At 56.4% G+C, this 57,671-nt stretch carries 51 protein-coding genes, 1 tRNA gene and 1 pseudogene (2 of these 53 only partly in view); 19 read left to right on the top strand and 34 right to left on the bottom strand.

Annotated features, from left to right (window positions below; translation table 11 throughout):
• The 6 genes in view from gspM to OEL83_15590 are tightly spaced (at most 54 nt apart) and all read left to right on the top strand, a layout consistent with a single transcriptional unit that may run on beyond the window.
• Nucleotides 1-357 carry the 3' portion of a type II secretion system protein GspM gene (gspM, locus tag OEL83_15565; protein ID MDK9708461.1) on the top strand. The gene continues 231 nt to the left of window position 1, outside the view, so the window shows 357 of its 588 coding nt (coding positions 232-588); its start codon lies off the left edge, out of view; it ends in the stop codon at nt 355-357.
• Nucleotides 354-1,247, top strand: coding sequence for a type II secretion system protein GspN (gspN, locus tag OEL83_15570; GenBank protein MDK9708462.1), 894 nt, complete (start codon nt 354-356; stop codon nt 1,245-1,247). The genes gspM and gspN overlap by 4 nt, the downstream gene beginning before the upstream one ends.
• Before the next feature lie 19 nt (nt 1,248-1,266).
• Nucleotides 1,267-1,971: a hypothetical protein gene (locus OEL83_15575; GenBank protein MDK9708463.1), complete on the top strand. Its 705-nt coding sequence runs from the start codon at nt 1,267-1,269 to the stop codon at nt 1,969-1,971.
• A gap of 54 nt (nt 1,972-2,025) precedes the next feature.
• Nucleotides 2,026-4,284 carry a type II secretion system secretin GspD gene (gene gspD, locus OEL83_15580; protein MDK9708464.1) on the top strand — a complete coding sequence of 753 codons (2,259 nt, stop codon included), beginning with the start codon at nt 2,026-2,028 and terminating at the stop codon, nt 4,282-4,284.
• Entirely contained in the window at nt 4,268-6,025 is a 1,758-nt protein-coding gene (gspE, locus tag OEL83_15585) for a type II secretion system ATPase GspE (GenBank protein MDK9708465.1), read from the top strand. Before gspD ends, gspE begins: the two co-directional genes overlap by 17 nt.
• Before the next feature lie 20 nt (nt 6,026-6,045).
• A complete protein-coding gene (locus OEL83_15590) occupies nt 6,046-8,616 on the top strand; it encodes a hypothetical protein (protein ID MDK9708466.1) in 2,571 nt (856 codons plus the stop codon).
• Nucleotides 8,617-8,664: 48 nt separating this feature from the next.
• On the opposite strand, the gene OEL83_15595 is transcribed toward OEL83_15590, so the two are convergent.
• From OEL83_15595 to OEL83_15625, 7 genes are all read right to left on the bottom strand, one after another.
• Nucleotides 8,665-9,543 (bottom strand): selenium metabolism-associated LysR family transcriptional regulator, encoded by an 879-nt coding sequence (locus tag OEL83_15595; GenBank protein MDK9708467.1) that lies wholly within the window; start codon nt 9,541-9,543, stop codon nt 8,665-8,667.
• Between the two features lie 167 nt (nt 9,544-9,710).
• A complete protein-coding gene (cysK, locus tag OEL83_15600; GenBank protein MDK9708468.1) occupies nt 9,711-10,634 on the bottom strand; it encodes a cysteine synthase A in 924 nt (307 codons plus the stop codon).
• Between the two features lie 35 nt (nt 10,635-10,669).
• Nucleotides 10,670-11,647, bottom strand: a complete 978-nt coding sequence (locus tag OEL83_15605) for a serine acetyltransferase (GenBank protein ID MDK9708469.1) — start codon at nt 11,645-11,647, stop codon at nt 10,670-10,672.
• A gap of 51 nt (nt 11,648-11,698) precedes the next feature.
• Complete coding sequence (gene metW / locus OEL83_15610) at nt 11,699-12,331, bottom strand: methionine biosynthesis protein MetW (GenBank protein ID MDK9708470.1); 633 nt, start codon at nt 12,329-12,331, stop codon at nt 11,699-11,701.
• Nucleotides 12,318-13,472 (bottom strand): homoserine O-acetyltransferase, encoded by a 1,155-nt coding sequence (locus tag OEL83_15615; GenBank protein ID MDK9708471.1) that lies wholly within the window; start codon nt 13,470-13,472, stop codon nt 12,318-12,320. The genes metW and OEL83_15615 overlap by 14 nt, the downstream gene beginning before the upstream one ends.
• A gap of 52 nt (nt 13,473-13,524) precedes the next feature.
• Nucleotides 13,525-14,802 (bottom strand): O-acetylhomoserine aminocarboxypropyltransferase/cysteine synthase, encoded by a 1,278-nt coding sequence (locus OEL83_15620; protein ID MDK9708472.1) that lies wholly within the window; start codon nt 14,800-14,802, stop codon nt 13,525-13,527.
• A gap of 37 nt (nt 14,803-14,839) precedes the next feature.
• Nucleotides 14,840-15,454, bottom strand: a complete 615-nt coding sequence (locus OEL83_15625) for a tetratricopeptide repeat protein (GenBank protein MDK9708473.1) — start codon at nt 15,452-15,454, stop codon at nt 14,840-14,842.
• Nucleotides 15,455-15,824: 370 nt separating this feature from the next.
• Here OEL83_15625 and OEL83_15630 point away from each other — a divergent pair, with 370 nt between their 5' ends.
• A complete protein-coding gene (locus OEL83_15630) occupies nt 15,825-18,323 on the top strand; it encodes a glycogen/starch/alpha-glucan phosphorylase (GenBank protein ID MDK9708474.1) in 2,499 nt (832 codons plus the stop codon).
• 172 nt (nt 18,324-18,495) lie between these two features.
• Here the strand turns inward: OEL83_15630 and OEL83_15635 are convergent.
• A tRNA-Cys gene (locus OEL83_15635) sits at nt 18,496-18,571 on the bottom strand.
• A gap of 58 nt (nt 18,572-18,629) precedes the next feature.
• Between OEL83_15635 and rnc the strand changes: the two genes are divergently transcribed.
• The 4 genes and pseudogenes from rnc (at nt 18,630) to OEL83_15655 (ending at nt 22,328) form a co-directional block, all read left to right on the top strand.
• Nucleotides 18,630-19,361, top strand: a complete 732-nt coding sequence (gene rnc, locus OEL83_15640; protein ID MDK9708475.1) for a ribonuclease III — start codon at nt 18,630-18,632, stop codon at nt 19,359-19,361.
• Nucleotides 19,362-19,366: 5 nt separating this feature from the next.
• The gene (locus tag OEL83_15645) at nt 19,367-20,371 is read left to right on the top strand and encodes a radical SAM protein (protein MDK9708476.1); all 1,005 of its coding nucleotides are present in this window, start codon (nt 19,367-19,369) and stop codon (nt 20,369-20,371) included.
• Nucleotides 20,358-20,921 (top strand): annotated as a pseudogene (locus OEL83_15650) (ATP-binding cassette domain-containing protein). The gene OEL83_15645 and the pseudogene OEL83_15650 overlap by 14 nt, the downstream one beginning before the upstream one ends.
• 120 nt (nt 20,922-21,041) lie before the next feature.
• Entirely contained in the window at nt 21,042-22,328 is a 1,287-nt protein-coding gene (locus OEL83_15655) for an ABC-F family ATP-binding cassette domain-containing protein (protein MDK9708477.1), read from the top strand.
• A gap of 12 nt (nt 22,329-22,340) precedes the next feature.
• Here the strand turns inward: OEL83_15655 and OEL83_15660 are convergent, their stop codons facing one another.
• Entirely contained in the window at nt 22,341-23,498 is a 1,158-nt protein-coding gene (locus tag OEL83_15660; GenBank protein ID MDK9708478.1) for a hypothetical protein, read from the bottom strand.
• 34 nt (nt 23,499-23,532) lie between these two features.
• Nucleotides 23,533-24,924: a TIGR01777 family oxidoreductase gene (locus tag OEL83_15665; GenBank protein ID MDK9708479.1), complete on the bottom strand. Its 1,392-nt coding sequence runs from the start codon at nt 24,922-24,924 to the stop codon at nt 23,533-23,535.
• 371 nt (nt 24,925-25,295) lie between these two features.
• On the opposite strand from OEL83_15665, the gene OEL83_15670 reads away from it, so the two are divergent.
• On the top strand, nt 25,296-26,306 hold the full coding sequence (locus tag OEL83_15670) for an omptin family outer membrane protease (GenBank protein MDK9708480.1): 1,011 nt from the start codon (nt 25,296-25,298) through the stop codon (nt 26,304-26,306).
• 59 nt (nt 26,307-26,365) lie between these two features.
• On the opposite strand, the gene ppk1 is transcribed toward OEL83_15670, so the two are convergent.
• The gene (ppk1, locus tag OEL83_15675) at nt 26,366-28,579 is read right to left on the bottom strand and encodes a polyphosphate kinase 1 (GenBank protein MDK9708481.1); all 2,214 of its coding nucleotides are present in this window, start codon (nt 28,577-28,579) and stop codon (nt 26,366-26,368) included.
• Nucleotides 28,580-28,983: 404 nt separating this feature from the next.
• Between ppk1 and OEL83_15680 the strand changes: the two genes are divergently transcribed.
• Together OEL83_15680 and OEL83_15685 are read left to right on the top strand one after the other, a co-directional pair.
• On the top strand, nt 28,984-30,534 hold the full coding sequence (locus OEL83_15680) for a CHAD domain-containing protein (protein MDK9708482.1): 1,551 nt from the start codon (nt 28,984-28,986) through the stop codon (nt 30,532-30,534).
• Nucleotides 30,506-31,258, top strand: a complete 753-nt coding sequence (locus tag OEL83_15685) for an AAA family ATPase (protein MDK9708483.1) — start codon at nt 30,506-30,508, stop codon at nt 31,256-31,258. The genes OEL83_15680 and OEL83_15685 overlap by 29 nt, the downstream gene beginning before the upstream one ends.
• A 181-nt stretch (nt 31,259-31,439) precedes the next feature.
• On the opposite strand, the gene OEL83_15690 is transcribed toward OEL83_15685, so the two are convergent.
• The 12 genes from OEL83_15690 to OEL83_15745 all read right to left on the bottom strand — a co-directional run bounded on the left by OEL83_15690 (nt 31,440) and on the right by OEL83_15745 (nt 42,763).
• Complete coding sequence (locus OEL83_15690) at nt 31,440-32,624, bottom strand: DUF2062 domain-containing protein (protein ID MDK9708484.1); 1,185 nt, start codon at nt 32,622-32,624, stop codon at nt 31,440-31,442.
• Nucleotides 32,625-32,626: 2 nt separating this feature from the next.
• Nucleotides 32,627-34,021, bottom strand: a complete 1,395-nt coding sequence (locus tag OEL83_15695; protein ID MDK9708485.1) for a cobalamin-dependent protein — start codon at nt 34,019-34,021, stop codon at nt 32,627-32,629.
• The gene (locus tag OEL83_15700) at nt 34,018-35,628 is read right to left on the bottom strand and encodes an aromatic amino acid ammonia-lyase (GenBank protein MDK9708486.1); all 1,611 of its coding nucleotides are present in this window, start codon (nt 35,626-35,628) and stop codon (nt 34,018-34,020) included. The genes OEL83_15695 and OEL83_15700 overlap by 4 nt, the downstream gene beginning before the upstream one ends.
• Nucleotides 35,629-35,826: 198 nt before the next feature.
• Nucleotides 35,827-36,072 carry a phosphopantetheine-binding protein gene (locus OEL83_15705; protein ID MDK9708487.1) on the bottom strand — a complete coding sequence of 82 codons (246 nt, stop codon included), beginning with the start codon at nt 36,070-36,072 and terminating at the stop codon, nt 35,827-35,829.
• A 184-nt stretch (nt 36,073-36,256) separates the two neighbouring features.
• The gene (locus tag OEL83_15710) at nt 36,257-37,087 is read right to left on the bottom strand and encodes a polyketide synthase dehydratase domain-containing protein (GenBank protein ID MDK9708488.1); all 831 of its coding nucleotides are present in this window, start codon (nt 37,085-37,087) and stop codon (nt 36,257-36,259) included.
• Nucleotides 37,087-37,563, bottom strand: a complete 477-nt coding sequence (locus OEL83_15715; GenBank protein MDK9708489.1) for an acyl-CoA thioesterase — start codon at nt 37,561-37,563, stop codon at nt 37,087-37,089. The genes OEL83_15710 and OEL83_15715 overlap by 1 nt, the downstream gene beginning before the upstream one ends.
• The gene (locus OEL83_15720; GenBank protein ID MDK9708490.1) at nt 37,563-38,828 is read right to left on the bottom strand and encodes a beta-ketoacyl-[acyl-carrier-protein] synthase family protein; all 1,266 of its coding nucleotides are present in this window, start codon (nt 38,826-38,828) and stop codon (nt 37,563-37,565) included. The genes OEL83_15715 and OEL83_15720 overlap by 1 nt, the downstream gene beginning before the upstream one ends.
• Nucleotides 38,829-38,833: 5 nt before the next feature.
• Nucleotides 38,834-40,087, bottom strand: coding sequence for a beta-ketoacyl-[acyl-carrier-protein] synthase family protein (locus OEL83_15725; GenBank protein ID MDK9708491.1), 1,254 nt, complete (start codon nt 40,085-40,087; stop codon nt 38,834-38,836).
• 6 nt (nt 40,088-40,093) lie between these two features.
• On the bottom strand, nt 40,094-41,092 hold the full coding sequence (locus OEL83_15730; GenBank protein ID MDK9708492.1) for a radical SAM protein: 999 nt from the start codon (nt 41,090-41,092) through the stop codon (nt 40,094-40,096).
• Between the two features lie 7 nt (nt 41,093-41,099).
• Nucleotides 41,100-42,155, bottom strand: coding sequence for a radical SAM protein (locus tag OEL83_15735; GenBank protein ID MDK9708493.1), 1,056 nt, complete (start codon nt 42,153-42,155; stop codon nt 41,100-41,102).
• Nucleotides 42,156-42,422, bottom strand: coding sequence for a phosphopantetheine-binding protein (locus OEL83_15740; GenBank protein ID MDK9708494.1), 267 nt, complete (start codon nt 42,420-42,422; stop codon nt 42,156-42,158).
• A complete protein-coding gene (locus OEL83_15745; protein ID MDK9708495.1) occupies nt 42,419-42,763 on the bottom strand; it encodes a MaoC/PaaZ C-terminal domain-containing protein in 345 nt (114 codons plus the stop codon). The genes OEL83_15740 and OEL83_15745 overlap by 4 nt, the downstream gene beginning before the upstream one ends.
• Nucleotides 42,764-42,858: 95 nt before the next feature.
• On the opposite strand from OEL83_15745, the gene OEL83_15750 reads away from it, so the two are divergent.
• Complete coding sequence (locus OEL83_15750) at nt 42,859-43,023, top strand: hypothetical protein (protein ID MDK9708496.1); 165 nt, start codon at nt 42,859-42,861, stop codon at nt 43,021-43,023.
• A 99-nt stretch (nt 43,024-43,122) separates the two neighbouring features.
• On the opposite strand, the gene OEL83_15755 is transcribed toward OEL83_15750, so the two are convergent.
• From OEL83_15755 to OEL83_15805, 11 genes are all read right to left on the bottom strand, one after another.
• Nucleotides 43,123-44,178: a radical SAM protein gene (locus OEL83_15755; GenBank protein MDK9708497.1), complete on the bottom strand. Its 1,056-nt coding sequence runs from the start codon at nt 44,176-44,178 to the stop codon at nt 43,123-43,125.
• A 31-nt stretch (nt 44,179-44,209) separates the two neighbouring features.
• Nucleotides 44,210-45,019 (bottom strand): 1-acyl-sn-glycerol-3-phosphate acyltransferase, encoded by an 810-nt coding sequence (locus OEL83_15760; GenBank protein ID MDK9708498.1) that lies wholly within the window; start codon nt 45,017-45,019, stop codon nt 44,210-44,212.
• A 23-nt stretch (nt 45,020-45,042) separates the two neighbouring features.
• A complete protein-coding gene (locus tag OEL83_15765) occupies nt 45,043-46,287 on the bottom strand; it encodes a 3-oxoacyl-ACP synthase (protein MDK9708499.1) in 1,245 nt (414 codons plus the stop codon).
• Nucleotides 46,288-46,305: 18 nt separating this feature from the next.
• The gene (locus OEL83_15770) at nt 46,306-46,566 is read right to left on the bottom strand and encodes a phosphopantetheine-binding protein (protein ID MDK9708500.1); all 261 of its coding nucleotides are present in this window, start codon (nt 46,564-46,566) and stop codon (nt 46,306-46,308) included.
• A gap of 250 nt (nt 46,567-46,816) precedes the next feature.
• On the bottom strand, nt 46,817-47,761 hold the full coding sequence (locus tag OEL83_15775) for a lysophospholipid acyltransferase family protein (GenBank protein ID MDK9708501.1): 945 nt from the start codon (nt 47,759-47,761) through the stop codon (nt 46,817-46,819).
• Entirely contained in the window at nt 47,683-48,435 is a 753-nt protein-coding gene (locus OEL83_15780; GenBank protein MDK9708502.1) for a glycosyltransferase family 2 protein, read from the bottom strand. The genes OEL83_15775 and OEL83_15780 overlap by 79 nt, the downstream gene beginning before the upstream one ends.
• A complete protein-coding gene (locus OEL83_15785; GenBank protein MDK9708503.1) occupies nt 48,425-50,200 on the bottom strand; it encodes a DegV family EDD domain-containing protein in 1,776 nt (591 codons plus the stop codon). The genes OEL83_15780 and OEL83_15785 overlap by 11 nt, the downstream gene beginning before the upstream one ends.
• Nucleotides 50,197-51,561 carry an AMP-binding protein gene (locus OEL83_15790; protein MDK9708504.1) on the bottom strand — a complete coding sequence of 455 codons (1,365 nt, stop codon included), beginning with the start codon at nt 51,559-51,561 and terminating at the stop codon, nt 50,197-50,199. The genes OEL83_15785 and OEL83_15790 overlap by 4 nt, the downstream gene beginning before the upstream one ends.
• A gap of 1 nt (nt 51,562) precedes the next feature.
• A complete protein-coding gene (locus OEL83_15795) occupies nt 51,563-52,828 on the bottom strand; it encodes a radical SAM protein (GenBank protein ID MDK9708505.1) in 1,266 nt (421 codons plus the stop codon).
• 165 nt (nt 52,829-52,993) lie between these two features.
• Nucleotides 52,994-53,731 carry a 3-oxoacyl-ACP reductase FabG gene (gene fabG, locus OEL83_15800; GenBank protein MDK9708506.1) on the bottom strand — a complete coding sequence of 246 codons (738 nt, stop codon included), beginning with the start codon at nt 53,729-53,731 and terminating at the stop codon, nt 52,994-52,996.
• Nucleotides 53,732-53,737: 6 nt separating this feature from the next.
• Nucleotides 53,738-54,172, bottom strand: coding sequence for a hypothetical protein (locus OEL83_15805; GenBank protein MDK9708507.1), 435 nt, complete (start codon nt 54,170-54,172; stop codon nt 53,738-53,740).
• Nucleotides 54,173-54,381: 209 nt separating this feature from the next.
• On the opposite strand from OEL83_15805, the gene OEL83_15810 reads away from it, so the two are divergent.
• The 4 genes in view from OEL83_15810 to OEL83_15825 are tightly spaced (at most 40 nt apart) and all read left to right on the top strand, a layout consistent with a single transcriptional unit that may run on beyond the window.
• Nucleotides 54,382-54,648: a phosphopantetheine-binding protein gene (locus tag OEL83_15810; protein ID MDK9708508.1), complete on the top strand. Its 267-nt coding sequence runs from the start codon at nt 54,382-54,384 to the stop codon at nt 54,646-54,648.
• A complete protein-coding gene (locus OEL83_15815) occupies nt 54,645-56,816 on the top strand; it encodes a beta-ketoacyl-[acyl-carrier-protein] synthase family protein (GenBank protein MDK9708509.1) in 2,172 nt (723 codons plus the stop codon). Before OEL83_15810 ends, OEL83_15815 begins: the two co-directional genes overlap by 4 nt.
• Before the next feature lie 40 nt (nt 56,817-56,856).
• A complete protein-coding gene (locus tag OEL83_15820) occupies nt 56,857-57,318 on the top strand; it encodes an ACP dehydratase (GenBank protein ID MDK9708510.1) in 462 nt (153 codons plus the stop codon).
• On the top strand, nt 57,305-57,671 hold the 5' portion of the coding sequence (locus OEL83_15825) for an outer membrane lipoprotein carrier protein LolA (protein MDK9708511.1). Its footprint extends 308 nt past the window's final position; the window shows 367 of its 675 coding nt (coding positions 1-367); it begins with the start codon at nt 57,305-57,307; its stop codon lies off the right edge, out of view. Before OEL83_15820 ends, OEL83_15825 begins: the two co-directional genes overlap by 14 nt.

Genomic DNA, 57,671 nt, shown 5'->3' on the forward strand with positions numbered 1-57,671 from the left:
TACCGAACTCTCAGAAAGGCAGAGGGCGATGTGAAGGCCAGGATTGCTGCACGTGAACCGGGCTTTGCTCTCTTTACCTTTATTGACAGGCAGGCGGAAAAGGCCAGGGTCAAAAAGCAGATCAGCTATATTAAGCCGTCAACTTCATCGGGAGAAGCCGGCCAGGCACTTCCGGAAACCGGCGCCGAACTGAAATTGCAGCAAATCACCTTGGAGGCCCTGGTCAATTTCCTTCTCCTTGTTGAATCGGAAAAGGATGTGGTCTTTATCAGGCGGATTTCCATCCAGGAAAACGGCAACGGCCAGGGCTATCTGGATGCGGTTCTGCAAATCGTCACCTTTCTGAAAGCGTCATGAACAAGGTGTCCACCCATTCTGTATGGCGTATTGCCGGATACCTGGCTTATGGCCTGGTGCTGTTCGTTCTGTTGCTGTTTGCGCGGTTTCCGGCCGACAAATTTAAACAGTACTGTGAAAATCGCCTTGGCGGCTTGGTGTCCGACACTGCCTGTACCATTGATCGAATTGAGTACCGCATGCCCTTCACCATGATTTTCACGGGGATACATGTACGGAGTGTCACCGAATCCCGAGCCTCGGGCCTGACTGTTGACCGCCTGGCGATTTCTCTGGATTCGTTAAGGTCCCCTGAGGCAATAACCCTTGCTGGAGACTTGTATGGCGGGCAGATGTCCGCCCGTCTGGCCGCGGGTGATTTGTTTTCGGGGAAAATCGTCATGAACGATATCCGCCTTAGAGATCTCAATGCGGCGGCCCTGCAAAAGGATCTCGGTCCTGTTGATCGGAAAATCAACGGGACACTCAGTGTTAGCGGCAGATATCAGGCCGCTGTTGCCGATTTCACCGGGGGCATCGGTGAGGGGCGGGTGGAGATGGCGGCGGGGACCGTGGCACTACTGCAACCGGTGCTGTCGCTGAGTCAGATCGATTTTTCCCATCTGAGCGGAAATATCAGCTATGAAAAAAACAGGCTGACAGTCAAGGATGGTGTACTAAAAGGTTCCGATCTGGCAGGAGATTTTTTCGGAGAGATAATTTTGGCAAAAAGGTCTTCCCAGAGCGAATTGCAGATGGGCGGCCGGCTTGTTGCGCAAGCGGCATTTTTGCAGGCCCATCCCCAGGAAGAGAAGATGCTGCAGGCAGTCATGAAACGTTATAACATGACGGCTCTGCCTTTCAGGGTTGGCGGTACCCTGGATACCCCCATATTCAGGCTCGGTAACTGACTTGGCCATGGCGACTCGAATGCACGCGATAGTTACACTCCTTGTCATAACCCTGTGCTGCATCGGCATTGTCGAAGGCGGCTATAGGGGGCTCGAATATCTCATGGCAAGGGCGACAGCGCAGCCGGCAAATGTCCCGGCCAGAGCCGGTGCGGCAAACATGGCGGGCCAGGCAGGGACTGGCAAAAAACACGATCACCGGATTATCCTTGCCCGCAACCTCTTTGGGGCCATACCCGGAAATGGCGCTGGCGGGCTTGCTACTGAGGCCCCTGATACCCTTGCGGCAAGCGGTCTTGGAATTGTTCTCATGGGCACAATAGGTGACCACGAGGGTGGCGACCGGGCGATCATCCTCGACCAAAAGACCGGCAAGCAGCAGATCTACCGGCAGGGTGATACGCTCCAGGGAAAGTCCGTTAGAGAGATCCGGCGCGGTAAGGTCATTTTGACCGCCAATGGCCGCGACGAGGTACTTGATATTAGCGAGGCGGCAAAACTGCGATCGATAGCAAATGCGGCCAAGGCTGCCGTGCTGCCTTCCAAGTCGCAAGGTCTCAATGAGGGTGAGGTGGCGGTAGAAAATCCTGCCGGGGATGAGGGGCAAGTCGTCGATTTACAAAAACAACCCCACTCCGAGGGGACTGTGGTGACCGGTCAATCCGGCAAAAGAATCATTCGTCCGGTAATTATCAGGCCGCAACGGCCTTCGGAAAAAGATTGATAACACATTTTCAGATATTTCTGACGTTTAATAGAGCGGAAGGGCAGTGAAGATATGAGCAGGTTGCAAGGAATTTTCATCGGCATGATCACCATTGGCCTTGGCCTTGGGGGAACCAACACTCCCTTTGCCGAGGATCTTCCCCGGCCGCTTTCGGCAAGTGTCCTGGAAAAGGACAGAAACCAGGACACAGCCAAGGGCAGGTCGATAGTTATTGACTTCGATAACGTCGATATCCACATCTTTATTAAATATATAAGTGAGATAAGCGGCAAAAACTTCGTTGTCGACAAGGCTGTGCAGGGCAACGTGACGATCATTTCGCCCACCAGGATCTCGGTCCAGGAGGCCTATAAGGTATTCGAATCGGTTCTTGAGGTGCACGGTTTTACCGCGGTGGAGACCGGGTCAATTACCAAGATTCTGCCCTCGGCAAGGGCACGATCGCAGAATGTTGAGATGCTGCAAGCCGGTTTGTCGTCCAGCCCCGGCGACAAGGTAGTGACCCAGCTGGTACCGCTGAAACACAGTTCTCCCGAGGACTTGAAGAAAATCCTCACCCCCCTCGTTTCGCAAAGCTCCGTTATCATCTCCCACGGACCATCGGGGATGTTGATTATCACCGAGACCCTGTCAAATATCCAAAAGCTGCTGGGCATAATCGAGGCCCTGGACATCCAGTCGCGGGAGGATGAGGTCGCGGTAATCCCTTTGAAAAACGGTTCGGCCGAGGCGCTTGGCAAGATCTTTACCACCATCTACCAGCGGGATGGGATGCAGAAAAAGGCCGGAGAAGAGGGCCTTGCCACCGGCACCATCAAGGTGGTCCCCTATGACCGGGTGAACGGCCTGATCGTTATGGCGAGTGCCAGGGATATGGCGCGGATTCGCAGCCTTATCGCCACCCTTGATAAAGAGGTCGCCCGGCCGGAAGGCAATATCCATGTGTATTATTTACAGAATGCCACCGCGGTTGAACTGGCGAAGGTGCTCGGCACCCTGCCGGAAAAGCAGGGGGGTGACGATCCGGGCAAGACCAAGGCCGCGGCCATCTCCAAAGATGTGCGGATCCTCGCCGACGAGGAAACCAACTCCCTGGTTATCACCGCCGCTAAAGATGAATACGCGGTACTCGAAGATGTCATCAAAAAACTCGATATCCCGAGGCGCATGGTGTATCTGGAGGCCCTTATCCTTGAAGTCGACGCCGACAAATCCTTCGATGTCGGGGTGCAGTGGGCGGCGGGTGGGACCTTCTCCGCCGATACCGGGGCTCTGGTCGGCGGATTTGCCGGAGAGGCAGGCTATGATATGCTCGGCGGGATCAACAGCGAGGAGCCGAAGTTGCCGGCAGGCTTTTCCTTAGGGGTGTTGAAGCAGGGAATCAGGATCGGCAATGTCACCTTCCCAAATATCGCTGCCATCCTTCGCGCCTATAAGACGGATACTGACATCAATATCATTTCCACCCCGCAGATCCTTACCACCGACAACAAAAAGGCCGAGATCTCGGTTGGTGAAAATGTGCCATATATCACCAGCCGCAACACCACCGCCAGTGAGCAGGATTACACCCAGTACGAATATAAGGATGTGGCGACGAAACTGTCGATCATCCCCCATATCAACCAGGCGGGCAGTCTGCGTCTGGAGATTGCCACAGAGGTGGTGCGGATCAAGGAAAACAACGCCGACACCCCGACGACCTATAAGCGAACGGCAAACACCACGGTGGTCTTGAACGATAAGGATACGGTGGTCATCGGCGGCATTATCGGCCATGATTCCACAGAAAACGAATGGAAGATCCCGGTTCTTGGCGATATCCCGGTCCTTGGCTGGCTGTTTAAAACCCACAGCACGACCAACGCCAAGACCAATATGTTTATCTTTATCACGCCACGGATAGTCCGCAATCCCAGCGAGTTGGCGGCAGTGACTGCCGCAAAGCAGGAGGTAATGGGTGGGGCGATGACCGATGCCTCCCAAAAAGACAAGGCGCAACAGATCAACCAGCTGCTGGCCGAGGCCTATGAAAACTTGCAGGCTGGCAAGCTGGAGGAGGCAAAAGGATTGTTGCAGAAGGTGCTGGATATCGACCCGCAAAACCCCTTTGCCCTGATGAACATGGCGGTCATTTCTGAAAAAGAGGGCAAGACGCAACAGGCTCTCGCCCTGTACCGGGCGGTCATTGCCCAGGGTTCGGCGGCGGTTGCCGGTACGTCGAGCGACTCCGGCAAGAGGGGTGCAAGCCTTTTGGAGATAGCCCGGGAAGGTATCGAACGTCTTGAAAAGAATGGGGTTTCCCAGTGAAAATCCGAGCTATTCCACCGAAAACAAGCTTCCGGCAGGGGCTGCGCCGTACAGACCGATGAAAAAACTTGGTGAAATATTGATTGAAGGGGGGCTGTCGCCGGCAGCCGTTGAGCAGGCCTTGACAAGCCAACAGGAAAGCTCCCATCTGCTGGGCGAGATCCTCATTAAAAATGGCGATATCGACGAACTCGCGGTGTTGACTGGCCTTGGAAAACAGTTTGAGATGCCGGTGCGGGCGGCCTTGCCGGTTGAGATAGATACCGGGTTTACCGCCCGAATCCCCATCGGCTTTTTGAAAATGCATCATCTGGTACCGGTCTTTAGCGGTGCGGAGCGTTATCTGGCGGTGAATAATCCCTCGTTATTTCATGCGGTTGACGATGTGCGCCGGCTTCTTGGCAATCCCTCCTTGCCGCTGGTTTTGGCCCCGGTTGCAAGCATTCTCAAGGCGATCAACTACGCCTACGATATGACCCAGACCTCGGCGGATGCCGTCATGCAGGATATCGACGATGAAGACCCGCAACGGCTGTTCACTGAGATCGAGGAAGTTGGCGATCTGCTTGACGATACCAGCGATTCGCCGGTCATTCGTCTCGTTAACCTGATGTTTTCCCAGGCGATACGGGATAACGCCTCGGATATCCACATCGAGCCCTACCAGGGCCATCTGAAGATCCGCCAACGCCTGGACGGCATTCTCTATGATATGCTCAGTCCCCCGAAGCATGTTCAGCCGGCCCTGGTGTCCAGGATAAAAATCATGGCTAAGCTGAATATTGCCGAAAAGCGCCTGCCCCAGGACGGCCGCATCGAGCTGAAGGTTGCTGACCGGGAGATCGATGTGCGGGTTTCCACTCTGCCGACCGCCTTCGGTGAGCGGGTGGTACTGCGCCTCCTGAAAAAATCATCGGTTCTCCTGTCCCTTGCCGACCTCGGTATGCCGGAGGACCGGCTCCTGCCATTTTCCAGGGCAATCCGTGCGCCAAACGGCATCGTTCTGGTCACCGGACCGACCGGTTCGGGCAAGACGACGACCCTCTATGCCGCTCTTTCGGAGATCAATACCACCGACATCAATATCATCACCGTCGAAGATCCGATCGAATACCGGATAAACGGCATCGGCCAGGTGCAGATCAATCCCAAGATCGATCTCACCTTTGCCTCCGGTCTCCGGTCGATCGTCCGCCAGGATCCGGATGTTATCCTCGTCGGTGAGATCCGCGACATGGAGACCGCTGAAATCGCCATCCAGTCGGCCTTGACCGGCCATCTGGTTTTTTCCACCCTTCATACCAACGACTCGGCCGGGGCCATCACCCGTCTTCGGGATATGGGGATCGAGCCCTTCCTTATCGCCTCTTCGGTTAGCGCCATTCTTGCCCAGCGGCTGGTGCGGATCATCTGCCCGCACTGCAAGGAGGAATATCTGCCGACGGCGGCGATGCTCAGCAGCATTGGTCTCGATCCAGTCGCCTGCCAGGGGCGGCCCGTGTATCGCGGCAGGGGCTGCGATAAATGCCTGTATACCGGCTACAAGGGCCGCTGCGGCATATTTGAGCTTCTGCTCATGACCCAGGAGATGAAGGCCCTGGTTTTACGGACCTCGGATGCCAATCAGATCAAAAAGATGGCGGTAGAAAGCGGCATGGTGACCCTGTCGGGCGATGGGGCAATGAAGGTCCTGCAGGGGATCACGACGATTGAGGAGGTATACCGGGTGTCCCAGGCATAGGGGCCCGGAGGAGTGATTTGATGAGCAGGTATTCTTGGTGGCATTCTTTATTGGCAAAGGCCTCGCTGGCCCGTGTATTGGCGAGCGGAGTTTTTCTGTTGCTTGTCAATGTCCTGTTTTGTTCGGTCGGCATTTCTCCCAGCCGGGCGGAGGGTATTCGTGGTATTTACGGCCTCGCCGCTGAAAATCTCGATGCAACTCTGCCGCGCATCAAGGATGCTCATGTCACCAGCGTGTTTGTCGCTCCCCACCAGCCATCAATTGCACATCTGAAGCAGGAAGGCGTCAAGGTTTTCTTGACTCTCAACGCCTTTGGCGGCAGGGAGGGGTGGGACAAATATCCCGATTCGGTGCCGGTCACAGCTTCCGGGGAAGCCATATCGCCCAGGCTCGGCGGGATATGCCCAAGCCATCCCGCCTGGCGTGCCGACCGTTTGCGCCTTCTTGCCGCCTGGCTGGAGCAATTCGGCGATACCGAGGAAGGAATCGACGGGGTATGGCTGGATTTCATCCGCTATCCCGGCCACTGGGAGTCGTCCAATCCGGACATCCCCGATACCTGCTATTGTCCTCGGTGCCTGCAGCTGTTTCAGACTGAAAAAGGGGTGGCTGTTCCGCAAGGCTTATCGGTCAGGAGGGCCGCCGAATGGATTCATATCCAAGCCGAAGAACAATGGCGACAGTGGAAAAAGGAGCAGATCGTATCCTTTGTCCGGGATGTGCGCGCCCTCATTGATTCATCCCAGGGCGGTGGAAGGATCAAACTTGGCGCCTTCCTCGTGCCCTGGCGGCAGGGGGAACGCGGTGGGGCGGTGCTTGCCGGTCTGGCCCAGGATGCTCGGCAGCTGGCGCCATACGTCGATGTCTTTTCGCCCATGGTCTATCATCAAATGCTTGGGCAAAACCCTGGCTGGGTCCGGGATATCAGTGAATACTTTCACGATGTAACCGGCAAGGCGGTATGGCCGATCGTTCAGGCCGGGCAGGTTGAGAGGGAGGAATTTGCCGAGGCGGGGCAGGCGGTGAGGGCGAGCGGCGCCGAAGGGATGCTGGTCTATACCCTTCCTGCCATGCAACAGCATCATTGGCTGACTCTTGGGCAGTTTCAGCCGCTTCACAACCTCCTGCCCAATCCGCAGTTCCGTGTAGCCTCCGAAGACAGTAGTGGTCTGCCGGAGTTCTGGAGGTATCGGAGAACCTCGCCGGCCATCGGCGATAAATACTTGCTGCAGCCGGCAACTGCCCAAAAAAACGGGGCCTTGGGGCTTACCGCGGGGATTGGCCATCTGGCCCAGTGGAGTACCGGCATTGCCCCCTGCGAGCCGCACAAAAGCTATCATTTTTCCGGGGAATTCTTCCGCGACGACCACAGCAATACCGCCTATCCGGAGGTAGTCATCTGGGGGCAATCCTACCGGCTGAACACCCATCGTCTGCAGGGGCAATATCAAAAACTCGACCAGGCGGTGCAATGCCCGGATACAACCGAGCCGAGGGACAACGCCTTTCTCTTTAAGAACACCTCTCCCGGCATAACCTTCTGGCTGCAGAACCCGCAATTACGAGAAGATACACCCCGCTGGATAGACAAGAACAAGGATGTGGACAGCGGGTTTTTCCCCATCGGGGTCTATGGTGGCAGTCTCGACAACATCGGCCTCCAGAAAGAGATGGGGCTGAACAGCACAGTCCTGCCGATGGAGGAGAAGACCGTCGATGCCTGTATCGCCCAGGACATGCATTGCCTCCTCGCCGTTCCGCGCGATCCGGAGAAGCTGCTCCTCGCCCTTCCTCCCCTGGAAAAAAAGCTGGCGGCCGGCCGCTTCAGTTTTTATGTCAACGACGAACCGGAAATCCACTCCTTTCCGCCGTCAAAGGCCCAGGATATTGCCTTGGTCCTCCGCGACCGATTCCCCGGCAAATCAACGTCCATGGCAGTGGTGCGGCCGCAGGGCATTCCCGCATATGCAGGCGGCGCCGATTATTTCATGCTCGATCAATATCCGGTACCGTCCATGCCCATGACCTGGCTGGCCGACTCCATGGATGAAGCGGCGGTCTACGTCGGGAAAAATCGTCTGCAGTCGGTAATTCAGGCCTTCGGCGGTGTAAAGCACGCTTCTTCCGGATGGCCGAGATTACCGACATTTGCCGAGATGAATTGCCTTGCCTTTTTGTCGGTCATCCACGGCAGTCGCGGCATATATTTCTTTAGCTGGGACGAGATTACCGGCGACAAGGGCGGCAAGAGCGAATTTCAGGAGGTCGTTGCCCGGCTGCAAAAGATGCTTGCCTGGCTGCAGCTGGCAAACCTGGAGCAAGCGGTGGCCCTTACCATGACCTCGCTGAATAGACTGGATCCGCTGGGAAAACCGGCAGTTCATTGTGCCATGAAGGAGACCGATGCCGAGCAGATGGTGCTCTGCGCCAATACCCTGTCAACCTATACCAGCGCTGCCGTTACCGCCAAAAGGAGCGGCAGGGCGATCTGGCGGGAATATTTCGATGACAGTAGGGTGGCCTCAACCGACTCGGTGCTGCACCTGGATTTTGCCCCGCTGGAGGTAAAAGTCTTGGTCAGGGAAAAATAAGGAAAGGTGGCAGCCATGTGTTTTTCCGCATGGCTACCGCCCTTACCTTCAATCCGATCGGCTTCCCTGCTGACCGAGCAGTCTTTTTAAAAATTCCTGATATTGGTTGGGGAGGGTGCGTTTAGGTGAGGTAACGATATAAAAGTGTCTTTTCATGGTCAGGTCGGTAACTGCGATCTCTTTAATCGTGCCGCAGAGGAGTTCGTCGCGGACCGCCAGCCGGGAAAGTATCGAGACCCCCAGATTGGCCTTGACCGCCTCCTTTACCGCTGCGCTTGAACCAAGGGTGGCGCAGATATTCAACCGGTCCAGTGAGGAGTGGTTTTTGGCGAGGAGGGATTCGATCGATTTTCTTGTCCCCGAGCCCCTTTCCCGCACAATGAACGGCAGGGTGCACAGTTCGGCCATGGTTATTTCCGCGGCAACCACCTTGCTGCCGGCACTGACAAGAATCAGTTCATCCTCAGTAAATTGCTGGTATTGCAGCCTGGCGGTGGGAATCTTGGCGCCTACCACCCCGATAAAGAGTTCGTTGCCGGCGATCGCCTCGACTATTTTGGTCGAATCGTTGATCCTGATTTCAAAGGAAATGCCGGGGAACTCGCTTTTAAAGGCTGCTGCGGCGGCCGGGATGATATAGGTGCCGGGAATGGTGCTGGCGCCAATGACCAGTTCGCCTGACATGGCATTGCCGGTGGTGGTGATGTCGTCTTCCAGGCGGCGGAGGTCGTCAAGGATAGCCAGGGCCCGCGGATAGAGAAGTTCAGCCGCGGCGGTGGGCAGGATCGAACGGCCAAGCCGGTCGAAGAGGCGACAGTTGAGTCTGGCCTCAAGGTTCTGCATATGCTCGCTGATCGTCGGCTGAGTGGTGTACAGCTGCTCGGCGGCCTTGGTAAAACTCTTGGTTTTGTATACGGCAACGAAGATTTGCAGGTGACGTGTTTCGATGGCGGCGATCCTCTTGTGGGCGGTTGGTGGTAAGGTACTTCGAGACTGCCGATTATAGTGGCGATCCCGGCAATTTACCAGAGAAAAGTCTCCGGTAAATCGCCAGGGCTCGGGATGTGGCGAGGGCGAATAGATAGATGCTCAGCCTATTCGAGGAGGAGCGGTGTACTGAGGTAACGCTCGCCGCTGTCGGGGGCGACGACGACAATGGTTTTTTCCCTATTTTCCGGACGCTCGGCGACCTGCAAGGCGGCATGGACCGCCGCGCCGCTGGAGATTCCGCAAAGAATCCCTTCAACCAAAGCGAGTTTTCTCGCCATGGCAAAGGCCTCATCGTTGCCGACCGTAAAGACCTCGTCAATGATGCCGCGGTTGAGGATGGCCGGCACGAAACCGGCGCCGATCCCCTGGATTTTATGGGGGCCGGGTTTCCCTCCGGAGAGCACCGGCGAGTCCTGCGGCTCCACCGCCACCACCTGCAAGTTTGGGTTGCGTTCCTTGATATACTCCGACACCCCGGTGATGGTACCGCCGGTGCCGACTCCGGCGACGAAGATATCGATCTTGCCATTGGTATCCCGCCAGATTTCCGGACCGGTGGTCTTGCGGTGGACAGCCGGATTGGCGGGGTTGGCAAACTGGTTGGGCATATGGCTATTGGCAGTGTCGGCAAGCAGCTGCTCGGCCCGGGCGATGGCCCCCTTCATTCCCTCCGCCGCCGGGGTCAGCACAAGCTCGGCCCCCAGATGTTTAAGGAGCTTTCGCCGCTCGATGCTCATGCTTTCCGGCATGGTGAGGACGAGGCGAAGTTTTTTATGGGCGCAGACAAAGGCCAGGCCGATGCCGGTATTGCCGCTGGTCGGCTCGATAATCGTCGATTCTTGGTTGATCAAGCCCTGCTGCTGCGCCGCCTCGATCATTGACACGGCAATCCGGCACTTGACACTGCCTGCCGGATTACGCGATTCCTGTTTGCAAAGCACCTTCGCCCCGTTTGCCGGTGCAAGGTTGGCCAGGGTGATGAGCGGGGTGTTGCCGATGGTTTCAAGGATGGTCGTGCTCATAATTATTGTGCCCTCTTTATGGGTGGATCGACGGACCGGTTTCAACTGGAATACGAGTAGATCAGTTCCGGTCTTTTTAGCAGTACCTTGGTGCCCGGCGGGACGCTTTCCGTCAGCCAGATATTGCCGCCGATGGTCGAGCTTTCGCCGATGGTGGTATCGCCGCCGAGGATGGTGGCATTGGCATAAACGATGACATTGTCCTCAATGGTCGGGTGGCGCTTCTTGTTGCGCATTTTCTCGCCGGCATCACGGGGTAAAGAAAGGGCGCCCAGGGTCACGCCCTGGTACAGCCGGACATTTTTGCCGATGACGCAGGTCTCGCCGATGACCACCCCGGTGCCGTGGTCGATGAAGAATCCCGAGCCGATAGTCGCCCCGGGGTGGATGTCAATACCGGTCTTGCTGTGGGCATATTCGGTCATGATCCGGGGAACGATCGGTACATCGAGGAGATACAGCTCATGGGCCAAGCGGTACACCAGGGTGGCGATGAGGCCGGGGTAGCTGAAGATGACCTCGTCCGGACTCTTGGTTGCCGGATCGCCCTCCAAGGCGGCACGAATGTCGGTCGCCAGGATCGCCGCCACCCGCGGCAGGGCCTCGATAAAGGCCAGGGCCTTCAAGTGGCTGCGGGATTCGCAGTTGGTGCAGGGCAGGTTGTTGCGCCGGCAATCGTGGCGTATGGCCATGGCAATCTGCTCGCTTACCTTATCATAGAGATCCGTGGTCTGTTTGCCGATGTAATACTCAAGGTTTGAGGCATGCAGCTTGGTGCGGGTGAAATAGCCGGGAAAGAGGATGCAGCGCGCCTGATCAACAATCCCGGTGATTGCCTCCTGGGAGGGAATGGCCACCGGGCTGATATGCTCGTAGCACTCCTTGGTGCTCCAGGAGGAGAGCAGCTCCTTGACGATGCCGGGGACCTTAATGTGCTGCGAACAGGTCTCGGCCTCATTGTGATCACAGATCACGCCTATCGCTAAGGTATCGATAACATTTTGACATTTCTTTTGCATAACAAGAACCGTGCGGTGGAGAGTTGGTGGATGGTCAGCCGGGCAAGAATCTCAGCCGGGGCGTATTTTCTCGATTATATAAATACCATATGCCGCCCGGATCGTGGCGAAATTTCGGATAATCGTTCCCTCGCTGCCGGCCGGGTCGGAACTGATAGCAATTTCCTGGAGGATATTGTAGCCGACATCCCTGGCAAATTTGCGGAAATCCTTGAGGGTGATGACCCTGATATTCGGCGAGTCGTACCAGGAATAGGGGAGCTGGCTATTTTTTGGGGCGATGCCCTTGAGGAGCAGCTGCAAACGGATCGAATAGTGGCTGAAATTGGGAAAGCTGACGATGACCTTGCGGCCTATCCGCGCCAGGGAGTGGAGGAGGCGGGCCGGTTCGAAGACCTGCTGCAGGGTCTGGCTGAGAATCACATAATCGAAACTGCAGTCGGGATAATCATCGACCTCCTCGTTGAGGTCGCCCTGCAGGACGCTCAGCCCCCTGGCAATACAGGCCGCCGCCTTGGTCTTGTCCTGTTCGATGCCGGTGCCGATGACCTGTTTGGTCTCGGCGAGCCAGGCCAGGAGATCGCCGTTGCCGCAGCCGAGATCGAGGACCCGGCTGCCGGGCTCGATGGTCGAAGCGATGATCCGCAGGTCAAAGCGGATAGTGTTGGTGTCAGGATAAACCATCGAAGAAGCCTTTGATCAAGGTGGTGAGGCGTTGGTCGGGAATGAGAAAGGCGTCGTGGCCGCAATCCGCCTCAATCTCGCAGAAACTGACGTCCTGGCCGGAACGTTTCAAGGTTTTTACCAGTTCCTTGGCCTGATAGGTGGGGTAAAGCCAGTCGGAACTATATGAAATAACAAGATACTTTGTCTTGTCGCGGGCCTCTGTGCCCTTGTCGGCGAGACCGGCCATGCGCTCCACCACATCAAAATAGTCGGCGGCCTTGGTGATATACAGCACCGAGTTGGCGTCGAAGCGGTTGACGAATTTTGAGCCCTGGTGGCGGAGATAGCTCTCCACCTGGAAGTCGCCGTCAAAGCCGAAGGAAAAGGTCTCTTTATCCTGCAGCCTTCTGCCGAACTTGCGGTGCATGGCCTCGTCCGAGAGGTAGGTGACGTGGCCGACCATGCGGGCGACGGCAAGACCCATGTCCGGTTTGCTGCCTGCGTAATACTTGCCTTTATCCCAGTTGGGGTCGGCCATGATTGCCTGGCGGGCGATCTCGTTGAAGGCGATGGCAAGGGCGGAATGGCGCATGGTTGTGGCGATGGCCACCGCGGAGCGGAGGAAATCCGGGAAGCGGACCGACCATTCAAGGACCTGCATGCCGCCCACCGAGCCGCCGATGACTCCGTGCAGTTTGCTGATCCCGAGGTGATCGATCAGGGCCTTCTGGGTCGTGACGATGTCGCCAATGGTCATCATCGGAAAGTCGAGACCGTAGGGTTGGCCGGTCGCCGGGTTGATGGAGCTCGGCCCGGTCGAGCCCATACAGCTGCCGAGGATGTTCGGGCAGACCACGAAGTATGTATCGGTGTCAATGCCACGGCCGGGCCCGATCATGAAGTCCCACCAGCCCGCTTTGTCGCCTGCGCTGTCGCTTGCATAATGACCGGCAGCGTGCGAATCCCCGGAAAAGGCGTGGGCGACGAGGATGGCATTGTCGCCGGCGGCGTTAAGCGTGCCGTAGGTTTCGTAGGCGATGGTCACCGGGCCGAGCCGGGCGCCGCTTTCGAGAACCAGTTCCTGCGGCGGCTCGGCGAAGGTATAGTGCTGTTTGACGACGGGGCCGAGTGGCGCTCCGTTGGTGCCTGGGGTGTCCATGATTGCGGTCTTTCTCCAGGGGGCTGGCTCAGCCCCCTCCCTTTGATGTGCCTTATGAGGCCTTAGCCAGGGCCTGATCAATATCGGCGACGATATCGTCGACGTGTTCAATGCCGACCGACAGGCGGATCATCCCTTCGTCAATACCGCCCTCGCGCAGCTGCTGTGGCGAGAGCTGCGAATGGGTGGTCGAGGCCGGATGGATCGCCAGGGTCTTGGCGTCGCCGACGTTGGCCAGGTGCGAGATCAGGCGGAGACTGTCGATGAATTTCCTGCCTGCGGCTAGGCCGCCTTTAATGCCGAAGGCAATCATGCCGCCGAAGCCGTGTTTGAGGTACTTTGCCGCCTGCTCATGGCCGGGAGAGCCAGTTTTGCCGGGGTAATGCACCCAGGCAACCTCGGGATGGCGGCCGAGATGGGCGGCCACCGCCGCGGCGTTGTCGCAGTGCCGGGCCATGCGCAGGCTCAGCGTCTCAATGCCCTGGAGGATCGACCAGCAGTTGTCCGGGCTGATGCAGGCACCGAGATTGCGCAGTGGCACCAAACGCATGCGGAGGATGAAGGCCAGCGGGCTGAGGTCGCCGAGGTCGTGAGCGTAGCGCAGGCCGTGGTAAGAGGAATCGGGTTCGTTGTAGAGCTTGAATTTCGGGTCACGCCAGTCAAAATTGGCGGCGTCGATGACAATGCCGCCGATGGCCGTGCCGTGGCCGCCGATCCATTTGGTCAGCGAGTGGATGACGATATTGGCGCCGTGATCAATGGGGCGAAGCAGGCAGGGCGGGGTGAAGGTCGAATCGACGATCAGCGGCAGGGCATGCTCCTGGGCGATTTTCGCCAGGGCGTCGAGATCGGTCATGTTCAACGCCGGGTTGCCGAGGGTCTCGCAATAGATGGCCCTGGTCTTGCCGTTGATCGCCGCCTTGACCGCATCTGGTTTTGCCGCATCGACCATGCGCACCTTGATACCCAACTGGGGCAGGATGGAGTCGAACTGCACGAAGGTGCCGCCGTAGAGGTTGTTGGCCGATACCACCTCATCGCCCTGGCCGCAGATATTGATGATCGTATAAAAGATCGCCGAGGTGCCGGAGGAAAGCGCCAGGGCCGCGGCACCCCCTTCTAGCTGGGCCATCCGCTGCTCCAGCACGTCTTGGGTCGGATTGCCGATGCGGGTGTAGATATTGCCCAGTTCCTTGAGAGCAAAGAGATTGGCGGCATGCTCGGTGTTCTTGAACATGTAGGCGGCGGTCCGGTAGATGGGCACGGCTCTGGAGAGGGTGGTCTGGTCGATGGTCTGTCCGGCATGCAGGGCAAGTGTCTCGAATTTCATTGTTTCTCCTCTGGTGTTGGACTTTTTTGGTCAACGGCTATTTGGCCTTGGCCGCTTCCGCCTTGAGTTGGTTGATAATCTCGCTGATCGCCATGCCGTTATTGGTCTTGGCCTGGGGATCGATTGTCAGCATCCCTTCCCAGCTGGCGATGGCCCCTTGCGGGTCACTCAGATCATAGTACAGAACAATACCCTTGTTGTATCTGGACGGCATATGGGTGGGATCTTCCTGAATTGCTTTGTCAAATAATTCCAGGGCTTTCTTCGGTTGGTTGTCTTTTCGGTACATGACCCCGAGGTCGGTGAGCAGGTTGGCGTCACCCTTGTGCAATTCCAGGGATTTATTGTAGGCGGCGATGGCCTTGGTCGCCTGATCGGTGTCGTAATAGAGGTTGCCGAGTTGCGTCCAGGCCTTGAAGTTGTCAGGATTAGCGGTTACCTCCGCCTCAATGTTATGAATTGCCTGGCCGATTTCATTGTCGTGCTGATGGGGCTGTTCCCCAGATGCGGTTGCGGTGGGTGATGCCGAAGGGGCCATGGAATTGCTTTTGTAAACGGTAAAGGCCACACCACTTAAAAAGCCAAGGACGAAAATGATGGAACAGAGGATGAGTTGGCTTCTGTTACCTGGTTGCGAAGTGTTTGGTGTCATTTGTTTTGTTGCCGGCTTTGTCATGTAGATTCGTATTGTTATGGGTTTGGAAAATCAATATTGTACTGCCTTTGACAGGAACTACTGTAAATTCTATACCACGCAGTGGTATTTGGTTCAAGTAAAATGGCGACTGTATGGTATTTGTTGGCACTCTCTTTCGCCAAGCTGCAACCAGGGTCAGGGATGGTAACAGGCAGGGCAGTCCTTTTTTTATTTCATCCCTGCGTATTGCTGTTTAGGGGTTTTTAAGTAGAATAGATATATCCGTTGCGGTTGTTTGTCCAGTACGCAGGGGGTGTTACTGGCGGGTGCAGGTTTTGTCGCGGCCGTTTGGGGTCATGGTGGTATCTTTCTAAAGGGGTAATGCATGAAGGTGTTTGAAAACGTCACGAATGAAAACAAAGGGGAAGTGCAAACGGCAGTACCACCGCCAGTATTGTCGAACGTTAAGAATATTAAAGAAAACATTGTTAATCATCTGATGAGTTTTCAGGGGCGTGATCCCGAGCGCTCCGGGGCCCCGGATGTCTATAAGGCCCTGGCCTACACCATGCGCGATCTGATGGTGCAGAAATGGATTTCCACACAGAAGACCTTTTATGCCAAAGAAAAAAAGCGGGTGTATTACCTTTCCCTGGAGTTTCTTATCGGCAGATCGCTTGGCAACAGCATGATCAACCTGGGCATTCTTGATGAGGCAACGCAGGCCGTCGAGGAGCTCGGCTTTGAGATGTCGGAGATCAGAAACCAGGAAGAGGACGCCGCTCTAGGTAATGGCGGCCTCGGCCGCTTGGCCGCCTGTTTCATGGATTCCATCGCCACCTTGAAGATTCCCGCCTACGGCTACGGTATTCGTTATGAATATGGCCTGTTTTTCCAGCAGCTGGTCGATGGCTATCAGGTTGAAGGCCCGGACAACTGGTTGCAGAACGGCACCCCCTGGGAATTCGAGCGGCAGATGCCGGTTTTCAAGGTGAAGTTTTTTGGCCATGTCAATGGCTATGTTGATGATAAAGGCCGGTATCGGGCGAGGTGGGTCAATACCAAGGATGTTATGGCCAAGGCCAGCGACATCATGGTGCCCGGCTATAAAAACAACCATGTCATCAATATGCGGCTATGGTCGGCCCATGCCTCTAGAGAACTGGATCTCACCGATTTCAGCCGGGGCGATTATATCAAGGCGGTGGAGTCGCAGGTCAGCTCGGAGACCATTTCCAAGGTGCTTTATCCGCCGGACCACAACTACGCCGGCCAAGAATTGCGCCTGAAACAGCAGTATTTCTTCGTCGCCGCGACCTTTCAGGACATCATGCGCCGTTTTAAGAAAAAAGATAGCTCCTTCAGCAGGTTTGCCGATCTCGTGGCGGTCCAGTTGAACGATACCCATCCGGCCATCGCCATCCCCGAGCTTATGCGCCTTCTGCTTGATATTGAGGGCTTAGGTTGGGAGGAGTCCTGGGACATCTGCGTCAAGACCTTTGCCTACACCAACCATACCCTGATGCCTGAGGCCCTGGAGCGGTGGTCGGTGGATATGATGAGCAGGGTGCTGCCCCGGCATATGCAGATCATCTTTGAGATCAATAAGCGCTTCCTCGACGAGGTGGCCCAGCGGTATCCCGGCAACGAGCGGCGCTTGCAGGAGTTGTCGATCATCCAGGAAGGGCCGGTGAAAATGGTACGGATGGCCCATCTGGCGGTCATTGGTAGCCACTCGGTGAACGGCGTGGCAGAGCTCCACTCGGATTTGCTCAAAGGGCGTATCTTTCCAGGATTCCATGAATTTTTTCCAGGAAGATTCAACTCTAAGACCAACGGCATCACCCCGCGTCGCTGGCTTCTCGATGTCAATCCGGGGCTGTCAAAGCTTATCTCCAGCAAGATCGGTTCGGGGTGGATTACCAATCTCGACCTGTTGCGCGGCCTCGAAGCCTCTATCGATGATCCTGAATTTTGCCGGGAATGGCAGAGAATCAAACTTGCCAACAAGGCACGCCTGGCGGAATACATTAGGCGGAATTGCCGGGTCGTTGTCGATCCCAATTCGATGTTTGATATCCAGGTGAAAAGGATCCACGAATACAAACGGCAGCTCCTCAACGCCCTGCATCTCATTCATCTCTATCACCGCATCATCCACGGCGAAGCCGGCAACATGGCGCCGCGAACCGCCATTTTCGCCGGCAAGGCGGCACCTTCCTATTCGCGGGCCAAGCAGATTATCAAGCTGATCACCTCCATTGCCGATGTGGTCAATAAGGACCCGCGCGTCCATGGCCTTCTCAAGGTGGTGTTTCTGCCCAACTACAATGTCAGCCAGGCGGAGATCATCATGCCGGCCGCCGATCTTTCCGAGCAGATTTCCACCGCCGGCACCGAGGCCTCGGGCACCGGCAATATGAAGTTTTCCCTGAACGGCGCCCTGACTATCGGCACCCTCGATGGTGCCAATATCGAGATCCGTGAGGAGGTTGGCGAGGAAAATATCTTTATCTTCGGGATGACCGCCGAGGAGGCGGAGTTCGAGCGAAGAAATATCAGCCGTACCCCCGAGGTGATATGTCAGCAAAATGGGGGTATTCGCAATATCATCGAGAGCATCGGCGATGGTTCGTTCAGCGGCGGTAATAGGGAGATGTTCAGCGCGGTGGTCGATAGCCTGATGAGCAAGCATGATCCCTATCTTCTCATTCTTGACCTGGAGGCCTATATCAACTGCCAGCAGCAGGTGGGCGACGCCTTCCTCGACCCGGATACCTGGACGAGAAAGGCCATTTTAAACGTGGCGAGGATGGGAAAATTCTCAACCGACCGGACGATCAAACAGTATTCGGAGGAGATCTGGGGGATTCCTGTGCAATAAAAAGGGCTGAGCGGCATACCATGGTCGCCAACCGGCTTGACCTGACGGGGATTTTGCGGTATCTACATCCCTGATTTGTCGGCCGGTCGACTAAGGTCCTCTGCGCCTGCAGATAGCGAGAACGCAAAAAGGGACTGCAGATTGTGACAATCTGCAGTCCCTTTGAAATTACTGGAGGCGGCGATCGGAGTCGAACCGATGAATAATGGTTTTGCAGACCACTGCCTTGACCTCTTGGCTACGCCGCCTGTTTGAAGGACACTTTTATACCACAGCGGAAAAATTTCACAAGGAAAATATTATACAATGGCTACCGATATTGATTCGCTGGTGCGGATCAACAAGGATGAATTGACGGGCCTGGAGAAGGTCCTCGGCTACCGTTTTACCGATCTTCGCCTACTGCAGACGGCGGTCGTCCATTCATCCTATGCCTTTGAGCAGGGTATGGGCGGCAATGACAACGAGCGGCTGGAATTTCTCGGCGACGCCGTCCTTGATATGGTCATCAGTCATATCCTTTTTAATAAGTACAAGATGTTGCGTGAAGGCGAGCTGACCAAGCTGCGCGCCTCCCTGGTCAACGAACAGCATCTGGCGAAGATGGCCAGGTCGGTTGATCTGGGGAGATTCCTCGCCCTCGGCAAAGGCGAAGATTCCTCGCAGGGACGGGGCAAGCCGTCAATCCTGTCATGCGCTTTTGAAGCGGTGGTAGGGGCGATCTTTGAGGATGGTGGTTATCGGCCGGCAGTTGATTTTGTCGAGTGTTTCTTCTCCCCGGACATCGAGGGGAAAAGGGAAGAATTGCTGGTCGCCGATGCCAAAAGCCGTCTGCAGGAGGTGCTGCAGGAGAAACACAATGAGGCACCGACCTACCGGCTGGAGGCGGAAGAGGGACCTTCGCACCAGAAGCTCTTCACCGTTGCCGTCTGCTTTCAGGAGCAAACCCTTGCGACCGGCCAGGCCGGTTCGAAAAAGGAGGCGGAGCAAAGGGCCGCGGCCGCCGCTCTCGCCGCCTTGAAGCAGGAAAACGACTGAGCCGTATGCCGCTTGTCATCCCTGTTTTTATCCCCCACCGGGGATGCCCGCATCAATGCTTGTTCTGCAATCAGGAAAAGATCTCCGGCAGTCACGGCGAGGAAGCAGGCGCAGCAGGTGTGGCGGCGACCATCGATCATTGGCTGGCGCGCAGCCCGGGCAGGACTAGGGTGCAGGTGGCATTCTACGGCGGTTCTTTTACCTGTCTGCGCGCTGCCGATCAGATGGTCCTGTTGACAGCTGTGCAGCCATATATAGCCGCGGGCAAGGTTGATTGCATCCGCCTATCAACCCGCCCCGATTGCATTGATGCAGAGGTTTGCCGGTTGCTCCGCGACTTTCGGGTTGGGGTGGTGGAGCTTGGGGTGCAGTCCCTCTGTGACACGGTGCTTGCCGAAAACAGGCGGGGCCATAACGCCGCGCAGGCGCTGGCTGCCTGTGCCCAGCTGCGGGCGGCGGGAATGGAGCTTGGGGCGCAGATGATGGTCGGATTGCCGGGCGAAACGACCCGGTCTTTCCTGCACGGAATCGATACGGTGGTGCGAGTGCAGCCTGATTTTGTCCGCCTGTACCCGGTGCTGGTGGTGAAGGACTCAGGCCTTGCCGAGTGGTTTCACCAGGGCAGGTACCGGCCCTTGAACCTTAATCAGGCGATTGCCTTGACGGGCAGGGCTTACACAAAACTGCAGGAAGCAGGTATCCGGGTTGTGCGCATGGGCTTGCAGCCTTCCGAGTCGCTCGACAGGAGCTATCTCGCCGGGCCATATCATCCGGCCTTCGGCGAACTGGTACAGTCGAGGCTGTGGCTGCGGCGCATCCGGGCCAGACTGGCTGATCTGGCGCCGGCCGAGCACCTCAGAATACACATCTCGCACCGCGACCACGGGGTCGTGGTGGGGCAGAAAAAAGCAAATATACGGCGGCTGAACGAACTGGGATTCTCCGGCCGCTTTACCATATCGCCGGACAAAAGTATGGCACGGGGAAGTATACTATATGTTGTCTGTTAATCATTTAGACATCCGCTTTGGCGAGAAACATCTCTTTAAGGATATCTCCGTCCAGGTATATGGCGGCAATCGCATTGGCTTGGTCGGCGTCAACGGCGCCGGCAAAACCACCTTGCTGAAGATCATGGCCGGGGCGGCCGCTACCGACGATGGTGTGGTCACCCGCGCCAAGCATTTCAGCGTCGGCTACCTCGCCCAGGAATCGGCGGAGCTTTTTTCCGAACTGCCCCTTTTTCAGGAGGCGGAAACCGCCTTTGCGCCTCTTCTCGCCCTGCAGGAGGAGCTTGCCGAAATCCATGAAGAGATTCATGAACTGAAACCGGATTCAGAGGAATTCAAGGTCCTTCTTCAGCGCCAGGGGGAATTGCAGCACCGCCTTGACGGCAGCGATATCTATACCATCAAGGGCAAGATCGAAAAGGTCCTGCTCGGTCTTGGCTTTCGTCGTGAAGATATGACCAAGCCGGTCTCGGCCTTCTCCGGCGGCTGGCAGATGCGCCTGAAACTGGCCAAGATGCTCCTTGAGGCACCATCGCTCCTGCTCCTTGATGAACCGACCAACCACCTCGATCTCGACTCGCTGACCTGGGTTGAGCAGTTCCTGCGCGGTTACCCGGGCGCCATGGTCATCATCTCCCACGACCGGACCTTTCTCGACAAGACCACCGACATGACCTGGGAACTGAGTTTTGGCCGCATTGATGTCTATAAAGGCAATTACAGCTACTATGTAACAGAAAAGGAAGAGCGGCGGGCGATCGAAAAGGGCGCCTATGATAATCAGCAGGCGCGTATCAAGCAAACCATGCGCTTTGTCGAAAGGTTCAGGGCCAAGGCCACCAAGGCCAGGCAGGTGCAGAGCCGGGTCAAGCAGCTGGATAAGATGGAGCTTATCGAGCTTGCCGACGACGAGCAGCAGATCCGCTTCACCTTTCCACCTGCCCCGGATTCCGGCCGCGACGTGTTGCGGGTTGAGTCGCTGAGTAAGAGTTTTGGCGGGGTGCCGGTCTTCAGCGATGTCGAGCTGCTCCTCGGCCGTGGCGATAAGGTGGCGGTGGTCGGGGTCAACGGCGCTGGCAAATCGACTTTTTTGAAAATTCTCGCCGGGCAGATCCCCTGTGATTCCGGATCGATCCGTCTGGGCAGCAATGTTCGGTTGTCGTATTTCGGTCAGCATCAGGCCCAGGAACTGTCACCGCAGCTTACCGTCCTTGAGACCATGAACCTGGCGGGTGAGGATTTGACCACCACCCGGGTTCGCTCACTCCTCGGGGCTTTCTTATTCCGTGGCGACGACGTGCTGAAGAAGGTTTCGGTACTGTCCGGTGGCGAAAAAAGCCGCCTTGCCCTCGCCAAGATGATTGCAACTCCTGCCAACTGCATGCTCCTTGATGAGCCGACCAACCACCTGGATATGAGTTCCCAAGAGGTGCTGCAGGAGGCGATGGCCCAATATGACGGCACTATTGTCGTGGTTTCACACAATCGCTATTTTCTCGACAGCTTTGCCAATAAGGTGCTGGAGGTGAAGGATGGGCGGATTACCCTTTTTGAGGGCAATGTCGCCGAATATCTCCTCAAGCAGGAGGCCCTGCGCGAGCTGGAAAAAGGTGGCGAGGATGACGGCCTGAAGGCCATAGCATCGCAGGACGGCCAGGATAACCGCAAGGAGCGGAAGAGACTGGAGGCCCTGGCGCGTCAGGAGCGCAGTCGCCGGGCTGCACCCTGGCTCAAGCAGCTGGCCGAGGCGGAGAAACAGGTCGAGGCCTGCGAACAGCAAAAGGAGGATCTTGAGGCCCTCATGGCCGATCCCGAGCTGTATAAGGATGAAAAGAGCTGGGCGAAAACCAGCAAGGAATACGAGGACTGCAAGCGCCATCTCGAACGCTGGTACACCAAATGGGAAACCGCTCAGGAAAAGATCGACGCCATCGATGCTGAACTGAAGCTTGGCTAGAACTGAAGAGGATTACTGCCCGCTATACCCATCACCATTGCCTTTTAAAACCCTGGACTCTGCAGAGACAACGCCGGGGTCCACCAATCCCTCGCTAAAAAGCAGAATAAAGAGCAGCCAGCCATAACAGAGTACCGCCAGCACGGCGGCAACGGGATAAAAGTAGCCGAGCGGGCAGAGGACGAAGACGGTCAACCAGTGCAGGAGGATGACCTTTTGCGAATGGAGCTGAATGGGGAAGTCGCCGTGGCGGCTGATCACCGCCAGACCACTGAGATTCCAACCATACAGGGCGGTAAAGGCGTGTATCCGCAACAAGGGCAGGCTCTTCTCCGGGTCGTAGCTTGCTGAGAAGGCCAGCAGGATATAGAGAATACCGGTAATCGAGGTCACCAGGAGAAAGAGGATGCCGGAGGTGAGAAAGGCCTTTTGCTGCAGGCGCATCCCCTGTTGCCAGTAAAGATAGAGGATGAGAGCAACGGTCAGGAAGAGCGTCGTGGCGATTGCCACCTGGGGAAGGAACCAGTTGGCGAGGATAAAGAGGAAAAAGACGATAACCCCAAAATTGATTACCCAAAACGACAGCTCTTTGAAAAAGGCGATGGGCGGCGGCGCATGCTTTTTCATGAGCGAGAAGATCACCGACATGCTGATCAGCGACAGGGGAAAGGAATAACCGAGGAAGAAGGTGTCGAGCTTGAATTTATTGTTGATGAACCAATGGGCGTATTCGCTGTTGTAGATGGCCAGACTGGAAATCATCAGCCCCAGGGATAAACATAACAGGGCGGCCTGGTGAAACTTCCGGGAAGTGCTTTCGCTTGCCGAAAAAAGGCCAAAGGGTATGCAGCTGCCGAAGTGGCCGACCCGGACACTCTCAATAATCACCGACAGCAGCAAAGGGATAACGAGTGTCGGGGCGTACCATTTGGCAACGGCGCAGAAGGCAAAGGCCAGGGAAAGAATAAGAAAGGCGAAGCCCTTACGGCTCAGGCCCGGCCCGCCTTCGGTGAAATAGATCAGCAGGGTGCCACCGCTGCACAGATTGAAAAGAAAGATATGCAGCCGCTCAAAGTTCATGACCGCCGGTGGGACAAGGTGGTGGAGAAAGCCGCAGGTCATTGCTGTGGTCATGATGAGCCACAGGCATATTTTGAGATGTCGGCTCATGGTTAGACGTCCAGTTTCTGTATGTCCATGATCTTCAGTTTTTGCCGAGAAGGGTTCTGAGAGTTTGCTCCAGGGTGCGATGGCGGAAACGGAAGCCGGAATCCTCCAGCTTCTTAACGCTGACGCGACAGCTGGAAAGTAATATTTCCGAGGCCATCTGTCCATAGATGATCTGCAGCAGCCAGGCGGGCAGGGGCCAGAGCAGGGGCCGGCCGGTGATGCGCGCCAGCATCCGCATGAACTGCCCATTGGTAACCGGTTCCGGTGCGGCAATATTCAGCGGGCCGCTAAGCGCCGGACAGGTCAGGGCATGGAGCATGGCTCCGATCATGTCGTCGCTGCTGATCCAGCTGATATACTGGTCGCCGGTGCCGAAGCGGCGAATATAGCCGCAGGGCGAGGCGGCAAGAATTCTTTGCAGTGCCCCGCCCCTTGGGGTCAGGCCGACACCCAGGCGGAGGTGGACGGTGCGGATGCCGGCCTTGCTAGCGGGCCAGGTGGCCTCCTCCCAACGCCTGCATACCTCGGAGATGAAGTCGCCGCCGGGCGGGCAGTTTTCCCCTATATCCGTGTCGCCGCAGTTGCCGTAATAGCCGACAGCCGAGGCGGAGAGCAATACCTCCGGTGGTTTTTTTCTGGCCGCAAGGGTTTTGGCCAGGAGTTCGGTGCCTTGCACCCGGCTGTTGATGACCCTCCTTTTCTTTTCTTCGCTCCACCGGGCAAGGCCGATATATTCCCCAGCGAGATGGATAACCCCATCAAGATCTTCCGGCAGCTGGTCGCCGTTCAGGATACCCTTCTCCGGGTCCCAGAAAATTTCTCCCTTGGCAGGGTCCGGGCAGCGGCGCACCAGGGTTGATACGTGGTGGCCGCCGGTGGTCAGAAGCGGGATCAGCTCCCGGCCGAGGACGCCGCTTGCTCCACTGATGAGGAGTCGCATGGGGCTTGTGCTGCAGCTCTGGTGCAGGCGGAGATCCTCGCGCAGCACCCATTCCCGGTAACGGAACATGGTGTTCAACTTCTCGGTCACCGAATTCTTCACCCATTCCGGTAACAGGGCATGTCCCGGCAGGGAGTATTCCACCCGGTCCTGGAGTCGCCCGCCTTCCGGTGTATCATCAAAGAAGTGGCTGTGGGACCAGGAGGCAAAGGGGCCTTTTTTCTGGATATCGCGAAACATCCTGCACGGTAAATTCTCTACATGACGTCCCTGGTAGTGAAAAGGGATGGGGCCAAGATGCATGCGCAGGAGAACACTGCCGCCCACCTCGATGCCACCAGCTTTGGCAACGACAGTGGTGTTGTCCCAGGGCGGCAGGAGACGTTCGAGAGCACCTGGCCGGCTGTGCCAGGTGTACAGTTCCGCTGCCGAGAAGGGATAGGTGGCACAGTAGTGAAAGCGGCTCTGCGGCGCCTGGTTTTTCATGGTTGGAATTTATCGTGTGAAGTTAATAAGGTGCGAAAATAAAGACTACAAAAGAAAGGTCGCAAGGTGCAAGAAAAAACGGTGAATCAAATTGATATCGCAAGAAAAAATCAGAGTTTTGACAAGTAAGACCGCATTTCCCGGCCATTTTTTCATGATGATTCCCAGGTCATAAGGAAATATTTCCTTGCTAAGTTATGGAAATTTCCTTTTAATAGGGAATAAATATGGTAGATTTGAACATTCAATTGTCTGTTATAGAGTACTCTTGAAGAAATGTAGCCGGAACTTGCCTGTTGGGGTGTTGGGGCTGGTGCCGGTGATAGTATGCGATTTTCCAATAAAATTAACTACTGACCGAGGTCCTTGCCATGTCACCTAATCATCGAACCAAGAAATATCTGAAGGCGTGTTTAACCGCCCTTGCCTGTGCCGCCGTTTCTTTACCGGCAGCGGCCGGAGCAGCTGATGCCATGAGCAAGTCGGCGCAAAAAGAGACTACCATCAATGTCAACCAGAATGTCATTGTGGTCAGCGGCAGGATGTCGGTTGGGGCACTGAATGGCGAGTCGGGCGAATATGTCGTTATCCCGCAGATAGATCATCGGCTCAGTCAGCTGGACTGGAAGCTCGACAACGTCTATATGCTTGGCCTGGGTGGTTCGATTGCTCCCCTGTCATGGCTGAAACTGAATGCCGATATCTGGTTTAAGCTGAATGACGGTACAGGCTCCATGGATGATTATGACTGGTTTATTGAGGATTATACCTATACCCACTGGTCCCATCATGAGGATGTTGATCTGACCAAAGGTTTGATGTTCGATATCAATGCCGAGGTGGCTTTTTATCAGTGGGAGAAGAGCAAGTTCTTCGGCATCCTTGGTTTCAAGTATGATAACTGGGAATGGGAAGCCCGTGGTGGGGATTACTACTATTCAACGTATTATCTTTATGATACCGTTGGCAGTTTTCCCGATGGGCAGCTGGGTATCACCTATGAGCAGAAATTCTACACCCCTTATGTTGGTATAGGCTTTACCTCCACTCTTGATGTTACCCCCATTACCTTCAGTGGCCGGTTGATAGGCAGCACCTTGGCCTTTGGTGAGTCGAAAGATCAGCATCATCTGCGCAACCTTGAGGGGGAGCATGATTACGACGGCGGATCGATGTATGCCCTTGATCTGGGCGGGGCCTATAATTTCACCAAGAATTTCTCAATGATGCTGTCCTATCACTACCAGAAATATAACTATTTTAGTGATGACTCCCATCGCCGCGATCTGGATACCGGTGAGCTGACTATCTCCGGTGACGTTGATGATACCATGACCCACTACTCCAATATGGTATCCCTTTCCGCTATCGTCAATTTCTAGCACCCGCTGTTTCGTATTGAAAAAAGCCCCCTGCCGACCACCGGCAGGGGGCTTTTTGTTTACTGCTCCTCTTGCTTTATGCCGTGTCTGCCGGCACTTTTTTTCTTGCTTTTCTTTTTGGCGAGGGCCAGTCTGCCGGCAGCCGAGCGCTTCTCGGCCTTATCGATAAGAAACTGGTGCACGCATATGGCTCCTTTGCCGTCCTCGGATCTTCGCTGGATGTAGGCACCGTTTGGCTGCATCTCCCAGGCGTTTCGAGTGTTGTTCAGCTGCAAATCAAGAATCTCCCGGAGAAGAGCCTTGTGCCGTGCGCTCTCGATAGGCACACACACCTCCACCCGGCTTTCGAGGTTTCGCTTCATAAGATCGGGAGAGCCAATATAATATTCCTCTTCGCCGCCATTTTTAAAATAGTATATCCGCCCGTGCTCAAGGAAACGGCCGACCAGGGAAATGACCCGGATGTTGTCGGAAAGCCCAGGAATACCGGGGCGGAGCCGGCAGGAATCGCGGACGATGAGATCCACGTGCACCCCGGCCATAGAGGCACGGTACAACGCCTCGGCGACATCTTTGTCGTCAAGGGCATTGGTTTTCAGCTGGATGAGGCCGGTCTTTCCTGTCCTCTGATGTTCCATCTCCCGATCGATCTTGGCCAGCAAGGCCTTTTTTAACTGCTTGGGTGAGGGGAGGAGCTTGGCGTAGCGACGCATTGGCGTGCAGCCGCTGGTCAGGTAGTTGAAGAGCTCGGTGAGGTCGGCGCCGATGTCCGGGTCACAGGTGATGAGGCCGAAGTCGACGTAGGCCCGGGCCGTTCCGGCGTGGTAATTGCCGGTGCCGATATGAGCGTAGCGGCACAGACCGTTGTAGTCTTTACGGATGACGAAAATCAGTTTCGAATGGGTCTTCATGCCGACGATGCCGTAGGTGACATGGATGCCCGCCTCCTCAAGGAACCCGGCCCAGCGGATGTTCGCCGACTCGTCAAATCTGGCCATGAGTTCAACAACCACCGCAACCTGCTTGCCGTTCTGGGCAGCATTGATCAGATATTTGATGATCCGCGAATTTTTCGCCGTCCGGTACAGGGTCATCTTGATCGCCAGTACTTTCGGGTCACGGCTTGCCTCGCGGAGAAAGCGTTCCACCGAGGTGTCAAAGGACTCATAGGGGTGCTGCAGGAGGATATCGCCGTGTTCCCTGATGGTGTGAAAGATGTTCGGGTCGTCGCCGAGAAGTTCCGGGTTGTCGACCGGATGGTGCGGGACAAAATGCAGGTCGGGCCGGTCAATGGCAGCTATCTGCATCATGTCGCGGAGCCCCATAATTCCGTCGACCTCATAGACATCCTGTTCTTCGTCAACGCCGAGTTCGGCAGCGAGCTTGCCCCTGTGCAGGTCCGACATGGAGCGGTCCACCTCCAGGCGGACAATTTCCGCAAATTTGCGATTGCGGAGAGCCGATTCAATCATGATCAGCAGGTCGTTGGCCTGTTCCTCGGATCGCTCGGTAATGGCATTCCTGGTGACCCGGAAAGCGGCACACGATTCTATCTCCATGCCGGGGAGGAGGGCCGCCAGGTTATTGGCGACCAGGTCTTCAAGGAGGATATAGAGGCTTTTCTTGCCAATCTGCACAAAGCGCGGGACATCGGCGCCGGTGGGTATCTTGATGCGGATGAGATAGCTGTGATCGGTATCGGGGTAGCGGACACTGACCAGTAGATTGACCGAGAGATTGGAAATAAAGGGAAAGGGGTGGGCAGGGTCCATGCCTTGGGGGGTGAGGAGGGGATAGATTTCATTGTGATAATAGGCGTTGGCTACGGCCTGATCCTCCGGCGACAGTTCGACATATTTCAATATTGCAACACCCTGTCCTGCAAGCTCCTTGAGGAGTTCTTTTTCAAGAAGCAGGCGTTTGCCAAGGATCTCGTGAACCACGACATGGCAGGCATCAATTTGTTCCTGGGGCAGACGGCCGTCGACCGACAGGCTCTTGACGCTCGCTCCGACCTGCTGCTTCAGGCCACCGATTCTCTTCATAAAGAACTCGTCGAGGTTAGAACCGACAATCGACAGGAAGAAGACCCTTTCCAGAAGCGGATTGCGCTTGTCCTGGCCCTCGGCCAGCACCCTTTTATTGAAGGCAAGCCAGGTCAGTTCCCTGTTGAGATAATATTCTGGCGATTGCAGGTCAAAGACCGGTTGTTGGGCTTTTTTGTTTCCGGCTAGTTCGATTGCGGTTGGTTCGGCGGTAGCTTTCGGAGTCATGGGTAATTATCAATAGGTTAAGGACGATGACCTGGCGGTTGTCCGGGAGGTTTTTCTCTTGCACAATATCGGTCTACACCACCAAATTGCTCAACTATCTGCTATGATAGCAGATAGTCTCGGTAAATGATAGGGCAGGGCCCATTAATTGCAAGTACCGGCTATCACGACAGGCATTTATACCCGTGTCCGGACAGCCGGGCAGCGGACCTTTCCCCCTACCCGGTCTACATTGGCGCGATAGTTTGTTTAATTCTTCAACAATTTGAAAATATAAGGTAAAAGTATAATCAGAAGTTTTGCCGTAACCCTGGTTTGGTTGTGCTGTCTGTAGAACCCATATCCCGGCGGGTTTTGAGCTGCCGGGGTTCTCGCCAAGAAAAAAACAACAGCTCCGGTCTCCCATGGAACCATTCGTCTACTTTCTCCCATCAACACTCAGCCTGCGCAAGCTCAGACCGCATCTGCCGCCAGATGCGCACCACCAGATTATCCTGGAGCCCGGGGAGATGCGCCAGGCGGTTGTTCTCGATACCTTTGACGGCGGACTGTTTGCTGCCGCCAAACTGCTGTTCGAGGTAGACAACCTCTTGCTGCTTCTCGATTTGCCGACCGGGCAACTGATAGAACAGGCAGCTCCGGCCGGCTCGCCGGTGGTGGGCGAAATGCCCAGGGGGGCGGTCATTGATATGCTCCTGGAGGTGGCGCGGTTGCGGGCCTTGTTGCCGGTTGCCAGGATTCGCTTGCGCCTCGACGAAGGCAGGGTGGTTGACGACGAAGGGAAGACCCTGGTGCGTTTTTATCATCTGACCCTGGTTCGCGGCCGAAAGGTTGGTGGTATGGGTTGTGCCCGGTATCTGCGCGGCTATCCCGAGGCCTATGCCGATCTCCGCCAGTGGCTGGAGCATTGCGGGGCGCTTGCCTGCCAGAATGCCGGCGATATCTACGAAAGGCTGGGGATTATAGGCAGCGAGTACTGTGTCAAACCGGATTTGCAACTCGTGCCGGAAACCCCGGTGAAGGAAAGTGCCGTAACCATCCTTCGGACCTTTCTGAAAATTGCCAGGCAGAACGAACCGGGCATAATTGCCGACAGCGACACCGAGTTTCTCCATGACTACCGGGTGTGTCTGCGGAAGGTCCGTTCGGTTCTCAGTCTTTTTGGCGGGGTCTTTGACGCCAAAGAAACCATCCGGCTGAAGAACCAGCTGGCCGCGGTTATGCGAACCACCAACGCCCTGCGGGATCTCGATGTCTATCTGTTGAACCGGCCGGAATACCACAGGATGGTTCCTCCGGCGGCGCATGGCGGGCTGCAGATCCTCTTTGATGGTTTTGCCCTGAGACGAAAGGCCGAGCAGGAAAAGGTGGCCAGTACCATGCAGAGCAAGGCCTATCTGCGGCGCATGCAAGCCCTGGAAAAATTATTTACAGCCGGAGATGGCATTAAGAGCGGGCCGCAGGCCCAGGTCAACTCACTGTCCTTTGCCTGCCGGGCGATCATGAAGCGCTACCGGAAGGTGTGTAAAACCGGCCGGGATATTGACGAGACGACCCCCGATCCGGTCATCCACCAATTGCGCATCCACTGTAAAAAACTGCGCTATCTCATGGAGTTCTTCACACCGCTCTTTCCCGCGGCGGAGATCAAGAAACTCATTCGCTCGTTGAAGTTGCTGCAGGACAATCTGGGCAATTTCAATGACTATTCCATTCAACAGCAATTCCTCGAAAAGATGCTGGCAAGCGAAGGCAGCGGTGGAACCAAGGCCATGGCGGTAGCCCATGCCATTGGTGCCCTGACGGCAATGCTCCATCAGCTGCAGGGAGAAGAGCGCGGACTCATCGTTGAAAACCTTGCCGGTTTCGACAGCCCGGCAATCCGTGAGGCATTCGAGGAACTCTTTATAACCGAGGGTGGGGAAAATGAAGATAATAGCCTGTTACAGCAATAAAGGTGGAGTAGGGAAGACGGCAACATCCGTCAACCTCGCCTACGTCAGTGCCGGTAAGGGGTATCGGACCCTGTTGTGCGATCTCGACCCGCAGGGGGCCTCGGGCTTTTATTTTCGGGTGAAGCCCTCGAAGAAACTGCCGAATTCATCGTTCTTCGAGGATGCCGGCAAGACGGCCTCGGCCATCCGGGCCAGCGACTATGACAACCTTGATCTGCTGCCGGCAAATTTCACCTACCGCGACTTCGATATCTTTTTGTCGCAGATGAAGAACAAACGGTCGCGTCTGAAGAAGGTGTTGAAGGCCGTGAACACCGATTATCAGGTCGTCATTCTCGACTGCCCTCCCAACATCTCGCTGCTTTCAGAGAATATCTTCAAGGCCGCCGATGTGGTTGTCGTCCCGGTTATCCCAACGACGTTGTCGGTGCGTACCCTCCAGCAGTTGTACCAGTTTTTCCGGGACAATGGTTATAAGGAGAAGAAGATCCTGCCCTTTTTTTCCATGGTACAGCAAAGCAAAAATCTGCACCGGGAAACGATGGCCGCCTTGCAAAAAGAATATAAGAGCTTACTTAAAAGCTATGTTCCCTTTTCCACCGATGTCGAAAGAATGGGCATCCATCGGGCTCCGGTGCTGACCTTTGCCAGCAAAGATCAGGCCTCGCTGGCTTACCAGAAAATCTGGAACGACATCGAAAAAGGGTTGAAAATCAAGGGCTGATAGGGGCGTGCCGGGGATTTCCGAGTTCTTTTCAGCCGGGGTGGGTTAGAAAAATCAATGGAGAGGGAATATGGGCAAGAAGAAAGAAAAGAAAGAATGCTGTGAAAAGTACAAGAAAAAGAAGGGCAAGCGCTGTGCCAATTGCCCGAAGGCCTAAAGCTGCTCCAAAATTTTTTTGCCCTCAGATCTTTGGTGGTGTCTCCCGGAGTTTTTGCAGCCGGGAGGCCATCCAGTACATTATCCCCCCTCCGATGAAACCAAAAAACGGACCAAGCAGCAGTGACCCGATCAGCCATTCCCACAGCCGCTCGTGAATGCCCAAAAGCCATGGCTGCCAGGAGAAATCCATGAGGAACTCGCCGTTGCGCAGGTAGTAGCCCATCTGGATACAGAGAACCGGCATGACCGGTGGCATGCAGAACTGACTGGCGGCTACCGCCGCAATGATATTGACATGCAGGCGATGGGCAACATAGATGATGGCAATGGTGTGCACCGCCAGGAGGGGTAGCGCACCCATAAAGATGCCGAGCCAGACGGCCATCGCCAGCCAGAACGGCGAGGTGTGCTCGCTGCAGATCTTTTTGAGAACCGTGAAGGGATTTTGCGACAGGCCGGCCATGACCTTCTTGGGCAGGGGCGGCTCGTCGGCCAGTCTTTTATGCGGCAAGGGCAGCAGGCGTCTGCACAGCAGCTGGGTATGGAGGAACGCCAGTTCCAGCGCATCGACAATTCTTCGGCTACGGTGAGGGTGATTTTCTGCAGGTGATTGCCGATCTATGAGGGGAACGGAGAAAACCGCTACCCCGGACCAGGCGAGCTTCACAGCCGCCTCGATTGCAAAACCGGTCCGGCGCCATCTCAGCTCCTGGGCCAGCAATTGCTTGACCGGATACAGGCGAAAGGTGCTGTGGGCATCGGGCAATTCCATGCCAGTCTCCAGCCGGACCCAGAAGTTCGCAGGGGCCTTTTTGCCTTGTCCGGGGGGAGGTGTTTCTCCAGCATACATGGGCCTTGCCCCGACCACCAGGCAAGGCTCCGCATGGCTTTTCGCCTGGTCAACGAGAAGCTGCAAGTCGGCTGGGTTGCATTGGTCAGCGCCGTCAATGGTAATGAGGGTGTCGTAGCCACCTTGGCTGGCGTGTTCTGCCGCAAGGAGCAGCAGATCTCCTCTGCCACTGCCTTTCTTGCTCCGGATATGGTTGCACGGCAAGCCGGCAATAGCGCTCATACAATCATCATCGGCATCGCTGCTCACCACCAGCACTTTATAACCTGTGGTAAGGGCCGCTTCGGCAACTGCCGGCAGGGCCTCGCCATTACCAACGACGGTGATGGCGATGAGAATCCGTAATTCCCGGTTCATTTCTAAAGACACTTGTCAATGAGCAGATCCCACAACGGGCCGACCTGGCCCATTTGGTGGAGCATGGCAATGAGATGCTCGCGCTCCGATACCGGGAACACCCGATCTTTGCGCCGGCCAAAGGAAAGGCGGAGCTGGTGGTCGATGAATTCTCGTGTAACTAATGGAGAATAATAGAAAAGAGGGGTGATAAGATCGGTATCCGAGAAAACCAGGCCGTCGGCAAGGGCTCGCTGGTGCATCCCGGTTCCGGGAAGAATGCGGATACCGATATAGGTGAAGATGACCGTTTGCCGCAAACGCTCAAGATTGGCGAGTCCTTGCAGCACGGTTTCTTCCGTCTCATCGGGGCCGCCGAACATGACGAAATGAGCGCAGGGGATTGACTCAGCGATGATTTTTTCGTTTACCTTCATCACCTCGTCGAAGGTGAAGCCCTTTCTCAGTCCGGCAAGGGTCGTGTCGGTGGTGGCGTCGGTGCCGAGCTCCATGGCGGCCATGCCGCTTTTCTTGAGTAATCTCAGTGTTTCGGTGGAGATGTCCTGGGGCCGGAAAAAGGCACACCAGGGAGTTTTGTTGCCGGCCTGGGCGAGCCTTTCGGCGATTTCCAGATAGTGATTACCTGGATCGTTGAACACCGCATCTGTGAAAAAGATATACCTGGCGCCAAATTGCCGGGACAGACGCTCAACCTCTTCGACCACCAGCAACGGGTCGCGGTATCGCAGCTTTTTTCCCTCGATGGTCGGATAGGAACAATAGCTGCAGCCGTAGGTGCAGCCGCGCTTGGTCTGGATATTGAGCATGCCGCCATGGCTGACATAATAGGGCGCGACCTCAGGCGAATACCCGGGCCGGCAGTCGGGAAATACCGCCAGGTTCTTGGAAAAGAGCCGTTGCCTGGGACGTTCCCCGGCCATGATTTTTTCAATGAGTTGCGGGAAGGCCTCTTCTCCCTCGCCGATGATGCCGTAATCGGCGCGCAGATGGGCGAGCAGCCGTTCCGGCATGATGGAAAAGCCCGGCCCGCCAAGAACCAGGGGGGCTTGGGAGTGTTGCCGTATACAGGTTACCACCTCGGTGATGTCGGAAAGCAGCTCCAGAGGGGAGGTGCTGTCGACCGTATCGATGTTCCTGATGGAAACTCCGATAACATCGTAGCGGTTTTCACGCAGGCGTTTTTCCAGAGGGCCAAGGCCGCCGGAGGCAAGGATGTCGAGATGTTCGGCCCGGTGCCCTTTATCCCGAAGCGCCCCGATGATATGTGCTATTCCAAGGGGATAGACGGGGTATGGCAAGACCATCCGGTTGGCGGAGACGAGCAGGCAATTGGCGGAGTTTCCCCTGCTGCCGGCGGCTTCTGCTGATATACCGGTGTCCTGGGCACTGCTACTCATCCGTTTATCCCTTCTGTCTGTGAATAATAGATGGAGAGATCGGCAAAAAGGTCGCCGGCAAAGAGGAGGGCCCGGAACTTCACCAGATCATCGTGGAATATCCTGGAATTGTCATATACCTCGAATTCCCTGGCGAGAAGGGCATAGATTCTGCCGGTGGCATGGCCAAGGCCTGCGGCATTTCGAAAACTGAGCGCCTGGAGATCGGCAAGGGTCTCCAGGGTGAGGATATGTTTGGCATTGCCGGCTAGACGAAAGGCCTTGCGGGCGGCGACCGTGCCCATGCTGACCACGTCCTGGTTCGAGGCGTTGCAGGAGATGGAGTTGACACTCATCGGTGCCGCCAGGCCACGGTTTTCGGCGGTACAGGAGGTCGCCAGATACTGGGCACCCATAAAGCCCATGGTCAGCCCGATCTCACCGGGAATAAGGTGCTCCGGCAGGCCCTCGCTGAGATTCTTGTCGAGGAGTTTGTTCAACCTTCTCTCGGAGAGGTTGCAGAGGGTTGCCAGGGCGATGCACAGGGCGTCCATGGCAAAGCTGATGCTCTGGCCATGGAAGTTGCCGCCATGGATGATCTTGTTTTTCTCCGGGATGATAATCGGATTGTCGTTGGAGGAATTGGCCTCGGTCTCGACGGTGGCGGTGGCGGAGTCTATGGCCTCCCGAACCGGGGCGAGGACCTGCGGCGTACAGCGGAGTGAATAGACATCCTGGACATTGATGTTCGTTTCAAAGACCGGGGTGTCGCCGTTGCTCTGGCTTCTGATCCGGTCATGGAGTTCGTCGCGGAGGGTGATGTTGCCGGTCCCCTTGTAGAGCTTTTTAATGGTCTCGGCGACGCGGATCTGGCCTGGGTGCGGTTTTACCAGATGGAGGTCAGCATCGAAGGCGTCATCTATGCCGCCGAATATCTCAACGGCAAAGGCGGCGTTGAGGCAGGCGACATTATACAGCTTCTCAGCGCCGGCAATGGTGAAGGCGGCAATGGCGGTCATCGCCGCAGTGCCGTTCATGAGTGCCAGTCCCTCTTTGTAGCTAAGCGTCAGTGGCTGCAGGCCGGTGCGCTGTAGGGCGTCATCTGCAGTCATCAATTCGCCCCCGAGAAAAACCTTGCCCTTGCCGATGATGGCCAGCGACATATGGGCCAGATGGATAAGGTCGCCGGAGGCGCCGACGCTGCCGCACTCCGGGATGTACGGTGCCATTTCGGCGTTGATCATGTCGCGCATGAGGGTGAGCAGTTCAACGCGGACCCCCGAATACCCCTTGACCAGGGTGTTCAGGCGAACGGCGAGGACGCCTAGGGCAATGCTCGGCCGCAGCGGTTCGCCGAGTCCGGCGGCGTGGCTGATGATGAGGTTCTGCTGCAGGGTTTCGATATCCCGGTCGTTGATAATCTTGTTACACATCGGTCCGTAGGATGTGTTGACGCCGTAGATGATCTTCTGGTCTCTCACCGCTTGTTCGAGGAAGGCCCTGGAGGCCTTGCAGCGTTCTATTGATTCTGGGGCAAGGCTGACCTTTTTGTCACCAGAACCGATGGCCACGATATCTCTGCAGGTAAGGTCCTGTCCGGACAGGGTAATTATAGGTTTTGCGCTCATGATCTCTGCTGCTTTGTAGATGAATTGAAAATTGCCTTCCTGATTTTGCCAGGAATATACCGAAGGAAAGACCGCTCCTCCTGGCTGGGGGAGGCGAAAATAACTTTATTTACCGGGCTGGCAAAAGGCTGACGGGGAGGATGCCCCCCACCTGCATGCCTATCACTTTACGCCATTTATTGCCGGTGCCGGGGCGGATCAGTTGGCTGGCGCCGCACCCGTTCCGACATATTCGGCAAGGCTTGCCAGGGACTGCAAAACGACCCTGCTGGTATTCTCAGAGTTCATTCGCACCCCGTATTTCTGCTGAACGGTCACGGCGATTTCCAGGGCGTCCAGGGAGTCAATGCCAAGGGGCGATTCCGGGCCGATGAGCGGACCGTGACTGTTGATCTTGTCCGGATCAATATCGCGGAGTTTACAGGTGGTGCAAATTAATTCCAACAGTTCTCGTTCTAAAGGTTCCATTAATAATTGATGACAGCGTTGATTGTTTGATCAAATCTCGATGCTCGCCGCCGGGCCGCGCTTCTCGCCGCCGGCGAAGGGCATTATATTCCGGGATTATTTTACGAGTTCTTTTTATGTACAATAAAATCAGGTTGATATGTGTAGTTTCGGGCCTCTCCTAGGGACGATTGCCCTTGTTCGCAACCATTCCCACATCGCGCATCCGCACCCCGGTGATGGTTTCGTAGAGCTGTCCAGTATCGTCAAACAGCACCAGGTTAAAGACCAGTTCATCGCCTGGTGGGGAGGTCATGGTTACCCTCGTCCGGTAACGTGTCCCCGGTTGGGTGGGCCGGTTAATCCGCCGCCGCCGGAAACCGACGGGAAAGGGTATGTAATCGACATGCTGTTGCCCCAGGACACAGGCGGCGTGCAGGGCTCCGTCAAGGGGAAATGGCGAGCCCAGGACTTCCTGCGCCGGGCCGGTAAAGGGCAATTCGGGGGCTCGCAATTCACCCCAGGCCTGATTGTCCAGGATGTATAAAGTACCCTGCAGGGTCCGGTAACTGGGACCAAAGGGCACCATGTCCCGGTACAGCATCTCCACCGGGATTTTCGTTGCCCTGCTTATCTCCGGATTTGGATCGATGTCTTCTTCAGGCTCGTCGTCCGTTGAGTCGTGCGAAAAACATACCTCGCCGTGTTCCTTGAGCCTCGCCATTGCCTTGAACTGCACATGGCTGAGGAGCTTGGCTCGCACCCGGCCATTGTCGCCGGTGCTGCATTCAACCAGGGCGGCAACTTCTCGGGCGGTCTCCGGAATCTCCAGGAATTTGCCGAAGCGCCCATCCTCCATGGCCCTGATGTCGAGGTGCGGATGGGCGGCGAGGCAGTGGCCGGCGAGGAGCAGCATGGTTTCGACGGCCGGGAGGACGGTTTTACCGCCTACCGAGTGATCGTGAAACCAGGGCCTGACCGCAATGCTGATGGGCGTCCGATGGTCATTCACTACCGGGGAAACTCGTGCCAGAGGTTGATGGTCTTTTGGTCGATCTCCACCGGGATGCCCTTGCCGTTTACCGCGCAGTGCTTGGTAAATCCGGTACAGGAAATCTCGCCGCTTTCGGCACGGGTAATGATGTAGTCAAACTGCAGCTTGACCATTTCAATGGTGGTCGGCCGGGTATAAATGTACATCAGGTCGTCGTAATAAAGCGGTGAATAATAGTTGAGACCGGTCTTGATGATCGGATAGACATAGCCGCTTTCTTCAATCATTTTGTAGGGATAAGCCGCTTCCCGCATCAGTTCCGCCCGACCGAACTCAAAATATTTCAAGTAGTTGGCGTGGTAGACAACCTGCGAACGATCGGTGTCGACATAGAGGGTGCGCAGTTGGCAGCGATGCCAGATGATGCCGCTGTTGCTGTCTCTGACATAGCAGGGGTTTTCGAGGACTTCCGGGATAATTGGTTTTGGACGCATTACATTCCTCGAAAAACGATGCAGCAGTTGGTGCCGCCAAAGCCGAATGAATTGGAGAGCACAAATTCGTGCGGGTGTTTGCGGACCGTGTTGGCGACGACGTCGATATCGCTGAAGTCGGGGTCGGGGATATGGTTGACCGTCGGCAGGACCAGGCCCTGGCGCATGGCCTCGATGGCCAGGGCCGCCTCGATGCCTGCTGAGGCGCCAAGGGAATGGCCGACCTGGGATTTGTTGGCCGACACCGGGATCTTTTCAATATTCTTGCCAAAGACGCTCCGCAGACATTTAACCTCGGCGCTGTCGCCGGTGGGGGTCGATGTACCGTGGGCATTGACGCTGCCGATATCGCCCGGGCTGATCTCCGCATCGTCGATGGCGTCGTGCATTGCCCGGATGATGGTGGTGGCGTTTGGCCGGGTGAAGTGGTGGGCGTCGGAGTTCCAGCCGATACCCGCAATCTCGGCCTTGGGGACAAGACCAAGGGAGGCAACTGCGTCGTCGGCGGCGAGTACCAGAATTCCAGCCCCTTCGGCGAGAACGAAACCCTTGCGGTCAAGGCTGAAGGGCCTGGATGCCTGGGTTGGATCCTCGGCCGCTCGGTCCTTCGGGCCAACCTTGAGGGTCGCCAGCATATTAGCGAATCCCTGAATGATTTCCGGGACCAGACAGGTCTCAACACCGCCCGCTAGGACGAAGTCGCAGTCGCCGTCGCGGATCATCCGTGCCCCGATGGCGATGGCGTGGTTGGCGGAGGCGCAGGCCCCCTGGGGCGAGAATATCGGCCCGGTGAAGCCCATGAGCATCCCTGCCTTACCGGCCGGGAGATTGGCACAGACATTGGGAAGGAGATAGGGGCTGACCTTGAGGGGGCCGAGGTTGACGTAGTTGTCCATGGCGATCCGGTACGAGTCGGTGCCGTTCAGGGCAGAGCCGATGAGGCAGCCCATCCTCGGGCCGGTTTCGTCATTTATCTCAAGGCCTGCGTGCAGGAGGGCCTTACGGCAGACCTCCATGGTGAGAAAGACATAGGAGGCGTTCCACAGTGAGGCCTCTTTACGGTCAACATAGGGAAATTGGCTGGGATCCCAGTCGGGAATCTCGCCCACGACATTGCTGCGGCTTGCCGACTGGCAGCGGCTCAGTTTGCGAAACCCGGCCTTGCCGGCTACGGCACCCTGCCAGGTTGTGGCAAAGGTGTTGCCGAGCGCTGACGCCACCTCATAGCCAACAACGTAGACCCTTCTATTTTTTGGTGCCTTCATAGCGCTTATCTAATGGATTTTTTAAACACGGCACAGGCGTTACAACCACCAAAGCCAAAGGAATTTTTGAGAACGTATTGTTGCTGCAGCGGCCTTTTGCCTTCTGAAACACAGTCGATATCGATCTCCGGATCGGCCGTGTAATTAATGGTTGGCGGCAGGATATCCTCAGCCAAACCCTGCAGGGCAAAGATGGTCTCGATAACGCTGGAGGCGCCCATGGCATGGCCGATCAGCGACTTGTTGGCACAGACCGGGGGCAGTTTATTACCAAAGATTTCCCGGAGCGCCAGATATTCGGTGCTGTCGCCAACCTTGGTGGATGCCGCGTGGGCGTTGACGGCGGCAATGTCCTCGGGGCGAATTCCGGCATCGGTCAGGGCATTTGCCATGCACTGGCGGATCGTGTCGAGATAGGGGGCGACGAAGTGATGGGCATCGGAGGTCATGCCCCAGCCGGCCAGTTCAGCGTTGTAGCGCAGGCCGTGGGCCTCGGCAAACTCGCGGGTGGTGAGGATGACGGCGCCTGCGCCTTCAGAGATGACAAAGCCACGGCGATCAATGGAAAACGGCCTGCTGGCGGTCTCCGGCCGGTCATTTTCCCGGCCTTCTTTTGGCGAATAGACGCCATTCATGGTGTAGAAACCGGCGACGATGGGCTCGACCAGGGCAAAATCGACGGCACCACAGATGGCCACATCGGCGCGGTTCTGGGCGAGAAACATGGCACCGACAAGCATCGAGGTCAGACCCGTAGCACAGGCGGTAATGGTCGAGGTGATCGGCCCGCGCGCCCCGGTCTCAATGGCAATCTTCCCGCCGATCATGTTGATACAGGAATTGGGGTTGGTATAGGGCGGGGGCAGTTTGTTTTCCTGTTGCAGCCGCCGGTCGGCGCTCAGTACCGCGTCCAGACCGCCGATTGCCGAACTGTAGGTTACCGCGGTGCGCGGGGCGATGGCCGGAGTGATCTCAAGCCCGCACCCTTTGAGGGCCCTGGCCACTGAGAGCATGGAGTATTTGAAAACCGGGGAGCTCCAGGCAGCCTGATGCCGGGCGGAGAGGAAGGAGTAGTCTTCCTTGTCGATATCGGGAACCTGACCGGCAATGTGCACCGGAAAACCGTCGGGGAGGGGGAAACGGTTGAGGGGGCCGATGCCGCTTTGGCCGGCGAGGGCCCTTTGCCATTGGCTTTGCAGATCACTTCCCAAAGGGGAAATGGCATCATAGCCAACGATCACAGCATCCTTTTTCCCCATGGAAGATTACCAGGGGATAAACCGGTACAGCTTGGCAAACATTTCGTATACCTCGATCCAGTTCTGGAGATCCTTGGTGGTATTGATATGCGCCCGTTTATTGACCATGACCCAGCTCATATGGGCGGCGCCATCCTTGCAGGTGGAGCAGTCTCTTGTTTCCGAGGTGCAGCAGCGGTGCATGGTCTGCAGTTCCGATGACCAGCGGATGAAGCTGATGAGCCTTTTCGGGCGGGGATCGCGCTTGTCGATCGGTTCGGTGACCGACGGGCATTCCATCCAGCCGAAAGACCGGCCGAGCATCTTACCGGTGGTGATGACCTCATGATAATATTTCGAGGAGATTACCGTTTCCGGGTAGAGGTCGAGCATGGCATCCATTTCCTGACGGACCGCCACCAGTTCCTCGGGCTTCCAGGAAAAGCCGTCGACCCCCTCGTCGTTGGACAGCAGCTGCATGTGCACCTTCAGGCCGACATCCTTGATCTTACGGATGATATTCTCGGTTTTTCCGAGTTGTTTGGGGGTAATGGTGTACAGATAGTAGGCGTTCGGGTCACCAGCGTAATTAGCGCTGGAGATCTTGAAGGTGTCCTTACCGCGGAGAATGGTCTCGTCTTCGGCGTCACCCCAGAGGGAGATACCGACCATCAGGTCGGGGAAGCGGTCCCTTGGCACCTTGATCAGACCGTTGGTGGCACAGAAGGTAGGAAGCTTCTTGTAAAAGGCCTCAATCCGGTCGAAGCAAAGCGTCGGCTCGCCACCGATGAGGATGGCCAGATTGACGCCGCGATCCATCTCCTTCTGGACGAAGGCATGCCATTTATCGATGTCGTTTTCCTCGTCGCCGACTTTATGTTCGCCGGAAGAAAAGAAGAAGCAACCCTTGCAGCGCAGGTTGCAGCGGTTGGTTACATCGTAGATGGAGCTGCGGATATTGAGCCTGGAGATATTCTTGTAGCGCTCGTACCAGTGTGCATCAAGGAGAGAACTGACGGTTTTCATGTTTTCGCTAATCGATTGGAGGTGGACTGATAAAGGTGTCGCAGAGATTTGGCCCCTTATCATATCCTCTGACCCAGACGGCAAGGTAGGTATCTACATAGTCGAGCCAGGCGGAAAATGTTACAGGGTCTGTGGCATGCCGGTACATTCTCGCGGTGACGACGGCACTGCCGGCGGCATAATGGCGGCAGTCCGCGCAATCGGTATCGGGCACGCAACAGGCTGCATCACGGTCCCACTGGAGATCCGTACGATACTGGCGGAACGACCTGCCAAGCCCGATGTCCTTGGAGGGGTTCATCCGTGGATAGGAGCAGGAGAAAAGATCATGCAAACCGAGGTTCTCGGTATGGGCAACAATATTATAGGTTGAGAACAGCACCGTCTGCGGGTAATCAAGGAGCAGCTGGTGCATGGTCTCGCGGGTTTTCTTCAGGGATTCGGCGGTGTGACGGAGATGGCCCTGGTAGCCGACCGGCGAGGAAAACATGTTGAAGGTGATCCGCTGATCATTGTCGGCCAGCAGTCTGGTGACTTCGTGGGCCTCGGCGATGTTTTCCGGGGTGAAGGTATAGACGAAGACCGCCCGGGGATCATTCTTGTAGTTGGCCATCTGCCGGGCCAACATATTCGGGGCCTTGCGGATGGCCTCGCTGGTTGTGTCGTTGCCCCAGGCGGAGATGTGGATGCGGTAATCGATTTCCCGGGGGATCGGTTTCAAGCCGTTGGTGGCTATTGCCCCAAGGGGAATCACCTTATAGCAGATTTCACAGAGACGGGGTACCAGCGACGGCTCGGCGCCGGCGAGGACGGCAAAAGTAATGCCGCGTTCCTTTTCTCCCTGCATGAGCTGCAGCCAGGCATTTTCGTCATTGCTTTCAGGGGCAAACTGCTTTTCGCCGGTGAAATAATAACAACCCTCGCAACGGATATTGCAGCGGTTGCTCATGTCGTAGGTGGATTCGCGCAGGAAAAAATAGCGGCGAACCTTTTCCCAGCGTTCTCTGATGCCCGGCTCTGCGAGAATATCGGAGAATTTGTATTCCTGAGCTTGAACGGACATTTATTCCTGACTGTTCTGTTTGTTGATGATGTAGTCGGCAATGATACGAACAGTGGTCAGCTTGGGGTAATCATCCTCATCGATCCGTATCCCGTACTCATCGCGCAGCACCAGGGCAACCGTCGCCAGGTCCATGGAGTCGACTCCGACCTCGTCGATCAAGTCAAGATCGGGATTGAAAGTCTCGGGACTGATATCCTCAAGTTTAAGCTCATTGATGATGATTTCAGCGATGCGGATTATGGTTTTGTTGGTATCATTACTCATGAATGTGTACTTTTTTTGTTGTGGGTGAAAAACATTTTGCCGGAACAGACATCCTCGTTCCCGCTGGTAATCTTAAACATGCAATGGTTCTCGGAGCTGTTGCGTGTAACCTCAATATGGAGCTGCTCTCCCGGCCTGACCAGCTTTCTGAACTTGACCCGGCTGAGTCCGGTGATCGACAGGCAACCCTGGTGCGGCTCGCTGATAAGGTCGGCAACCATTCCTAGCTGGGCTACTCCCGGCAATATTGGATTGTTGGGGAAATGCCCGGAAAACCATGGGGAATCCTGCCCCGCTATAACCGACGCGGTGGTTGTTGTGATTGCGTCCGGCTTCTCCATTTAATCAACAAGTGAATACAATATAGTACCGTGTGAAATCAAATAAAAAATGCTAATCCGCCACCCCGGCGATAAAGCTCTGTTTGAGCAGCTTGATGGCAGAAACAAAACACGTGCCCTTGCAGGATACGGACCTTTTGCCCATGCCGGTACTTTTGCTAAACACGTTTTCCGGCAATGGTGAAAAGGCGCAAATTTATACCACTTGGGCTGGAAATTTACAACAGGCAAGCGGATACGGAGGATGCTTTTGGTTATGAAAATACCAGGTGCTAATGTAAGGCATTGACATTAATATCTAAATTATGTCAAGGCAAGCAGTGAAATTTTAACATCTTCCGGGTATTTTACAAGGATAATCAGCCGCCAGTACTCTGCTGGTTGGCGTCGAGCAGCGCATTTCGCCAGCATGTCGGATCAGATGCCAGGTAATCGCCGGTAAGCTGGAAGGCGGCGCCGCGACAGCCGTAACATTCCGCGGCTTTATCACAGCTGCTGCAATGGCCCTTTATCGTTGTCCGGTAATTTTTCAGATTGTTGATAACTTCACTGTTTTTCAGGATATGGGCGAGGGTGTTGTTGCGCAGGGAATCTAAAGGAATGGTCACCCCGACACAGGGCATGACCTCGCCAGTGGCCGTCACCAGACAGGAGACCTGATGGCGCATGCATCTGTTGCCGACCAGCGGCGGTTGGGGCTCCCAGGAGCGGCCAAATTTTTCCTTGTCGATGTCGGCCAGCTGTTCAAAGAGATCTTTCAATTGTCCTGGGCGGACACCTAGCCAGGTGTTGGTCAGGGCCTTTGCCTGGGGTGTTATAACCTCAAAGAATGGTTCAATATTTTCTTCACGGAGCCATTGCCACAGTGCCGGCAGTTCGGCGATGTTTTGCTGGCAGATGACGGTGCTGATGGCAAGAAACAGGTCGCTAGAGGGATATCCTGCACCCCGCAAGGCAGTGAGGGCCCTGTTGATGATCTGCAAGGCCCCTTTCTTTCCCGCCAGGTGATCCTGGATGCCTTCATCCCGGGAATTCATCTTTAAGGCAATCCGCACCTTTTCCTCGGCAAGAACTGCTGCAAGGCCTGCGTCGATCCCCGAGCCGTTGGTGAACATCTCGATGCTCAGACCTTCACTGCCGATGAAGCGGAGCATCTCGACAAGATGCGGGTAGATTGACGGTTCGCCGCCAAGGATGATTATTTTCCTGGCCCCCAGCCCCTTGGCCTGGAGGATGATATCCTTGATTTCTTCCCTGGACAACTCGTTGGCTGCTTCGGCCTGCCCCTCGACATAGCAATAGGAACAACGAAAATTGCAGGCCCGGCTGAATTCTATTTCCATCGAGAGGAGCCTGTCGGCAGCGACCGCTGCCCGGATTTCCTGTTCGGTAAATTCGAGGTTGTATATCTGCACAGCTGTTAATCTCCGTGAGCCTGAAAACTGTTCAAATCGTTACGTTTTCGTTGGCGGTATATATTTGCTGGACCTGCTGCAAAAGTTCCGTAGTGGTGGGGGGATTGTTATGATAATCCGGAACGATATGCTCGATAATGTTGACGCTGATGGTGGTTTTTTGCCGGGTATTGAAGAAAAATTTCCCCGGGGTAAAGAGGCGATTGGTATTGTGCAGCTGCAAAACGTAGAGAGGGGCCTTGCACATCCTGGTAATCTGGAATGCCCCCTTGTTCAGTTTGCCGATTTTGCCATCCCTGCTTCTGGTGCCTTCCGGGAAGATGAAGAGATTGCCTCCTTTCTTCAGATAACTCTCCATCGTTTCCATGTGTTGCACCACCAGCCCGGAATAGCGGCCTTCGCTGGTTGCTGGAAGGTACCCCGATTTTCGGATCATCCAGCCAAAGATCGGGGTCGTGAAGAACCGCGCCTTGACTATCGTTTTCTGTTGTTGGAAAAGGGCGATAAGGAGCAGTGGATCGAGATAGGACAGGTGGTTGCAGACAATGACTGATGACCGGATGGTTCCGATCCGCTCATCGATTATGATCTTCTGCCGGGGCGAGGTTGCCTCGACGATCCAGAAAAAGATTTGGAAAAATTGGTGATTCAAGCGTTGAAAATGTCTCTCCGGATTTCTTGTAAAAAGTGCGCAGGCCACATAGGGAAAGGAAAAGAAGAAGAGAAAACCGAAGATAAACCATGTCCAGCAGATCAGGGTGACAAGGCAATCAATGAGGGCATCTGCCGCTGATTTCTTGGGATTGTCGCTGGGAGCCTGGGTTGGTGCGGGGCAAGACATTTTTTTGGAAAATCCCTCCGGCTTTAGTCAACTTGGCTGGCGGTTTTGATAAGCAGACAGGTATTTACACCGCCGAAGGCAAAATTCTGGATGGCGGAAATTTTCGCCCTGGTCTCTGTCAGTTGGCGGGTGTGACGGAGCATGGCGCAGCGTTCATCAACATTTTCCAGGTTGAGGGTCGGGGCGATAAAGCCCTGATCCATCATATACAGGGCCAAGATCGACTCGATGACTCCGCAGGTCCCCATGGTATGGCCCATATAGCTCTTCAGGCCGGTGACCAGCGGTTTGTCGCCGTACACAGCGCTGATGGCCTGGGCCTCGATGACATCGCCCATCTTGGTAGCCGTGGCGTGGGCGCTGATAAAATCGACGTCGCCGGCCGAGATTCCGGCATCCTGCAGGGCGAGGCGCAAGGTGGCGGTGATTCCATCAAGATTGGGGAGGATGAGGTCGCCGCCGTTGTTGTTGCAGGCAAAGCCGATGATCTCGCCGAGGATGACCGCGCCGCGTTTTTTCGCGGATTCGTACTCTTCAAGCAGCACCGCGCCACCGCCCTCGCCGACGACCAAGCCGTCGCGACTCGCATCAAAGGGGCGGGGAGTGCGGTTCGGACTTTCGTTGTAATTGACTGAACAGGCAAGCAGGTTGTCAAAAACCGCCACCGTGGTGGTGTCGTATTCGTCGGCACCGCCGCAGAGCATGGCGTCCTGCATGCCGTATTTGACCATCTCGTAGCCAAAACCCATGGCCTGGCTGCTGGTGGTGCAGGCGGTTGAGGAGGCGATGACCCGGCCGGTGATCCCGAACATCCTGGTGATATTCACCGCCGTGGTATGCACCATGGAGCGGAGATAATCAACGGCGCCGATGGAAGAAAACTTGGTTTCCATCTCGTTGAAGAAGGTCTTGTAGATCTCTCTCTGGACGGTGGGGCTGCCGTGGGTCGAACCGAAGGCCACTCCCAGGCGGCCGGAGGTGATAAAGTCCTCGCTGAGGCCGGATTCCTCAAGCACATCCTTGGCGACCTGGCAGGCATAATAGGCAACCGGGCCCATGGTCTTGCGGAAATGCCTTTTAAATCCGTAGTCTATCGGGTAATTCACTGTGCCGAACACCCGCGAATGCACACGCTGTGTCAACAGGCCATCATCGCGCAGGGGGATAACCCCGGATTTTCCTTTGGTAAGGCTTTCGACAATATCCTTCTTGCCGTATCCAATGGGGGTGATAGCCGAACAGGCGGTGATGACAACGCGTCGTTTCATGGGAATGGATGGTGTGGATTATTTGCTTCTGGAGCTTTTTATCGTTTCGATATAGCCAAGGATGTCGTTGATCGTCCGGATGCCCATGGCCTTTTCCTTTTCCTCGCGGGTGAGAGAAAAGCCGAGGATGGTGGTCTCAATTTTGCCAAGCAGTTCAATGGCGTCGATGCTGTCAAAACCATGGTCGTCGCGGAGGTTGTCGTCGAGACCCGGTTTTTGAAATTCAAAATCTTCGGTGAGAATGGTTAAAATGGCATCTCTAATTTCATCGTTGGTCATAATGGGCTATGCAGGGGAAAAAAGGTTTGGAATTTTAGTAATTACTTGACGGTGCAGAGAAAAAAGCCGGCAACCGGGCGGAAAGTCGAGAGGGATACTACACAGTTTTTTATAATTAAAAAAGCAAATAGTGCTTCGCCAGCTGGGCCTGGGATCCCTTTTACGATGATTGGCAAATGATTGGTAAGAATTTAAATGTATTCAATAATGCTATGGCAGAAAGTGGCTATTAATCTAACCCTCTCAGGGCTCAGTGGATAAACCGGTCAAAATGATACCACTCGAAAGGGTGCCGGCGCAGGGCTGCTTCCAAAAGATCGGCATAGTGCTGGGCTGCCCGTCTTATGGCCGGTTCCCTGTCTTTGCGGGATGCGGGGTCAATGGTGATCGGCTCGGAAAGGGTGAAATGATAGGAATTCCTTCCGGTGCGAAAGGCGAAAAAGACAAAGAGCGGTGAGCCGGAAAGCAAGCTGAAGATAAAGGGTGCCTCGGGGAGAAAGGCCTGGCGGCCAAGGAATTTCACCGCAACCTTGCGCTGGTCGCTGCGCCAGACGATATCGCCGGTCATCGAAACCAGTCCGCCCGCCTGAAGAAAGCGAATGCCCTCGACGGCGGTAAAGGGTGAGTTGTCATCCTGGTCAACGCCGATAATGGTGACTCCGGTGCGGCGCAACTCTTCTTTTTGCAGCCGCTCGACTCCTTCCTTTTCCTTGGTGCCCATGTACAGGAGGAGTTGCAGATCGGTTCTTCGACTTTTCAACAGGGTTGCGGCCATCTCCCAGTTGCCGAGGTGCGACATGAGCAGGACGCCGCCCCTGCCGCCGATGACCGCTTGCAATCGTTCCCAGCCATCAGTCGTGAAGACCGGCGCCTTGGCCTGCCCTTTGAGAAAGCGGTCGAAGTGGATGGTGGTAAAGTTCTGGTATTGGTTGAAGGTGCAGTAGAGGTGGTAGAGCCTGCCCCGTTCGGGGTAGAGGGCGGCATACAAGCGCCGGCTTTCCCCGACCCGCTGGGAAAAGATGAAGAATCCGGCGGCAATAATCCGGGAAACCAGGGCAAAGAACCACGGGCCGCATATCCCGGCAACCGCGACGAGGAGTTTATACCAATGGTTGTTCATGGCCGAAAAAGAGAAAAGATCCGGCTCCAGATCAGCCTGCTGAAAGTCCTGGAGTTGCGCAGAAAATCGAGGCATGGACGAAAGTGGCTGATGCGTTTGCCCTTTTCCTGGTAGATGACCTTGACCGGCGCTTCCTTGATGGCGATACCCCGCTGCCTGGCAAGGACCAGGATTTCCACCTCGAACTGGTAGCGTCTGGCGACAGCATCAAGGCCCAGGACCTCGGGCAGGGGGTAGAGGCGAAAGCCCGACTGGGAATCGGCAAGCCAGGGTCCGCCGGAGGCCCACACCCAGAAATTGGAGAATTTCCGGCCGAACTTGCTGGTCCAGGGCACATGCACCAGATGGTCCATACCCTGCCGCCTGCCGATGACGATGCATCTCTTGCCATCTTCGACTGCAGCAAGGAGGTTGCGTGCATCGAGCGGGTCGTGCTGACCGTCGCCGTCGAGGGTGATGGCGCAGGTACAGGCCATCCTGTCTGCCGCTCTAAAGCCGGTGAGGAGAGCGGCGCCTTTGCCCTGATTTTCGTTATGGCGGAGGACGTGGATGCCCTGGAGGGTATCGAGCTCGGCTGCGGTCGAGTCGGTCGAGCCGTCGTCCACGACAATAACCGGCAGGCCAAGTTGCTGGGCGTTACGGGCAACCAGGGCGATAGACCGGCCGTGGTTGTAAACCGGGATGATGATCGCCGGGCGCAGGGACGGGTCGTGGGGTCCAGGTTGCAGGGCAGGGATTTCAGTTTGCACTGTGGCCATCCTCCGGTAATTGCGCCTGTGGAGATACCACGGCCATCGACCAAGTCCCCGGTCCCATGTGGACACCGGACGTCAGGGATATCGGGCAGAGGAGGATTTCCGCATCCGGCATCGCCTCACGCACCTGTTGCTGGACCCTTCCCGCAACCCAGTCTTCGTTGTCGGAATACTGGAGGAGGATGGTGGCGGTCGACGAGTGATCTGTCCGTCCCGGCAGTTGCCGCAGCCGATGAAGGGCAAAGGCCAGTTGACCCTTGCTGCTACGGACGACGCCGACCTTCCGCACCCCGCTCTTTGCCGGGCTGATGATCGGTTTCATATGCAGCAGGTCGGCAAAGATACCGCTGGTCCTTGACACCCGTCCCCCGGCCACCAGGTATTTCAGTTCGTTGATAAAGACATATTCGGCGCATTGCTCGGTCATTCTTTCGGCGTAGGCAATGAGTTCTCCGGGAGTTTCGGCCAGGTAGGCCTTCCGGGCGGTGAGCAGGGCAATGAGCGCCAGCCGGCCGGAGGCGGCCCCGGTATCGATCACCGTAAGCCTTTCACCAAGGACATGCCCAGCCTTCCAGGCTATGGCCGCGGCATAGTTGCCGGTAAAGGCCGAGCCGACGGCAAGGTACAGGGAATCCCCGAACTGCTGGCAGATGCTCTGATAGTGTTGCTGCCGTTCGAAGCTTCCGGCCTGGGCTGTGGTCACCTTCCGGCCTTCTCGCAGCAGAGCATACAAGTGTTTTGGGGTATAGAGACTCTCCGGCCGGCAGTCGTCACCGGCAACGATATAGCTGTCAAGCAGGCTGATGCCGTAATAGCGGGCCATGTCGCGCGGCAGCGAACCGGCGGCATCGGTGATGATGTGCAGGACCGGCTTTTTCGCCGAGTAGGTGGCCGGCTGGGTATGGCTTTTGGCCATGGCCTCATCGGACCAGCTGACGACATCACCAAGGCGGTCAAGATCGCCGCGCAGTCCGCAGGGGTCGGGGGTATGGATATGGATCTTCAGGTAGGACTGGTCTTCAATGACCACCAGGCTGTCCCCCAGTTTCGCCAGCCGCTCTTTGATGGCTTGATTTTCAGCGATCTCCCCGGCTGTAATCGGTTCTTCCACCTTGAGAAGGGCGTCGACACAATAGCTGGCCGAGACCTCCTGGTGGAAGGAGTCCTTGATGGTGAGGTTTCCGGCAAAGAGGTCAAAGATCGATCTGGCGCTACCGGTCTGGCCGGTGAGATGCCGGAAAAAGCCGTCAAAAAAGACAAACATCGCCAGGGCCCCGGAATCAACCACCCCGGCATTTTGCAGGTCGGCGAGATGCTTGGTGGTGTCGCGGACCGCCCGTTGCAGCTCTTTAGCAAGGCAGGGGTAGAGACTTGTTTGCTCGGTGTGGGTGGCCAGAACCGCGGCAAGGGTGTCAAAGACCGACAGCATGGTCCCCGGACAAGGGTCGGCGATGGCCTGCCAGGCCTTGTCCCGGCCGCGGGCGGCCCCTGCGGCGAGGCCGGAAAAATCCTCCGCCCGGCACAGTTCCTGGAAAAAGGCCGCGGCGATATTGCCGGAGTTGCCGGTGGCACAGCGAGCAAGGAGATGGCGGGTGCTGTCGCGGTCCTCAACAGGACTGCGGAAGGGGGCAAGGCTGATGCGCAGGTTGGTACCGGTATCGCCGTCGGCTACGGGAAAGACATTGATCCGGTCGAGCAAATCGGCCCAGGCCGAGAGGCAGGCATAGCCCGCGGCGTAGCTTCCCGCGAGGGCGTTCATTTTTGCAGAAGCTGGACGATGGCAGTCCAGTCGTACTTGCCGTTTTGACTGAGGGGAATCCGCTCGACCTTTTTCAGGAGGCGGGGCAGGGCGTAGGGTTCCAGGGAATCGGCGAGCATTTTTCTGATGGCATCGGTATCGGCGTGTTCGCCCTGCACCAGGGCGCCGATACGATTGCCTCGGCCGCCGGCCTCGGGCAGGGCAATGACCACGCAATCGACCACCCCCGCTTCTTTTTTGATGAGGGCGCTGATTTCGCCCAGATCGACCCGCTTGCCGCCCACCTTGGTCACCGTGTCGGTGCGGCCCTTCAGGGCAAACTGTCCGGGGCCTTTAGCCTCAACCCGGTCGTTGATGGTAAAGTAGCCGTCCCTATCAAGGGGTAATTCCGGGGAGAGATAGGGCGAGGTAAGGGCCAGACGGGAATCGGCAATCTTCCAGGCAACGGTTGGAAAAGGGGTGAAGAATTCCTCGCCCTGCGAGCGATTGCGGGTAGCGATGCCACCGGTCTCGGTTGACCCGTAGACCTCGACGATACCGGCCGGATTATTGCTATAAAAATGGCGGTTGTCCTCGGCATCGAGCATACCGGCCGATGAGAAGGCCAGGCGGATGGCCATCTGCCGGTCGCCCAAGACCCGGTAGTGGGCAGGGACGCTGACCAGATGGGTTACCCGGTGTCTTTCCGCTAATAACACGATTTCGTTGGGAAAGGACGGGGATTCATCAACAACCGCTGCCCCGGCGACAAGCGGCAGCAGCACCGAGAACAGCAGGCCGTAGATATGGTAGGGCGGGATGGTGGCGAGGATGCAGTCGTCCTTGGTGACGGCGAAGTATTTGGCAAGGACCAGTCCCTCACTGAGCATGTTCATTCTGGTTTTCGACCAGACCTGCGGCGTGCCGGTTGAGCCGCCGGTGAAGATCTTCAGCAGTTCACCCCGCAGCGAAGGCTGGCCATTGACCGTGAGACGACCGGTTTCGTTCGCTTGAGGGCAGAGTACTTGTATGCCGGCCGGGAATTCCCTGGGAGAATCGGCAATGGCGGTGGTATAGCCGGTGGTCTGCTGCAGCTGGGCCAGGGCGTTGGCGGAAAAAGCATAGGGGAGGAGCAGGGGCGGACCGCCGGCCAGGGAGGCGAGGAGGGCCGCCGCGACAATCGCCTTGTTCTCCACGGCAAGACACACCGCCTCGTCCGGCAGCCGGCGATCCGCCAAGGTCATCTGCAGGTTGGCGGCCATGGCGTAGACCTCGGCAAAGGTGGCGCCGCCGCGGACAAACTCCCTGCCCGGAAAGATCGGCCCCTGGAGCAGCTCCCGGATGGCCACGGCAAAGGAATCTATTGAATAATCAACTATCATCTCACCTGGTTACCGCCTTGCCGAAGGTCTGTCCGGCGAGCTTTCGGTCGCGGGGTTGAAAGGAATTCTTGATCATCTCTTTTTTTACCACCTGCTTGAAGAGCTTGGCCATCTTTATTGACTGGGATTCTTCGCGGTAAAAGGTGTTCCAGGCGTAATCGAGCAGCTCCTGCAGCCTTTCGGCACTCATGTGCTTTGGCTGGTACACCACCCGGTCGGCGGAAAACTCGTTCCAGTCTGTTGAGAGAATGCGGTTTTGCTGGCTCAGTTCCGTCCAGGCCTTGGTGTGCGGGAAGGGGGTCAGGACGGTGAACTCGGCAAGATCGAGCTCGATCTCCAGAAGAAAGTCGATAAAGCGCTTGATATAGTCTTCGGTGTGGCTGTCAAGGCCGAGGAGGATGGTACCCTCGACACCGATGCCGTAATCGTGGTAACGCTTGATCCGCTCTTTAATATAGTCGGAGGTATCGAAGACCGCCTGATAGACGTACCAGGCCCCGGCCTGGGCGGCGAGGTCGAGGACCTCCGGCTTGTCTTCAATGGGATGGGAACACCAGTGTTTCTTTAAAGGGATCATCTCCCGAAAGAGATCCATCTCCCATTTTGTGTCCTGGGCGAGAGAATTATCGACGATGAACATCCGGTTGTTGTCTATGCCGGCCATCTCCGCCACCGCCTTGTCGATGGGCCGCGGCCGGAACGACCTGCCGCCGAGATAGGATACGGCACAAGGGTAGCAATTGAAGCGGCAGCCACGCGAGGCGTGTACCAGATCGACCATCTGCACGCCCTTATGGTTGTAGATCTTGCGGTTGAGGATGTCCCGCCGCGCCGGGCCAACCAGGGCGATGTCCGGCCGGTCGTTGATAAAATCGTAGAGGGGCTGCAGCTTGTTTTGCCGGAAGTCAAGAAGCACCTGCTCCATGCGGCCCTCGGCCTCGCCTAAAAAGACCGCGTCGGCGTGTTGCATGGTCTCTTCGGCATGGAGCATGGTAGCGATCCCGCCAAAGATCACCTTGATACCTTTTTTGCGATAGATATCGGCTATCTCCCAGCCTCTCTTGACCTGGATGGTGAGCATCATCGAGATGCCGACAAAATCGACGGCCTCGTCGAAATCGATGGTTTCCAGGTTTTCATCGACAAAATCGACGTCGACATAGTCGGGGAGGGTTGCGGCAAAGACCACCGGGCCATGCGGCGGCAGATGAAATTCAGTTTGCCGGTCGAGCTTGGTCCATTTCGGGTAGATGAGTTTAAATTTCATGATAAGCTGTCGGTGCTGTGGGTGAATGTGATACTGCCCGGCAAGGACTGCCCGGCCGGGCAAGAGGCCCTACGGCAGGTCCTGAAATAGGCCGGACAGTGGCCTTTGGTTTCCTGCGGGGAAGGGTTGCAGTCGTTAAGTCGGCAGTGCAACATAGGATGGTATCTAAAACATCCCGCCATTGACGGAGAGAATCTGGCCGGTGACGTACGAGGCGGCGTCGGAGCAGAGAAAACCGACCACCTTGGCAACCTCTTCCGGCTTGCCGATGCGGGCCATGGGGATGAGGGTCTTGATGTGGTCCTTCGGGGCATCCTGGATCATCTCGGTGTCGATGAGGCCGGGGGCAACAACGTTAATGCGGATACCCAGCCGCGCCACCTCGGTGGCAACCGCTCTGCTGGCGGCATTCAATCCGGCCTTGGCCGCTGAGTAGTTGGCCTGGCCGCGGTTGGCCATCATCGAGCTGGCCGATGAAATAGAGACGATCGATCCCCGGCGTTTGCGCACCATCTTTTCAATGGTCGGCCGGGTCATATTGTAAAATCCCTTGAGGGTGGTGTCGATGACCGATTGCCAGTTTTCCGGGGGCATCATCATGAACAGGCCGTCGGCGATGATGCCAGCGTTGTTGATGAGGACATCGATCCTGCCGAAGCGGCCAGCGATGTCTTCAACCACCTGTTCGGTTCGCTGCGGGTCGCGGACATCGAACTGGCATATCTCGCCCGCACCACCGGCCTGCTGGATAGAGGCAAGGGTCTCGGTTGCGCCATTTTCATCGCGCATGTAGTTGATAACAGTATAATAACCCTGTTGCGCCAGTTCGATACAGATGGCTCTGCCGATCCCCCTGCTGCCGCCGGTTATTATGGCAATTTTTTGTTCGCTAGTGTCCGTCATGGTTTGTTACGCCTGGAAAAGCTGGAGAGTGGTTTTGCCGATGAGCTTGCCGTCCATATGTTGTTCGCAGACAACCTCCCGGAGATTCTCGAAGACATGGATATTTTCCGACCTGGACAGGACAATGCCGTCAAAAGGCAGGTAATCAATAAGAAATTCGGCTTTTTTGATACCTACCAGCCAGCCTGTTGCATCCGAATCAAGGCCGTTGCTGTGGACCCTGTCCCAGCCGTTGCACACCCCCGCAGTTTGCGCCGCAAGCTCTACGAGGATCAGGGCTTGCACCCCCAAATCTCCTGCCATCGGCCAGGTTCTGCCGACGCGGCATACGGTCAGGGCATGCTGGCGGTCCACCTCAAGAATCTCGCTGATAAGCAGCATGGCGCCACGATGCGGCAGCAAGTCTTCTAAGGTAAGTTGGGGGAGAGTTGTCGTTTTCATGGAAAATATCGGACACAGATACCTCATTATTTGTTAAATCGCCACCAAATTAGATGACAAAAATTCCGGTTGGTTTTATATGATGAGTTCGCATCAAGCAAGCCGCATCTGATGAATACTGCCGTTGGCCAACAGAGCATACGGTGGCTTGTGGAATTTGGCCAACAGGCGGTAATCACACTCAATTTACTGACCATATATTATAAATTATGCAACAATTGATAGATGAACTGAAAGTCAAACTGATCGAGATCCTCAATTTGCAGGATGTAACTCCTGAAAAATTTGATGAAAATGCCCAGTTGGTGGGTGGTGAACTCGGTATCGACTCCATTGATGTCCTGGAGATGGTGGTCATGGTTGAAAAGGACTATGGCATTGTCATCAATAATCAGGAGGTCGGCGAAAAGGTCTTTTCTTCCCTGGCAAGTCTTGCCCGTCATATCAAAGAGAATTCAGCCAAGGCAGCGCCTTGACGAGGAGCACCATCCATATTTGCGGCATGGGGATAGTCAGTTCCCTGGGCACCGGTCTTGCCGCAACAACAATGGCCTTGCGGGAAAACTGTTCGGCTATTAAGCCCTTGGATTTGTTCCCCGTACTCCACGGAGCCCCCTTACCGGTGGGCCAGGTAAGTGGCCTGCCGGTGAACGGCGCCCTGCCGCGCACCCACCGGCTGGCAAGCCTTGCCGCCAAGCAGGCCATGACCGGGGCCGGATTGTCGCCCGAAGCGATCGTTATCGGCACAACCACCGGCGGCATAGCCACCACCGAGCAGCTCTTACGTGAAGGAAGCTGCACCAAGGAACTCTATCAATATCACGGCTTACATACCGTCGCCCGGCATCTTGCCGGGGAGCTCGGCTGCACGGGCCCGGCACTGACCGTCTCCACTGCCTGCTCGTCCGGGGCCGTGGCCATCGCTCTTGCCCTGCGGATGCTGCGTTCCGGCATGGTCAAGTCTGTTCTTGCCGGGGGCGTCGATTCGCTGTCCCGCCTGACCTATTACGGTTTCCATTCCCTGCAGCTGGTCGATCGCAACGGCTGCAAACCGCTCGATGCCGGCCGGCAGGGTATGGCTGTGGCGGAAGGGGCGGCGATGCTGCTGCTTACCGCGGAACACAGCGAAAAAAGCCTTGCCACCCTGGCTGGTGCCGGTCTTTCCTGTGACGCTCACCATGGCGCGGCCCCGCACCCGGAGGGGCTTGGGGCCTTTCTGGCGATGCAGCGCGCCTTGCTGGATGCCGGCCTGCAGCCTGAGGATATTGGCTATATCAACCTCCATGGTACCGGAACGCCGGATAACGATCTGGCGGAGTCGAAGGCGGTACGCAGGCTGTTTGCCGTTCCCCCGCCACTTTCGTCGATCAAGGGGGCATCCGGCCATAGCCTTGCCGCATCCGGGGCCATTGAGGCGGTGGTGTCGGTGCTGACCGTATCACAAGGTCTGCTGCCGGCTAACACCAGCCTGCATACTGTCGATCCGGCCCTCGGCCTGAACCCTCTCACCCTACCCAAAGAGCAAACAGTATCTGCGGTACTTTCCAATTCTTTTGGCTTTGGCGGCAATAATGGTTCGCTGGTGATTGCCGCGGCGGACTTTCGTTGCCGGGACGCTGCCCGGCAATCCGGGGGAGGTCTGGCTATTCACGGCTATTCTTGTCTGACCGGAGCGGGGGACCTGGCTGCCACCATGGCAGTGCTGGCAACAGGGGTATCTGTTGCCGGGATGGCCGGAACCGATGCCCTTTCCGCCGGCCTGCCGCTGCAGCTGATACGTCGGCTGAAGCGTTTACCGCGGATTTCTCTGGCCCTGGCGACTATGGCTCACAAGGATTCCGGTGATGAAGGCCAAAAACCCGGCTCTGTCTTTATGGGCACCGGCTGGGGAGCCCTGTCGGAAACCTACGATTTTCTCGCCCGTCTCACCGAGACCGGCGAACAATTTCCAAGCCCCACCGACTTTGTTGGTTCGGTGCACAATGGACCGGCCAGCCAGGTGGCGATTATGTTTGGGGCCACCGGGCCCAATATTACCACAAGCGGGGGCGATTATTCCTTTGAGCAGGCCCTGCTCGCCGCCGATCTGGCCTGTGACGACGACGTGCGGCCGGTACTCATCCTTGGCGCCGAGGAGGGCCATGCAACCTTTTCACCCCTCCTCGATGCCTCGATTACCCCGGGATCGACACTTACCGACGGTGGCGCGGCCTTTTGTGCCACAAGGAAATCAGATGGGGCAATATGCCGTATTACCGTTCCTTTTTATGGAAGCAGTCAATACCCGGAGGTCATTTCGGCGCTCATCGACAGTCTTGCCGCAAGCCAGCACCGGCAGAAACGCTATGCTCTGATTCTGGCTGGCATACCGGCGGCCATGCACGACCAGGGCGAGGGCCAGCTGGCACAGTTCCTGAGCCAGACCAAGATGCCGGTGCCGGTGGTTCGCTACCGGCAGTTTACCGGCGAGTTTGCCGCGGCTTCTGCTGTTGCCGCGGCCTTTGCCGTATCTTTTATAGAGGCGGGGATGGTCCCGGGAATCCTTGTCGGCGGTGAGGACCTGGCAATAGACACCTCAACCAGCAAGATCCTCATTCTCGGCCTGGGAGAAAACATCACCGCCATGGAGCTCGGCAGACCATGAGGGTACTACCGGAAACCGCCCATCTCATCATCACTTGATTATGACTGAATTCCCTCCCGCAACCTCTTTCCCTTTGCCCCAGCGTGCCGCGGCGCTCTTGCCCCACCGGCCGCCGATGCTCTTTGTCGATTCGCTGCTCGCCCGCGATGGCGACCGGTCAACAGTCCAGGCGGTGCTGCCTTCTGCCGGTATCTGCGTTGCGGAGGGCCGGCTTTTGCCGGAGTATTTCATCGAGTTGATCGCCCAGGCAGCGGCCCTGGGAAGCGGCTATGACGGTCTCTGTGCCGGCAGGGCGGCGCGTGACGGCATGTTGGTGGGCATTGACGGATTCTCCTTGCCCGGCCAGGCCGCATCAGGGAGAACTGTCCGGATTGAAACGGCAATCACCTTTAGATTTGGCGCAATTAAATTGATACATGGTGAGGTCTATGACGATCAGAAATTACTTGCGGCAGGCGATATCAAGGTGTGGGAGGATCCTGGTGACGATGCGGCGCGTTAATTCCCCATCATTTCTTTCTCGTCTTGCTGTAGCGATACTGTCGGGCTGGGTTTTGTTGCTGGTGGCTGGCGTCCCACCGGTATTTGCCGCGGAGGCCGAAGAACTCCAGAGTTTTCTAACTGAAATACAGGCGGCCTCCGATAAGGTCCGGTCTTTTTCCAGTGAATTTGTCCAGGAGAGAAGGCTCGCCCTCTTTGCCGAACCGGTGATCTTCCGCGGCTCCCTAGTCGTTGTCCGGCCTGACCGCTTGCGCTGGGAATTTATCTCGCCCGTGCCCTCCGTCCTTATCTTCCGTGGTGATCGGGGCATTCGCTGCAATGACAAGGCGCCGCCGGTCCATTTCGATCTCGGTG

It is taken from the genome of Desulforhopalus sp. (assembly GCA_030247675.1).
GTDB lineage: Bacteria > Desulfobacterota > Desulfobulbia > Desulfobulbales > Desulfocapsaceae > Desulforhopalus_A.

What these genes read in the sequence shown, in the direction of transcription:
- OEL83_15645 (MDK9708476.1), top strand. Translation starts at nt 19,367, where the DNA reads ATGCCGCTTGTCATCCCTGTTTTTATCCCCCACCGGGGATGCCCGCAT.
- OEL83_15590 (MDK9708466.1), top strand. Translation starts at nt 6,046, where the DNA reads ATGAGCAGGTATTCTTGGTGGCATTCTTTATTGGCAAAGGCCTCGCTG.
- OEL83_15735 (MDK9708493.1), bottom strand. Translation starts at nt 42,155, where the DNA reads ATGTCCGTTCAAGCTCAGGAATACAAATTCTCCGATATTCTCGCAGAG.
- gspN (MDK9708462.1), top strand. Translation starts at nt 354, where the DNA reads ATGAACAAGGTGTCCACCCATTCTGTATGGCGTATTGCCGGATACCTG.
- OEL83_15745 (MDK9708495.1), bottom strand. Translation starts at nt 42,763, where the DNA reads ATGGAGAAGCCGGACGCAATCACAACAACCACCGCGTCGGTTATAGCG.
- OEL83_15740 (MDK9708494.1), bottom strand. Translation starts at nt 42,422, where the DNA reads ATGAGTAATGATACCAACAAAACCATAATCCGCATCGCTGAAATCATC.
- OEL83_15685 (MDK9708483.1), top strand. Translation starts at nt 30,506, where the DNA reads ATGAAGATAATAGCCTGTTACAGCAATAAAGGTGGAGTAGGGAAGACG.
- OEL83_15795 (MDK9708505.1), bottom strand. Translation starts at nt 52,828, where the DNA reads ATGAAATTTAAACTCATCTACCCGAAATGGACCAAGCTCGACCGGCAA.
- OEL83_15700 (MDK9708486.1), bottom strand. Translation starts at nt 35,628, where the DNA reads ATGAGCGCAAAACCTATAATTACCCTGTCCGGACAGGACCTTACCTGC.
- OEL83_15750 (MDK9708496.1), top strand. Translation starts at nt 42,859, where the DNA reads ATGGCAGAAACAAAACACGTGCCCTTGCAGGATACGGACCTTTTGCCC.
- OEL83_15625 (MDK9708473.1), bottom strand. Translation starts at nt 15,454, where the DNA reads ATGACACCAAACACTTCGCAACCAGGTAACAGAAGCCAACTCATCCTC.
- OEL83_15665 (MDK9708479.1), bottom strand. Translation starts at nt 24,924, where the DNA reads ATGAAAAACCAGGCGCCGCAGAGCCGCTTTCACTACTGTGCCACCTAT.
- OEL83_15630 (MDK9708474.1), top strand. Translation starts at nt 15,825, where the DNA reads ATGAAGGTGTTTGAAAACGTCACGAATGAAAACAAAGGGGAAGTGCAA.
- OEL83_15760 (MDK9708498.1), bottom strand. Translation starts at nt 45,019, where the DNA reads ATGTCTTGCCCCGCACCAACCCAGGCTCCCAGCGACAATCCCAAGAAA.
- OEL83_15715 (MDK9708489.1), bottom strand. Translation starts at nt 37,563, where the DNA reads ATGCGTCCAAAACCAATTATCCCGGAAGTCCTCGAAAACCCCTGCTAT.
- OEL83_15690 (MDK9708484.1), bottom strand. Translation starts at nt 32,624, where the DNA reads ATGAACCGGGAATTACGGATTCTCATCGCCATCACCGTCGTTGGTAAT.
- OEL83_15655 (MDK9708477.1), top strand. Translation starts at nt 21,042, where the DNA reads ATGACCTGGGAACTGAGTTTTGGCCGCATTGATGTCTATAAAGGCAAT.
- gspE (MDK9708465.1), top strand. Translation starts at nt 4,268, where the DNA reads ATGGGGTTTCCCAGTGAAAATCCGAGCTATTCCACCGAAAACAAGCTT.
- rnc (MDK9708475.1), top strand. Translation starts at nt 18,630, where the DNA reads ATGGCTACCGATATTGATTCGCTGGTGCGGATCAACAAGGATGAATTG.
- OEL83_15790 (MDK9708504.1), bottom strand. Translation starts at nt 51,561, where the DNA reads ATGATAGTTGATTATTCAATAGATTCCTTTGCCGTGGCCATCCGGGAG.
- OEL83_15785 (MDK9708503.1), bottom strand. Translation starts at nt 50,200, where the DNA reads ATGAACGCCCTCGCGGGAAGCTACGCCGCGGGCTATGCCTGCCTCTCG.
- OEL83_15720 (MDK9708490.1), bottom strand. Translation starts at nt 38,828, where the DNA reads ATGAAGGCACCAAAAAATAGAAGGGTCTACGTTGTTGGCTATGAGGTG.
- OEL83_15765 (MDK9708499.1), bottom strand. Translation starts at nt 46,287, where the DNA reads ATGAAACGACGCGTTGTCATCACCGCCTGTTCGGCTATCACCCCCATT.
- OEL83_15810 (MDK9708508.1), top strand. Translation starts at nt 54,382, where the DNA reads ATGCAACAATTGATAGATGAACTGAAAGTCAAACTGATCGAGATCCTC.
- OEL83_15575 (MDK9708463.1), top strand. Translation starts at nt 1,267, where the DNA reads ATGCACGCGATAGTTACACTCCTTGTCATAACCCTGTGCTGCATCGGC.
- metW (MDK9708470.1), bottom strand. Translation starts at nt 12,331, where the DNA reads ATGGTTTATCCTGACACCAACACTATCCGCTTTGACCTGCGGATCATC.
- OEL83_15670 (MDK9708480.1), top strand. Translation starts at nt 25,296, where the DNA reads ATGTCACCTAATCATCGAACCAAGAAATATCTGAAGGCGTGTTTAACC.
- OEL83_15605 (MDK9708469.1), bottom strand. Translation starts at nt 11,647, where the DNA reads ATGCAAAAGAAATGTCAAAATGTTATCGATACCTTAGCGATAGGCGTG.
- OEL83_15775 (MDK9708501.1), bottom strand. Translation starts at nt 47,761, where the DNA reads ATGCCTCGATTTTCTGCGCAACTCCAGGACTTTCAGCAGGCTGATCTG.
- ppk1 (MDK9708481.1), bottom strand. Translation starts at nt 28,579, where the DNA reads ATGACTCCGAAAGCTACCGCCGAACCAACCGCAATCGAACTAGCCGGA.
- OEL83_15725 (MDK9708491.1), bottom strand. Translation starts at nt 40,087, where the DNA reads ATGGGGAAAAAGGATGCTGTGATCGTTGGCTATGATGCCATTTCCCCT.
- OEL83_15620 (MDK9708472.1), bottom strand. Translation starts at nt 14,802, where the DNA reads ATGAAATTCGAGACACTTGCCCTGCATGCCGGACAGACCATCGACCAG.
- gspD (MDK9708464.1), top strand. Translation starts at nt 2,026, where the DNA reads ATGAGCAGGTTGCAAGGAATTTTCATCGGCATGATCACCATTGGCCTT.
- OEL83_15730 (MDK9708492.1), bottom strand. Translation starts at nt 41,092, where the DNA reads ATGAAAACCGTCAGTTCTCTCCTTGATGCACACTGGTACGAGCGCTAC.
- OEL83_15660 (MDK9708478.1), bottom strand. Translation starts at nt 23,498, where the DNA reads ATGAGCCGACATCTCAAAATATGCCTGTGGCTCATCATGACCACAGCA.
- OEL83_15770 (MDK9708500.1), bottom strand. Translation starts at nt 46,566, where the DNA reads ATGACCAACGATGAAATTAGAGATGCCATTTTAACCATTCTCACCGAA.
- OEL83_15820 (MDK9708510.1), top strand. Translation starts at nt 56,857, where the DNA reads ATGACTGAATTCCCTCCCGCAACCTCTTTCCCTTTGCCCCAGCGTGCC.
- OEL83_15680 (MDK9708482.1), top strand. Translation starts at nt 28,984, where the DNA reads ATGGAACCATTCGTCTACTTTCTCCCATCAACACTCAGCCTGCGCAAG.
- OEL83_15695 (MDK9708485.1), bottom strand. Translation starts at nt 34,021, where the DNA reads ATGAGTAGCAGTGCCCAGGACACCGGTATATCAGCAGAAGCCGCCGGC.
- fabG (MDK9708506.1), bottom strand. Translation starts at nt 53,731, where the DNA reads ATGACGGACACTAGCGAACAAAAAATTGCCATAATAACCGGCGGCAGC.
- OEL83_15615 (MDK9708471.1), bottom strand. Translation starts at nt 13,472, where the DNA reads ATGGACACCCCAGGCACCAACGGAGCGCCACTCGGCCCCGTCGTCAAA.
- OEL83_15805 (MDK9708507.1), bottom strand. Translation starts at nt 54,172, where the DNA reads ATGAAAACGACAACTCTCCCCCAACTTACCTTAGAAGACTTGCTGCCG.